Genomic DNA, 57,671 nt, shown 5'->3' on the forward strand with positions numbered 1-57,671 from the left:
TTTTGGCCCCAAAGTCTGGGGTACTCCTTCATAATCGGGGCTCTAGTTTCGTCATCGATGAGTCGCATCCTAATCGGATTGAAGGGCGTAAGCGTCCGATGCACACGATCATCCCTGCTCTAGTGACCCATAATAATGAAGTGGTGCTGAGTTTTGGCGTTACGGGCGCTCACTTCCAGCCTCTGGGCCAAGTCCAAGTCTTCACCAATCTAGTTGACTATGGGATGAGCGTCCAAGAAGCTATCGATCATCCCCGGATGTTCGCTCGCGATGACAGCTTTGAGCTAGAAGGAGCATATTCTGAACAGACCTTGCAAGGATTGAGGTTGTTAGGACATAACGCTCGCCGCGCAACTGCGCCACTAGGTACAGCTCAAGCAGTTTGGATAAATCCGGACACAGGGGTTCGAAGGGGCGGTGCAGATCCTCGCCGCGATGGTGTAGCTCTAGGATATTGACCTACTATCTCGTGCCCCGTGGAGGGGCACAGTTAATGTCACGCTTCGTCAACGTTGACTTTTAGAGTTCTTTTATTGATCTGCATGACCACATAAGTTTTGAACTGCTTTATATTGCCAAAGAAGAATAGATCTCTGGTTATTTGTTCATATTCGGCCATATCTCTTACGTTAATTACCAACAAGAAATCAAAATCGCCTGTCACATAGTAGACTTGCTGAACTTCAGAATGGCTTGTGAAACGTTTCTTAATTTCGTCAAGTAAGTCCAAGCGTTCATTCTCAAGCTTGACTTCAACGACCACCGTGATAGGACGACCGACTGCAACGGGATCTACAATGCTAACATTGAGCTTTATAATCCCAGCGGCTTCGAGGGCAGCTATGCGCCGGTTAACAGCTGATGGGGATAGGTTAACTTTCTCAGCCAACTCTCTCTGGGACAGTTTGTTATTATCTTGGAGAATATTGAGAAGTTTCCGATCATAAGAATCAAGCTGCATTGTAAAACCCTTCTGCTTAATAGGTTATTAAGCTATCATAACTCGCTGCAAGGTACAATTGAAGGTTCATCATGTATTGCCCCCATTAACTAGCTTACCTAGCCATCCCGCGCTGTATAAATTGTCTAAGCTGAAGTCGTCCCGTTCTTCCGATCGTCTCTTTTTGGCGGTAGTTGCAGGGGAATTAATCTCATGTAGGAAAATACCCAGATTCAGAGTTATCGAGACCACCACGCCAACTTAATGAGAGCCAGCAATGAATTATGGTGAGTTGATTCAGCTTAAGGCCAGCAGGTCTTTGGCAACAAAGCGAAAGCAGATATTTGGCTAAATCAACCGAAAACCACCTTCGGTGGGAGAACACCATTCGTGCTTGCTCACACTGAAGCGGGATACGATCGCGTAAAAGCTGAGCTTGAGAAAGTCAGTCACGGGTACGCTTGTTCATACGAGCCCGTCCTTCAAATACTGGGCTCGCCGTCAGAACGTGGCTGTATGCACGTGTCGATGTACCTTGGACAGATCAAAGCTAGGACATCCATGCCATGAGCATTCAAGCAAAGCTTCACCACCTTCAAGCCATCCAAAACTTGCTCGCACCATACCGCTATCTGTATTGCATAGACCTCGAGGCTCGTTGGGCCTGGTTTGGCGAGGTACCTACCACCGGGGAATAGACGATGCCAGGAATGTCGCGTCCATCATTAAGGATTGCTGGGCTAGGTGAGCCGAGCCCATTGGCCCGAAGAAGCGAGCTCTGTAGGTGAAATACTTTTTCAGCCATGAGGTCATTCCCGCGTTCCACGGCTTGCTTCACGATTGACTGCTAAATCGGATAACTGGCCACGATTCCTATACACAGCTAAAAATCCTGCATAGGTTTGTAAGTGCACATTTCTTCTTAATTGGGACTTGAGTGTTTTATGGCGATTTCCTTCGAGATAGGGCTCAGCAGTGCACTCGTAAATTTATAAATATCCGTCTTTTTTCTGAGCCAACGTAAGCGACGAAAACGCCTGTGAGGCATTGCGCGCGACGGCCTCGCAGCGTTAGACGCCTGGATGGAACTGTCGGTGGCAAACGGTCTCCCCCGAGCGGAGATAAGATTCCAGCTGAACGGAAGCCCTACCGCGGCGGGCCATGCCTACAATGAGTAACCTCCATCAAGGAGCATTACCATCATGAACGCAACGAACAATTCAAATGCCAATTGGCCAATGCGCCACGTAATGTTCGTGGCGTTGCGCGACGGCGGGGATAGTCCGGCGAATCTCGCCGAGGGACTCGCTGCAATGCAGGGTATCAGCGTCGAGGAGTTGAAAGTGCAGTGCCGCCGTACTGGTGAGGAATGGATCGCCCGTGACGGTGGCCTGAGTGAAATTAATCAGCACGTGTACAACTGGGCTAAGGGCTAAGTCGAGCGTACCCTCGACGCCATTTATAACAAATGCCCCCAAACTTTGGATGAGTGCGGGGGCCATTTGACCGGCAAAGACACGTAGCCCTTATCATGCCCCCCTGCGGGCCCCCGTTACTCGATGAACTACGCCGATAACGTCGGTACTAGCTCTAGCACCTCCCGATCATCGCGGTCGATTTCTGAGCATGGCTTAGCCATGAGACGGCATTGCCTGGCTCCCCTAACAAAAAGGGCCCTTGAAGGCCCCTTTCGTACTCAAACCAAGATCACTTGGACAGCCCAGACTCGACGGTTGCGGAGCCGTGCTCTGCTTTCCACTCTTTCAGAGTCTTGTGGTTGCCGCCTTTGGTCTCGACGACTTCGCCGGTGTGCGGGTTCTTGTAGATCTTTACCGGTTGTGGTTTACGGGTGCCAGCTTCTGGCGCAGACACTGTAGCGTGACGACAGGCTTGCGGATCAAGCACGTTAAGCAAAATGGGCATTTACCGAATGGTATCGACACCGCCCATATAGGGCTTGAGCACCTCCGGCACACGGATAGATCCGTCCGCCTCTTGGTAGTTTTCCAGTACCGCGACCAAGGTGCGCCCCACCGCCAGCCCAGAACCATTGAGGGTGTGCACCAACTCCGGCTTACCGGTTTCTGGGTTGCGCCAGCGCGCTTGCATGCGGCGGGCCTGGAAGTCACCGCAGTTGGAGCAAGAGCTGATCTCGCGGTATTTGTCCTGGCTCGGCACCCATACTTCCAGATCGAAGGTTTTGACGGCGCTAAAGCCCATGTCGCCGGTGCACAGAACCAAAACACGGTATGGCAATTCGAGCGCCTGCAACACACGCTCGGCACAAGCGGTCATGTCTTCCAAAGCCTCCATGGACTTCGTCGGCTCAACCACCTGAACCATCTCGACCTTGTCGAACTGATGCTGTCGGATCATGCCACGAGTGTCACGACCAGAAGCACCTGCTTCACTGCGAAAGCATGGGCCATGGGCGACAAATTTGAGGGGCAATCGTTTTGCATCGAGAATCTGCCCAGCCGCCAGATTGGTCAAAGGGACTTCAGAGGTAGGGATCAGGTAGAAGTTAGCCTCACCTTCACGAGTGATCTTGAACAGGTCTTCCTCGAACTTCGGCAGTTGGCCGGTGCCCTGAAGAGCAGACGCATGAACCATGTAGGGGATGTAGGTTTCCTCGTAGCCATGCTGAGAGGTGTGCAAGTTGATCATGAATTGCGCCAGTGCGCGGTGCAGGCGCGCAATCGGGCCGTGCAAAACGGAAAAGCGGGCGCCGGACAGCTTGGCTGCGGCCTCAAAGTCCAGACCTCCGCTGATTTCACCCAACGCTACATGGTCTTTGATCTCGAAATCGAACACACGCGGAGTGCCCCAGCGGCGCACTTCTACGTTGTCATCCTCATCGGAGCCGATTGGTACGCTGGCGTCTGGTAGGTTGGGAACGGCCAGAACAATATCGTCCAGTTCTGCCTGAATGCTGTCTAGTTCGTTTTTGCCAGACTCAAGTTCGTTGGCCATGCGCTCGACGTCAGCCATCAAGGGAGCAATGTCTTCGCCCTTAGCCTTTGCCTGTCCAATAGATTTTGAGCGGGCATTACGCTCTGCCTGCAATTGCTCAGTGCGGGTCTGCACCGCTTTTCGGCGCTCTTCCAGTGATTCGATGCGCGCGACATCCAGGCTAAAGCCACGGGAGGCAAGACGATCCGCCACTTCCTGAGTTTGGCTGCGTAACAGTTTGGGATCGAGCATATCGGTTTCTCGCAGTGTGGGGTTAGCTTTGCAATCCAGTCGTGAATAAGCGAATCCAGCTGACAGGCGGCTTGGTCAATACGTAATACCGGCAACGATCAATGCAAAGGACGTCGAACTTAATTAAAGCAAATATAAATCAAATAAAGTTTATGCAACACTTGCTACAACCAGTCGCTTGACGAAAATTCAGTATTGCATATTCAACAGCCTGGCGACTGGTTTCATGATATCCAAGAGCTAGCCTCTCATCCGAGCGGGGGAGTAAAATACATATACTCGTATGAACCTCGTAATCACCATTAGCTTTCGAAAGTTTGCTCACATAATAGTGCGCCATATTTAATCCCCACTGCTTTCATACTCGAACCAAATAAAAAAGGGTTTCCCGATTACTCAGGAAACCAAGCGCAGAACACGTGACCGAAGGTGACCAAACCAGAAGACCTGCCCGACCGGAGAGACGGATCTTTCATCACGAGCCCTAACAAAAACTCTCAAAGTCGAAATCTCGTAAAGCCGTCGACTCAATGAATGATTTGACTCAAGAATGAGCGCGTACGCGGATTCTGCGGATTATCAAAAAAGTCATCGGGTGCGGCCTGCTCGACGATCTCCCCTTTATCCATGAAGATCACCCGGTTCGCCACGGTACGAGCAAACCCCATTTCGTGTGTCACACAGAGCATGGTCATGCCGTCCTCAGCCAAGCTAACCATGGTATCCAACACCTCCTTGACCATCTCAGGGTCGAGCGCCGAGGTCGGCTCGTCAAACAGCATGATTTTCGGCTTCATGCACAACGCCCGGGCAATCGCCACACGCTGCTGCTGACCACCGGACAATTGCCCTGGATACTTGTGGGCTTGCTCTGGAATGCGCACACGCTCCAGGTAGTGCATGGCGACTTCCTCGGCCTGACGCTTGGGCATCTTGCGTACCCACATCGGTGCCAGCGTGCAATTCTGCAAGATGGTCAGATGCGGAAACAGGTTGAAGTGCTGGAACACCATGCCCACTTCCCGGCGGATCGCCTCGATCTGCTTGAGATCGTTGGTCAACTCCACGCCATCCACCACGATGCGCCCCTGTTGGTGTTCTTCCAGGCGGTTGAGGCAACGGATGGTGGTCGACTTGCCCGATCCCGATGGCCCGCACAGGACGATACGCTCACCCTGGCGTACGTTCAGATTGATGTTCTTCAGCACATGGAACTGGCCGTACCATTTGTTCATATCCTGGATCTGAATAATCGGTTCAGAAACGGCAGACTGCTTTATCACTTGGCTCATATCGATTTCTCCTAACGCTTGTGGCCTGTGTCCAGCTTCCGCTCCAGGCTTCTGGAGTAGTGGGACATACCGAAACAGAAGATCCAGAACACCAGGGCGGCGAACACATAGCCCTCGGTGGCCATGCCCAGCCAAGCCGGATCAGCCGCAGCCTGCTTGACGCTGTTGAGCAGGTCGAACAGGCCGATGATGACCACCAGACTGGTGTCCTTGAACAAGGCAATGAAGGTATTGACGATGCCGGGTATCACGAGTTTGAGTGCCTGAGGCAGGATCACCAGGCCCATTGAACGCCAGTAGCCCAAACCCATGGCGGCAGCAGCCTCATACTGCCCTCGTGGAATCGCCTGCAAACCGCCGCGAACCACCTCGGCGATATAGGCTGACTGGAACAAGACCACGCCAATCATCGCCCGCAGCAGTTTGTCGAAGCTCATGCCTTCGGGCAGGAACAGCGGCAGCATCACCGAGGACATGAACAGCACAGTGATCAGTGGCACTCCGCGCCAGAACTCGATGAAGGTCACGCAGACCACCTTCACCGCCGGCATTTTCGAGCGCCGGCCCAGTGCCAACAGGATGCCCAACGGCAAGGCGCCGACGATGCCCACAGTGGCAATCACCAGGGTCAGCATCAAACCGCCCCACTGGCTGGTGGGCACGATTTGCAATCCCAGGATGCCGCCGAACAACAGGACATAGGCAATGATTGGATACGCGACCAAGAAACACAGACCGTACAGCGCTTTGCGTTGGAAGATTTTGATGAACAACGGTGCAGCACCAAACACTGCAGCCGCGACGGTCAGATCAACTCGCCAGCGCTGCTCACTGGGGTAGTAGCCGTACATGAACTGATCAAACCGTTGCTGGATAAACACCCAACACGCGCCGTCCTTGGTGCAATCAGCACGGGTGGTACCGACCCAGTTAGCGTCAATCAACGTCCATTGCACTACCGGCGGTATGATCAGCCACACCAGATAAAGCGCAAATAAAGTAAGCAGGGTATTGAGCCAGTTGGAAAATAGGTTGGCCCGCATCCAGGCAATAGCACCGACAGTCTTCACCGGCGGTGGCATGTCGGGTTTGAAAGTAAAGGCATTCATACTCGACCCCTCACCGCTCAATCAGCGCAATGCGCTTGTTGTAACTGTTCATCAACAGGGAAATGCTGATGCTGATCGCGAGATAGACACTCATAGTGATCGCGATCACTTCAATGGCCTGGCCAGTCTGGTTGAGCACGGTACCGGCAAATAGCGAGACCATCTCTGGGTAGCCGATACCGGCGGCTAGGGACGAGTTTTTCGCAAGGTTCAAATACTGACTGGTCAGCGGTGGAATGATCACCCGCAGTGCCTGGGGAATAATCACCTTGCGCAAGGTCGGCCCTTCGCGCAGTCCAAGGGAACGAGCAGCCTCGGTCTGGCCATGGCTCACCGAACGGATGCCCGAACGCACGATCTCGGCGATAAATGCTGCGGTGTAGATAGTCAACGCTAAGGTCAACGCCAAGAGCTCTGGGATCAGCGCCCAACCACCGACGAAGTTGAAACCCTCGAGCTGCGGCACTTCCCAATGCACCGGATTGCCGAACAGCAGCGTGGAGACGCCAGGTATGCCGATAAATAGCAACAGTCCCACCCAGAACTTGTGGAACGGCTCGCCTGTTCTCTCAAACCGATCATTCGCGTAGCGCACCATCAACACAATGGCCGCAAGGGCCACGACCAAAGCAACTACAAAAGGCCAGAAGCCACCGGCTATGGATGCTCCCGGCATGTTCAGGCCACGGTTGCTGATGAAAAACGTGTCTTCTATGTTGATGCTGCCCCTTGGCCCCGGAAGGGTCAGGAACACCGCGAAGTACCAGAACAGGATCTGCAACAACGGTGGAATGTTGCGGAAGGTTTCCACGTACACGGTTGCCAGCTTGTTAATCATCCAGTTCGGCGACAGTCGAGCAACGCCAATGATGAATCCGAGCAGTGTGGCGAGGACGATACCGATGAAGGTCACCAGTAAGGTATTCAGTAGGCCAATAAGAAACACGCGCGCGTAACTGTTCGACTCCTCATATGGAATGAGATGCTGGGCGATACCAAAGCCGGCACTGCGCTCAAGAAAATCGAACCCTGAGGTGATACCACGATGCTGGAGATTGGTCTGAGTGTTATGGAGCAGATAAAACCCGATTGCTAAAACTACGACTACTGTAACCACTTGGAAAACCAACGCGCGAAGTCGCGGGTCACTCAATGACAACTTGTAAGAAGCATGTGAAATGTTTTGCATGATTCAACTCACCCGAACTAACGAGGAAAAAACTGCCCAGCTGCTAGGCTGGGCAGTTTCGCAATTAGCGGACAGGAGGGCCGTACTGCAACCCGCCTTGATTCCATAGTGCGTTCAGGCCACGTTTGATCTTCATGTCGCTCCCTTCTCCTAGGTTGCGATCAAAAGATTCCCCGTAGTTACCTACCTGCGAGACAATTTTCACTACCCAGTCATTTGGAAGGTTGAGGTCTTTGCCCAAGCTACCCTCGACCCCGAGCAATCTTGCAACATCAGGACTCTTCGAGTTCTTGACGAGATCGCCGACGTTTTTTGAAGTTACACCGAGCTCTTCAGCATTAAGCATTGCGATCTGAGTCCAGCGCACTACTGAGTACCATTCTTCGTCACCCCTGCGTACAGCGGTGGTTAGTGGCTCTTTGGAGATGACTTCAGGAAGAACGGCATAGTCGTTCGGTGCGCTCAACTTCAACCGCTGGCCGTAAAGCTGCGATTGATCAGAAGTCAGCACGTCACAACGGCCCGACTCCAGTGCCTTAAAGGACTCGTCTGAGGTATCGAAGGAAATTGGCGTGAACTTCAAGCCATTGGCGCGGAAATAATCGGCAAGGTTCAATTCAGTGACGGTGCCGGCCTGAATGCAGAAGGTAGCACCGTTGAGCTCTTTAGCGCTTTTCACACCTAGTTTCTTGTTGACCAGAAACCCTTGGCCATCATAGTAGGCCACGCCAGCAAAGAGGATTCCCATCGAACCATCGCGAGAGGATGTCCAGGTGGTACTCCTAGACAGCAGATCGACTTCACCAGATTGGAGAGCAGTGAAACGTTCTTTCGTCGTCAATTGAGTGTATTTGACCTTGTTCGAATCACCAAAGATGGCGGCAGCTACAGCTTTGCACACATCGACATCAAACCCGTTGAAATTGCCCTTAGTATCAGCGTAGGAAAAACCGGGAAGCCCATCACTGATTCCACATTGCACAAAACCTTTTTTCTTAACGTTATCCAGAGTTGTACCGGCCATGGCACTCATTGACACTACCGAAGCCAATGCCAATCCAGCGATAGAAATACCAACTTTAAGGGTCTTGTTTGATTTTTTCATTTTGTTGCTCTCATTGATTGCGGCACAGACTGTCCACCCAGCCAATAAACTGCACGGATAGATACTTAAACCAACGTAAAGAGACAGAAAACAACAGAATGGCCTACGGCCCAAAGACAACTTCATTAGTTCGATTCGAGTGTGGCATCTTCGGCCCTCTTTTTATTTTGAAAAGACCCCGCATAACGGGGAAAAGTGTGAAACGCCGTCAGAGCATTCCGATTCATCGGTCAATAACGGACATACCGGTATCAAGATCGACAATCGCTACCTGCTCAGGCCAAGAGTCGCCTCTTGGCTGAGTTCAACGTAGCGCTAGTAGGGTGAGAGAAAAAGCGACTATTTTTGCAATAATACGTAAGCCCAGCTTACGTATTAAGCCGAGCCACATTGAGGAGGGATGCAACGCATAGAAACATAGAGGTTATCGAAGCCTAGAAGCCGGGATCTTTAGAGTAGAAGCTCAGTCTGGGCTTCACGGAACTGAGCAGCACGCTGCTCAAGGCACTCTATGAACACTTGGATAGCAGGACTTCTCTTTTCGCCTCTTCTGAAAGCAATGGAAATTCTGCGACGAATTTCTGGCTCAAGCCTGCACACCCGCGCCCCCTGCATGTCGTGTCGCGCCCTAAGACCAGGGAATATCGCGATGGCGCAGCCTTCTCGTATCAACGCACTGGTGACCTCGAATCCTTTGCATCGGGCCATGATTTTGGGCGTGTACCCCGCTTGCTGGCAGGCATCAGTAAGCATTCTGGTGTATGTGGAAGAAGCCGTATCCATCACCCACAGCTCGCTCTCCAAGTCTGCCCAGGTGACCTTCTCCATTCCTGCCAGCTTATGATCAGGCGACATCATGACGTTGAACACGTCTTCAATGAGTGGCGTGATCTGGATGCTTGGATCGAGGAGCCCCAGAGGAACGTTCAGATCATCAATCAGTGCAATGTCCGCCTGCCAACTACGGAGGGCGTTCATACTCTCTTCTGGCTCCATCTCTTCAAAGAGCACTTCGAGCTGGGGATGCGTAGCACGCAGCGCCTGGATGGTCTTTGGCATCAACGCTGCAGCTACCGAAGGAAAGGCAGCGACCCGAATATCTCCCGCAACAACTTTTTTCAGCTCTGCCATATCTGCGCGAGCTGATTCGAGCTCCTCAAATATCCGATTTGCGCGTGCGACCAGTTTCTTGCCCGCAATTGTCAGTTCTACTCCCCGACCACGCCGCTCGACCAAGTCGATTCCGACCTCCTGCTCCAATATGGATATCTGCTGGGACACTGCGGACGGCGAAACATGCATGGCCTCAGCCACAGCAGCCATCGTTTTACGCACCGCCAACTCCCTGAGTGCCCTTAATTTGCTGATATCCACTGAGTTTCTCCTGTGGCAGATACTCTCTTCCAATAGTTAACTTCTGCTTACGTATTATTGAAATATTATTCGCTTTTTTTGATTCTGCACAGGAGATAGGCTGCAAAAAAACCCAAGAAAGGTGCCGCCGCAATGTCCAAATCCTACTTCAACGACAACCTTGCTGAGCGCGATCCGCTCATTTTCAAAGCCTTGAATGACGAGAAGAAACGTCAGCAAGGCCAGATCGAATTGATCGCCTCCGAAAACTCGGTAAGCCTGGCTTCGTTGGAAGCATTAGGCTCGGTTATCACCAACAAGACAGTTGAAGGCTACCCAGGGAAACGCTTCCATGGCGGCGCCGATTTTGCTGACGTCGTCGAGCAGGCAGCAATCGACCGTGCAAAAGAGTTGTTTGGCTGCGGCTATGTAAACGTTCAGCCACACTCGGGCACTCAGGCCAACCAAGCGGTTTTCTTCGCTCTACTGCAACCAGGTGACGTAGTCCTGAGTCTGGATCTCGCTGCCGGTGGTCACCTGAGCCATGGTGCCAAACCCAACCAGTCAGGCCGTTGGTTCAGCATCGTTTCCTATGGTGTTGATCGCGAAACTGGCCGTATTGACTACGACAATGTCGAAGCGCTTGCCTTGGAACACAAGCCGAAGCTGATCATCTCGGGTGGCTCGTCCTATCCGCGAGAGATCGATTTCCCCCGCATGCGTGAGATTGCAGACAAAGTCGGAGCTACCTATCTGGTGGACATGGCTCACTTTGCTGGTCTGGTAGCCGCTGGTGTTCACCCGTCTCCAATTCCGCATGCTGACATCGTCACTTGCACTACGACTAAAACCCTACGTGGTGCACGTGGCGGGCTGGTAATGACCAACCGCGAAGATCTGTTCAAGAAGCTGCAACCAGCTGTATTCCCTGGTGTACAGGGCAGCGCACACCTGGCCACCATTGCCGGTAAAGCCGTCTGCCTGGGAGAGGCGCTGACTGATGAATTCAAGGCCTATGGCGCAAATGTCAAAGCAAACGCCCGTCTCCTGGCAGAGGTTCTGCAAAAGCGTGGTGTGCGCATCGTCAGTGGCGGCACTGATACTCATGTTGTTCTGGTAGACGTTTCGTCGAAAGGTTTGACCGGTCAAGAGTCTCAAGACGCTCTCTCGGCGATCAATATCACCTCGAACAAGAACCCGATTCCGTTCGACAGCGCAAAACCATCTGAATGGAAGGGCTTGCGGCTGGGTTCGTCTGCCGGCACTACCCGAGGCTTCGGTGCGAAAGAGTTCGAGGTGATCGGCAACCTGATCGCTGACATTTTCGACGCTCAAGCAAGCGACGGAGCAGCTCTTGCTGCCGTAATCGAGAAGAGCCGCGCAACTGTCGCCGACCTGGTTGCTGACTTCCCAATTTATGCCTAAGGAGCGTTGGCGGGCTTATCTGCACTCGCTCGCCAATCTCTCAATGCAGTAGGAAAACAAAAGATGAGCGTTCAACTTCCTAATGATCCGGCACGCGACGATGTACTGGCCGGACGTCCTACGCTGTGGCTAAACCCAAGCCTGAAGGCAAACGGCATTGCTGACCCCGCTCTGCCGGTTCGATCCTCTCAGGTCAAAGAAGCCGAACAGAACTGGGAACTGCTGGCTCCGCTTCTGCAAGTTTGCTTCCCTGAGCTGGTTGAGTCGAAAGGCCGGATTCAGTCCAAGCTGATCGAAGCTACGAGCCTGCGGCAAGCCGTAGGATATGGGGCTACTGAATATGGCCGTGTATTCGTCAAGGCTGATGGCGACCTGCCTGTTGCCGGCTCTATCAAGGCTCGTGGTGGTGTATATGAGGTGTTCATGTACGCCAAACAAATGGCCGAGAAGCGCGGAATCCTCACCCCAGGTGGCGACATTACTGTGCTTGCCGGTGCGCAAGCCAGTGCCCTATTTGCACAGCACACCATCGCAGTGGGCAGTACCGGCAACCTGGGTCTGAGCGTGGGTATCGCAGCACGCGCGCTGGGCTTCCGTGCCGTGGTTCACATGTCGTCTGATGCCAAACAGTGGAAAGTGGATCGCCTGACGCGTCTGGGCGTCGAGGTGGTGCAACACAAAGCTGACTACACAACAGCGGTTGAGCACGCCCGTATCGACGCTGAAAGCGATCCGACCATTTACTTCGTGGATGACGAACGTTCAGAAATGCTGTTCTTCGGCTACAGCGCAGCGGCTAGCGAACTGGCTGCCCAGTTGGATGCCGCAGGTGTCACAGTAGATGAAGAGCACCCTCTTTTCATCTATCTGCCGTGCGGTATTGGTGGCGCCCCAGGTGGTGCCGCTTATGGTCTGAAGGCAATCTTCGGTGATGCTGCGCACGCATTCTTCGTTGAACCTGTCCAATCGCCATGTGCACTGGTGCACATGATGAGTGGTTCGCAAGAGCTGGTATCTGTCTACGACGTCGGTCTGACCAACCGCACCGAGGCTGACGGTATGGCAGTCGCGCGCATGTCGGCGTTCGTCGCGGATGTGATGAAGCCTATGTTGTCCGGTGTCTTCACCGTCGCGGATGACGACCTTTTTCGTTGGCTCTGGATGGCCGAGACGAAGCAGTCCATTCGCCTCGAACCTTCGGCGACCGCAGGATTCGCAGGGCCTGAGTTCATCGTCAAAAGTGCCCAAGGCCGCGCATATCAAGAATCCAAAGGCCTCGTGGGCAACCTTGCCCAGGCTACTCACGTCATCTGGACTACGGGAGGCGCCTTTGTTCCGGAAGACCAGTTTAAAAAGTTTTTGGAACGCGGCGCATCGTTAGTCAATGTTGACTAATAAAGCCGTTCTAAGGGTATGAGCTTCATACCCTATTTAAAGTTACTTGCGTCAAAAATAATAACCACGCCAGTTTTTGATGTTGAGGTAAAGCTCCATGAATAAACCATTCCTGGCCGACCGTATCGACGGGAAAGGCTTCGCAGCTGATCTCGTTGAAAAACTTACGATTGAAGTCGCAGAGATTAAATCCGAGACTGGCATTACACCCGGCTTGGCAGTTGTGCTTGTGGGTGAAGACCCCGCCAGCGGTGTATATGTTGGGGCCAAGCACCGGCAAACTCTTGCAATCGGCATGGAGTCTTTTGTCCATCGACTTCCCGCCGAAACAACTCAGACAGAATTAATGACGCTACTTGCAAAGTTAAATGCCGCTCCGGAAGTAAATGGCATTCTTGTGCAATTACCTCTGCCTGCGCACTTGGACACAAATGCCGTTATTAACGCCATTGATCCAAACAAAGATGTAGACGGCTTTCATATTTTGAACGCTGGCCGTCTGGCGACCGGTCAGGATGCGCTGATTCCGTGCACTCCGCTTGGCTGCCTGATGATGCTCAAAGAACGACTCGGTAGCCTCGAAGGGCTCAACGCCGTGGTTGTTGGTAAATCCAACATTGTCGGTAAGCCGATGGCGCAGCTTCTGATGACCGAGAACTGCACTGTCACTGTGGCGCATTCGAAAACGCAAAATGTACCCGAGCTCTGCCGAACTGCAGACATCCTCGTTGTCGCCGTAGGTCGCCCAGAGTTGGTGAAGGGTGACTGGATCAAGCCAGGCGCAGTCGTCATCGACGTTGGTATCAACAGAGTTTGGCGCGATGAACGCTCTCGGATTGTTGGTGATGTTGCATTCGAGGAGGCGGGACATGCCTCAGCAATCACACCCGTTCCAGGTGGTGTCGGCCCTATGACAATCGCATGCCTGCTGGCCAATACCGTCACAGCATTCAAGCGTCAGCACCATATCGTTACCCATCAGGCAGCAGTAGCCGTTTAAGGTGATCTCAGATGAACAAAGCTAAAAATAACTACGTACTCCGTGTTACCTGTCCTTCGATCCGGGGCGTAACCGCTGACATCACTGCTTTCTTGTCTGGACGAGGTTGCAATATCCGCGACAGCGCCCAGTTTGATGATGAGAGCACCAATCATTACTTCATGCGGATCACCTTCCGCTCAGAAGAAGGTCGCTCGTTGCTGGATCTGGAAAAAGAATTCTTACCACTTGTTGAAAAATACAAGATGGATTACGAATTCTTCGATGAGCGTAAAAAACGCAAAGTCATTTTGATGGTGTCACGCTTCGGCCATTGCTTGAACGACCTGCTCTACCGCTGGGGCATTGGTGCACTGCCAATCGACATTGTCGGTGTTATCTCGAACCATCTGGACTTCCAAAAAGTAGTCGAAGGCCATGGCATTCCGTACCACCTCATCAAGGTGACCAAGGAAAACAAAGCAGAAGCTGAAGCCGAACAAATGCGCATCGTTCGCGAAACCGGCGCTGAGCTCATCGTCCTGGCTCGCTACATGCAAATCCTGTCTGATGAAATGTGCCAGCAGATGTCGGGCCGCATCATCAACATTCATCACTCGTTCCTGCCATCTTTCAAAGGCGGAAGCCCATACAAGCAGGCTTTTGACCGTGGGGTGAAGCTCATTGGAGCAACCTCCCACTTCGTGACTGCCGACTTGGATGAGGGGCCGATTATCGAGCAAGACATCGTCCGCATCACTCATGCTCAAAGCCCTGAAGACTATGTTTCGTTGGGGCGCGATGTTGAAAGCCAAGTGCTTGCGCGAGCCATTCATGCCTACGTGCATGGCAGGGTTTTCCTGAACGAAAACAAGACTATTGTGTTCCCGCCTTCGCCGGATTCGTATACAGCTGAGAATGTCGGTTGATATGAGTGTTCCGACGCGCATCTAGGTCATAGAACTTTGTTTATGGCTGAATCTCGATGGTGAAGTACCCCCTTGGGATTTTTCCAAGGGGGCTTACTTGCATAAAGAAGTTTTAGTCAGACGCAAATCAAAGCATGGCAATGAAAACAGCTTATAGCTTCGGCGCTTAATTATCATTTCGCTGGTCGTTGCACTAATAAAAATAAGTCGCGAGGCATACCAATGCAAGAATCTACGTGGTTGTTAGGAGTTTTATTCACGTCCATCGCCTTAATTATTATCCTGATTATGAAAGTCAGGCTTCATGCATTCATGGCCTTGGTAATTGCGTGTTTTGTTGTTGGCTTTGGCGCAGGGATGCCAGTTTCAAAAATTATCAGCACGCTTGAGTCTGGTATAGGTGGAACACTGGGCTTCCTTATCGCGATCATAGGACTCGGCGGAATACTCGGAAAAATTCTAGAGGAGTCCGGAGGTGCTGAGCGACTCGCCAAAACTCTGCTCGATAACTTAGGCTCCAAACGAGCCCATTGGGTAATGGCCATTGTAGGAGCCATTGCCGGTATTCCTGTATTTTTTGAGGTCGGCTTCGTACTCCTGATTCCACTTGTCTACGTTGTGGCGCGGGAGACAAAAATAAATACTTTGTTTTTGGGAATTCCCCTCGCGATTTCCTTGATGACCATTCACTGCATCCTTCCTCCACACCCAGCCGCGATGGCTATTACCGTGATGATGGGCGCTGATGTCGGAACTGTGATTATCTACGGCCTTCTGGTCGGAATTCCTACGATCATTATTGCTGGGCCTATTTGGGTAAACCTTTACTGCGGTAGAGAAGCCTCGGCAAATCAGCAGATTTTCCTTAAAGCCCACGGGGAAAGCGCTGGAGCAGCACGAGCGATGCCTGGCTTTGGCATTACTCTGCTGACCATCGGCCTTCCTCTAATTCTTATGGTGTTCAAAACTGCAACCGCGAACCTCCCTGATGGTTTATGGGTGAAAGTGGCTGCACAGTTCGTTGGGAACCCATTGATCGCTCTGATGATTTCTGTGGGGTTCGCCTATTGGTCGCTTGGTCTACGTCAACGTCGCACCATGACCGAGTTGTTGGAACTGACCCAGCGTAGCTTTCCTGCCTTAGCGAACATCATTTTTGTTATCGGCGCGGGCGGAGCATTCAACGCTGTTCTGATAGAAAGTGGGGTGGGTAAAGCAATCTCCGGGCTTCTCGCAGGATCTGATATCAATCTGATCATCCTTGCCTGGTTCGTTGCCTGGCTGATGCACTTCGCAGTGGGCTCCGCCACCGTAGCAATGGTGAGTGCCGCCGGCATGATCCACCCAATGCTGGCTGCCGACCCTCACTTGAAGCCCGAGATCCTTGTTATTGCCATCGGAGCCGGCTCTATCGGCTGGGCACATGTCACCGACTCCGCTTTCTGGGTCGTTAAGGAATACCTGAATGTGTCCCTATCAGAAGCGTTGAAAAAGTTCACAGGGGGAACGGTCGTAGCCTCCATCGTCGCGCTTATGGCAACCCTATTGCTCAATTACGCCCTTGGTTGAATTCGTACTGAAAGTCATGCCATTGAAGGCTTCAATACTATTGCCTATTTGATGTCGTAAGGAATGAAGGCATCAAATGGGTTTAAACCAGCGAGTCAGGCCCAATGAAACATCACCAAATCTATCTCGGCCTGGGCAGCAATGTTGAGCGTGAAACACACATTAAAATCGCGCTAAAAATGCTGGAAGAGCATCTGGAAAATTTCCGTTGCTCACCCGTTTACGAAAGCATCTCCCTAGACGGAGATCACCCACCCTTTTACAACCTGGTAGTGTCTGCGACCACCGATTTAGATTTGCCAAAGCTAGTCGCATGGCTCAAAGGAATTGAGCACCTACATGGTCGTAGAAGTGGGATGCAGCGATTGATCGCTCTCGATATTGATCTGCTTCTCTTTGACGGCCTGACTGGCGATGTTGACGGCATTCAGCTACCCAGAGCTGAAATCCTGACCCGCTCATTCGTGCTCTACCCTCTCCAGCTCCTTGCACCGAAGCTGAACCTTCCAGGATGCGAAGTCTCCTTGGCAGAACTATGGCTGAAGCTCCAGCCGGGCCCAGAACTTATGCCAGTTCGTTACCCATTCGGTACTCCTCCCTTCCAACTCATCGGGTCGAGCCTCTCCGGTGGACAACGTAAAGCAATACAGCGGCCTGCCAATCAACTGACCAGCTAATTTCAACGGAGTACGGCATGGTACGTTGCCACATACACGCTCTACCCTACTTAGCCGACCCTACGATCTATTTCTCTCTTATCAGGCATGCTTCCGGGGCCATCCTTCTCGACTCAGGAAGACCGGCGTCGCTGCGAGGCCGTTATGACCTCATGAGCGCCTGGCCTACAAAGTACCTTCAGCCACTTGATGGCGAATCATATACGTCGTTCGCCGACCGATTGAGATCCGCGCTGGCACAGTTAGGGGCGGCGGAACTGTCCCCAAGCCTCCCGTTCGCAGGTGGCTTGATAGGCTACTTTTCGTATGACCTGGCGCGTAGAAATTTTAGACTTGAGCATCCACCTGCCGATAACCTCAAACTCCCTCATGCAGGGATCGGTTTGTACAACTGGTCGCTCACTTCCGATCACATCGAAAGGACAAGTCAACTCGTTTTCCATCCTGCGGCCAGTCAGGAAGAACGAGACCAAATCATCGATGTATTTGAATCCGCGATACCTCAACGCAGTCAAAGCCAAGCCTTCACACTGTCGGAAAAATTTACCAACGACATCGACTATGACCACTACAAAAAGGCCTTGAGCAAAATACATAACTACATCCATGCAGGTGACTGCTACCAAGTAAATTTCACTCAACGCTTTCAAGCAAAGTATTCAGGAGAAACCTGGAAGGCATACACAACCCTTAGAAACTCCTGCGCTACACCGTTTAGTGGCTTTGTAAGTCTGGATGCTGTGAACGCCATCATGAGCTTTTCTCCAGAGAGGTTCATCAGATGTGAGCAAAGATTGCTAGAAACTCGTCCGATCAAGGGCACGACCCCTCGGGGCCGCACAAAGTCCGAAGACGCGTTAAATGCTCAAGCGCTTCTGAACAGTCCAAAAGACCGTGCAGAAAATCTGATGATTGTCGACTTGCTGAGAAACGACCTGGGCAAGAACTGCAGGTACGGCTCAGTAACAGTGCCTGAGCTATTCACGATTGAAAGCTACCCCAATGTCCACCATTTGGTGAGCGCTATTAAAGGTGAAATTGCAGAAGGAAAAGATGTTATCGACGTGCTGATAGATGCCTTTCCAGGTGGTTCAATCACCGGCGCGCCGAAGCTCCGATCAATGCAGATCATCGATGAGCTGGAAGCATTTCAACGGGGAATTTACTGCGGATCGCTCTTGTATATCGACACTAGGGGGGAGATGGATAGCTCCATCGCGATTCGGACACTGCTCGCCAAAGATGGGCTTCTAACGTGTTGGGGAGGGGGTGGAATCGTTGCAGATTCGGAGGCTGCCAGCGAATATCAGGAGTCGCTTACCAAGGTGAGAAACCTGATGGGCTGCCTTGAACAGCACTTCTTCATGAGAGATTGAATCCGGACAACGGGCTCTGTTCAACGAGCAGGCCTGCGACACAACCTGATGAACAACTATTCGGCGCTGACCGCACGCAACGCGTAAATTCCATTCTATACCTACGGCCCTACGATTCGCTTGTCAGGATGAATTCCGGCCTATTCTCTCCCTCCCAAGAGCAAACAAAAAATTATGGCTCAGAAATAATTATTGCTGAGCCATAATTTCACATAATTGAAATTCGAATACCTCATAGACGCGAGATCTACGACAGACAGGCTCGATTCACTTGCAGTACACCGTCACAGCTGGTCTACCCTCGTAGTAAAGCTCTGGCTCATCATCTCCCGGCGCACCCCCCAATCAGGATTGGTCGGCACGCTCGCCAAGCGCAGTGCTCCCCTACCCCATCGCTCATTGATGGAATCCAAGACGCCCATGACTTTCTCAGTCGCGACCGACTGTGAGATTGAAAAGAGGTCTTCGGTGTACTCGCCTTTCTGGCTAAGGTTGACCAGGAGTACCTCGGCTGTATTTGAATCCTGATCGGAAGACTCGATCCACCGCTTCCACGGCGGCCTTTGTCATCAAGCGCACGTCGTCGGCTGAGGAGTCGCATCTTCGCGTAAGCGCCTAACCGCTCTTTCGAAACGGTGATCAACAAGGAAAGGACTACCAGTAAGCCAGCCAGCAGCAAGCGATTTAGTGTGCGCATGATAGCCTTCGGCACAGACGTAACTGTTGTGAGAGTCAGCTTTGAACACACCTAACGCACATGCCGATTTCAACACCCTCATCAATGCACCGAAATTTTCCAACGACCCCGTTGGGCACCACCAGAAAAAGCGGTGGCAGCTCATCGCTGAAGACATCTACAAAAGCACATCCAAAGAGGCATTGCTCGAAGCAAGGGGCAGGGCTGAAGGTTATATCCATGGCCTTGTGGACGCTGGGCATTTGTCGACTAGAGACACCGATCGCGACTATCTCATTTTGAGCATCGTTCAACGACGGCGCGAATTTTTGCAGAAGCTGCTGAACGAGTACGGTTACTGAGCCAAGGCGAGCTGTGAATCCGTCCGACGGCAAAATGAGCATCACAGGATAGAGGCAGTTTGAAGCGCTCCGCACGGATAACTCGGAGCGCTGCTAATTCAAAACGTATGAGGCCTAGCAAGCGATTTCTCAGGGGTCTGACAGAACGCGGGGTCGGAGCTCGTCCTGGATGGCGTTCCACTCTTCGATCAAGATCAGCACAGCGCTCTTTTGCTCACCATCGATGAAAATCGGTTTACGAGTCGTGATTACCTTTTCGAGCAACTCATCGAAATTGTTCTTAGCTCGAGTAGCCGCCCAGCACTCTTCCATTGCCATGCTGTCATGTCTCCGCATCCATAGAGATCAAGCATTCGACCTTGGATCAGATGCGAGGCGTTCACCCGACCGAAGCAATTCAAGAAAACTACGTCGCCCACCCCCGCGTTTGAAGCTACCAATGAGGTAATTTCCTTCCCGCGTTTCCAAAAGCCAGAAACGACCCTTTTTCCATGCCCTCTGAATTTTTTCCGTGCGAATGATTCCGCCATTGGCGGTTCGGTACGCGTCGTCATGCGGAAAGTGGTCGAAGGACACGCCAAGGCACCTGTCCTCGATGATCACCACATCGCTGATAAAAGCCGTTATGGCTACTGTGTATTTCTGAAGACTCGCTTGTACAAGACGGCTCAGCTGGAAGTCACTGAGATACTTACTATGAAATTCGACTTCGATGATTTCAGGCATCCGGCCATCTCCAAATGACTCAAGTAGTATTTTGCGCCAGTCATTGCTCAATCCGCTTTCATGGAAAAAGCAGCACCTATGCTGGCATTTTTTCTCAGGCCCGATCCCAGCAGGAGGTAGACCGTACTTTTGGTTTCAAACATGCAGCCTTCCGTGAATGATTTTCCGAAGTTGCTGCGCACCCACATAGTCGGCTGGAAGCGACCTTTACTGTCCAGGACGACTTCGTGAGCGAAAAGCGTCGCGGGAAGTAGACCGAGCCCGGTGAGCTTTTCTTTCTCATCCGAGTTAACCGTAAGGTCGATCAAAATCCATTGCCGTACTACGCAAAATGCTTTCCCAGGGAACGCTTTTGCGGACAATGCAATCAGTTCATCCTTGGTGCCCTGCCAGCCATCCATCTCCGCGCCTGCGCCGTAAAGTAGCTGCGAGATTTCTTCTAACGTGACCATGTAATTTTCTCGAATTCGTACGCAGCGAAATTCAGTTCGCTGAGGGTTCATTGCTGAACGGCTACTCATCAAATCTCGATCAAAAAATCTGGGTCGAAACCAGTCTCTTGAGTGGGATATCCATGAGGATTGGAAACAACTCGGCATCCACGCTTTACGAAATCCGCTGCGATGTGGGTATGCCCGTAAACCCAAAGATCAGCCTGCGCAACGAGCTCTGGCCAGTCATTGGCATAGGCAGCGATCAGGTGCGCGGGAAGATCATCACCAACGAAATCCAACACCGGCGCATGGTGCGTAACTACAACGGTTTTGCCATCAAATGGCTTGTCCAGTTCCTGTTTGAGCCAGGCATAAGCTGCTTTAGATTTGGCGATCAGGTCATCAGGACGAAGGCGCCAGTAACTCTCATCTGTTCTGATGACGGTGTAGTCGTTCATCCATTCCCAAGCGATGCGTTTCGCCGCAGCGACGTCGCCGGTCGACGAGTAATCCGTCCACGCTGTAGTGACCAAGAATCTGGTTTGGTTCAGGATCAAAACTTCATTTTCAAGGACGTGGACATGTGGCGCTGCGGCGTCCCTCATTTTTTGAAGCGTGCGCTCAATGTGGCCGCCGTAGTACTCATGGTTTCCGCAGACGTAAATCACCGGGCACTGGAATGTGTCGTTCGCCCACAAGACTCCACGCGATTTGATATCAATGTCACCAGCGAGAATGACTACGTCCGCGTCACTCGGGGTGGGATCGAACCGAGCAAATTCAATGTGCAGATCTGAAAAGATTTGGATCTTCATGGATTAACCATCTGGTGCCGTTGTCGTGGCAGAGCGATTTACTTGCCTCTATCACAGCATGACTGTGGTCGGGGTCTGATAATTGGTGCAATGGAAATGCTTCCCGGCGGCAGTCGTGGCGTCGTAAATCATTCGAATATTGCTGAGCAAGCCTGCGTCGGTCACACCGGGAGAGCTGGTGTAGATTGCTCCGCTATCGACTTTATGAAGCAGTACACACTCACCGTTTTTGTCGTAGCCGACGATCGCACTGATCAACTTTTCCATGCGTTCTAAAGAACTCCCATTCATGCAAGGGGGAGTCACAACCTGAACCGCCTCAATCATGTGCTCTTTGCTTCGCTGAGAGAGCAGGTGGGCCAGCATCGAAGGGTCTGATGGCATCAATTTTTTGAACCGAGCACTTGCTCCTTCACAAATGCGAAAGCGAACGTGATACCAGAAATCCTCACGGTCTCGCTCGATCATCCGCCAAGCCGTGCGGCCAGGCCCAGGGAAGCCAGGGAAGCCGACAAGACAAGAGTCATCTGAAATAAACATGATGGTTATATCCGTACATCAATATTTCGGTTTGAGTGCTCTTAAGGCGTGACTGACGCAATTCGCCATTCATGCTCAGAGGCGCTTCCTATGCAGCTAAACGGTCTGGGAATAGGAGTATTCGACCAACAGGACTGAGGTCAGGCCGGCGTTTTGCGTCTATTCGTCAGGTGTCAATTTATGCCTAATGTTTTTTGTTGCATCCCTGATTGAAATGTGCTTAAGACAAGATGGTGATCACGATAACAGACCCATTAGACCTATGTACAGAGTAGCTGGGTCAATAATTTGCAGGCCTTATCCTCCGTTTTGAGGACAAGTCGTCATGCTGGCTCAGAGTCTTGCGGTGGTGCTTCGCGCGCTACGAAAAACTAGAGAGCTCACTCAAGAACGACTCCCTTCTAGTAGGAGCTACGCCTTTGCCCTGGAGGCAGGCACGCCGAAAAATATATCGCTAGGCAAGCTACGGGAGCTTTCAAGAAGCCTTGAGATCACGCCCCTGGCGCTTATGGTGTTGTGCGAGTCTATCGAGAGTGAACAGGACTCTTTGGATGTCATAGACAAACTGAAGGAAGAGCTTCGTCATCTCAGCTTGTTAGGCCTAGATGAGAAAATACGCAAGGAGCAGCAAAGCTCCAGCCTCGTATCAAAAGCCAAAGCTCGCGAAATCGCAGACAGCAGGAGACTCGCTGTTAAGCGTCTCAAAGAGGAAGGTAAATCAAGAAAGGAAGTCGCCGAAGCCCTGGGTCTTTCTAAGTCATCTGTCCAGAGGTTCTGGGTTTGATTGTTTCCAGCAACTCAGCTGGACTCAAGCCATCGCTGGAAAGATCCGCTTATCGAATGAATCGCGCCAATAGCTGACAGAAGAAATGATCGAAGCCCTTCTACAGACGGGTTTGGATCAGAAGACTATTGCTAAAAATCTTGAGCTCAGCACGGCCACTGTTTCCAGATACTGCAAAAAAATCAGGGAGAAAATAGCATCTAGGCCCACCGCCTCATCACGCTGAGTCGGTGCCCAACCCTCTCCGAAATCTCTCCTTGATGCGCCCATGCTAGGCATGCAGTCGAGCGATCCACCGCCAGCGAAATTCTTCTATTAGCCATAGACGAATTGGATGCTATCGAGCTACTGAATGCCTCACTCCCTACGTAGCCCGAGAAGCTCCCTCATCCGCAGACCGTGGCAGCGGCGAAAAAATGGAATGCAATCCAGGAGCTTAAAAAGGAGAGACGGAGCCAAGCTGAGGTGAGAGAGATTTAGGGACTACCAAAATCAACAGTCGGGCGGCTTTGCACAGGAATAACTCGTAGATATTTTCGTCATTTATTGCTGGATAAGCCTACTGTATTGTAGCTCCCGAAGGTCACAGTGGCTGATCTTTGGAATGTCTGGCAGCAGCGGAAAATCAACTGATGTACCCGCGAACATTTACGTAGCAACCTTTGCACAAACTAACAGCCTGATCATGTTCCTTACAATGGTTAACCAGCACCTCCAAATTAACCTTTAAGATTCAAAAAAATCAATAACAGCTAACAGTACTTGGCGCGGCATATTACGATCAACCTTTTGCTTCATCTTTGGAGTTAGCAATGGTAACCAAGCCTCCATTTCCACTCGAATAATCGTCCTAATGTAGCCTTTTGTGACCTCAATATCAGAATGTCCGAGTTGTGCCTTGAGCTGCTCATGAACATCATGTGCATAAGCTAGATTTGGTTTCAGCCCATGCGCACGAAAATAGTTGTACACGATGTAAGTAGCATAAGTATGTCGCAAATAGTGAGGAACGACTCGACGACCAATTTTTAGTGAAGCTTCTTTGAACACATTCCAAACATCATAATCAAATACAGCTTTTCCATTCTTGTTAATCCACATAGGAGCGATTGTTTCGGCTCCGTGACGAGCACTGAATAGTTTCGCGCGTTCCACCCGTAGACTTTGTATATATTCCGCATGCACTTTCGCCAGCGATTCCGTTACAACTATGCAACTTCGAAACCGTTTCTTTCCTTTTGGCAAATATATCAGTTTTTGTGCCACCCTCCCTGTTGCTGCTAATTCAGGATACCTTAACCAATTCGGGTTCCGCTCATTTGCCCCAACAGGAAACTGCAGAACTCCGCCAATACGCAAGCCTGTTGTAACCATTATATATGCAATCATCTCATACACGGGATCAATGCTCCTCAACGCGTCAGCCAGAGCATCGTACCCCTGATCATTCAACACAAAATCTTTATAATCGAGCGCAATTTCAACAGCGAGTAAGGCTGGATCTGACTCTATAGTATTAATATTAGATTGAAAGAAGCTTCCACTTGAGTGTTTTATTTTTTTTGGCAGTTTAGCAGGGAACTGCATTAAATGAGGCAACCCTTGGCAATCACACCACTCATAAAAGGAACGCCAGGTACGATAATATACGTTGACCGACTGAGGCAAAACTCCTCTCTCAAGCAAATATTCTCGAAACACGACTAGATGAATCTCAAAAGTAGCTTGATCGTACCTCACACCTACATCCGTACAGTAATCCAACCATATCTTCATATGATTGTAATTATTTATAATAGTCTCAGCTTCCCGGCGCCCTCCTTTCTTCATATAAGTAACCCGCAGATAAATCAAAAAATCTGCTAAAGGATGGTGTAGCATGCCATTTACATGCGGTATTGGAGTTCCATCGACATTTGTCACAAATTCGATATACATATACACACCAAAGGCGAGTCAGTTTCGTACAATTAACAATTCATCGAAACACTCGAGCCCATCAAAGATACTGGGAGACTCAAAGACATCATGCATTGCGCGCACTTTCTCTTCGGAAACTTTATCGTTTGAACTTCGAAGACTGTTACGCTCGATTAAGACATCCAATGCAACAACAAAAACAACCCCCACCACTTTTATACCATCCCGGCTAGACACCAACTCCAACAAATCAAATCTATCAACTTTCGTAAGATTACAAGCATCAAAAATCACAGAAAACTCCCCTCTACCGGTAAAGTTATCGCTCCACGTAGATTTACCACTTGCGGGAAGACCCATGGTAACAAACAACTCTATGTTGTTTTTTCTGTCGATTATCGCCCTCAATTCATTAAGCGCTTTAACCCATGCCTTCTTTAGTGATAACGCATCGTTTCCCTCGCGAAAACTGTCGGGACTTATAATTACTTTTAGATTATTTAAAGCCACGACATTGCTCGGTCGCCCAACAGCACTTAATGAGGCAATTTCAGAACCCTTAATTTCTTTTTCCAACCGTTCGACTTGTATTCGACTGGAAAGCAATAATTCGTCTAATCTTTTCTTTATCTCTCCAGATTCGCGCAATCTTTCAAGAAGCTGATAATTCTCAGTAAGAGAGTTTTTTAGCTTGTCCTCAATTGAGACTATATGTGCACTACCGGCAGGCGCAAGTTTATTTTTCTTGGATTCCTTTATTTCAGCACCTAAGGCAATCCATCGCTGGAGTAAAACCTTGTCGGGTGTATTGATCACACCATAAAAATACTTTCTGTCTATTTCAGAACGCTTAGCCACTGACGAAATTGTAATTTTGCGCCCTGTTTTTGCATACTCTTGTTGGAGTTCGTGAAAGCAACTAATCGCATGATCCAACTTTTCGTAACTACTGCTCATCGAATTTTCTCTACAACAGGAGCATATAACCTTACAAACTCACGCGCATCAGAGATTAAATGGAGACTCTGAGCAAAATCCTCTTCAATAGCCCCACGAAGAACATCATTGTAGAACTCCAATGACTGTTCCAAATCATTTAATTTGCAATCTGTGACTATGCACTTGTCACACTTCACGCCTACGCATTGGCTTACTATTGGAAGCGACTTGAGAAATATATCTGTTCCTGTCTTATCGTAATCCTCTTTCCCAATACCAACAACCTGTGAACAAGGTTTGCTATTCTCATCCTCGGGATCGAACGCACAGATTGCAAGCGGTGTTAAAAGGAAGTGCATAGACCCGAAACGAGCTCTCTCACGAAGATACTCACTCATTGAAGCCCCCAGGTCATCACCAGTCAGCCCTTCAAATATAGGATTATGTAGAATAGCGGCTTCGATTCGCTTACCTGCATTTCCCGCTAGTTTACCTTGTTGTGCAGATTTACTGATCCCATCAACCAAGTTTAGAGTCTGCTCAATCAACATTTCTTGTCGCGCACTCTGAATCAGGGGGTTATTTCGGAGATACATTTCTGTCATAGTAATAGACCTATGTGAAAACAAACGCATGACCAGCAGCGGCCCTAAAACAGGGCTATTTAAAACAAACCACCCTGCAATAGTTTTTCTGAATTGATGAGGATGCGGCTCATATGTAACTCCAGCAACTTTGGCAAACCCTTTCACATAATTAATTATGGTCTCCGCACTGACAGCATCTACAGCATGATCCTGTTTTTCATTAGCCATCAAAGGAGCTACAAGAATATTACCCCTCCTATTTACAGTCCCCAGTCGTTCAAGAATGCGCACGGCATCGAAAGTGATTTTAGGAACAGGGATAGTTATAACCTGCCCCTCGACGTACTCTTTACTAGTCTTTTTTATCGTAAGAGTCATTCTATAAAAATCATCGACCCCAATCGAATAGTCTTTAACACAGCAACCCACAAGCAAGCCGCGCAACTCTTGACTTCGAAGACCTGTTGTAAATAATATAATGGTAATAGCGGCTAATTTTATATCCGAGATATAGTCCTCAATTTTTTTTCGATCCAGCCTATAAGAGAACTTTTCAGGATAAGAAGGTGATGCATATTTCAAAAATTCCAGTCTGAACGGTAACCCTTCCTCAAGCTTTTCAATCGTAACTCCTCGCAAAGCGCACTCTTTTTCGAATGCACCTCTACTAATACCACTGCCGCTATTTTTCTTTAGTATTGTTTCATGCACTATATTGTAATAAATCGCTAACGACTCATTAAACTGCTCTACATACTCAGCAGCTGCATCTGCAAGTGGAAAAGCAAACTCCAAAGGAATTGGAAGCCAGCCAGAGTCTTCAGAATCGTCGGACTCTGCATCAGGAGATCCCAAAAGATCAGAAACTTTGTTACCATTTAGCGGATCAGAATAAAGCTTTAAAAAAGAAGGCAAAAACCCTTCAATATTTGAAATTTTCCACCACTCCGAGAGCAATCTGACCTTATCCCATTTCGTATTGGGGTGCCATTTTTCCAAACTTATATCGGAGTAAAAACCAGACAGCTCTGAAAAATCAAGATCACGAGGCAGCTTGAAATAACCTTGTTTTTTTTGCGAAACAAGAAATCCCTTTGCAGCGATCCATTGAACAAGCTGCTTACTAGATTCAATTATATTCTTAACCGTCCTCGGGGATCTATCTTGCACTGCGTACAGCCCGATGAGCGAGTAAACCAATAGCTTTAATAGAACAAGAAAAGGAAAAACACAGAGGCTTCCATTTCCAATAATTGCTTTAAAATGAATTCGCTCCGGCACGCCTTCTTTCCTGAAGTCCCAGACATCATGATCAAACAGGCTTAACTCGCTAACCCTAATTGTTGAAAATTCTTCTGCAATGTTATTGAGTTCTTTCCAACGAGACGAATAGCTCTCTTCCCTTTCCAACACATTGTAACTATCCTGGGCACCGACTTTCGGCTTAATACTCATCACGCCCCCCCTCGGAAAATAATTTTCGGAAGCCTCACTTCTCCTTTCTTAGCAGCTTCCCAAGCAGTTTCAACCATTTTTCTATCCTTCCATCCCGCTAAAACGTCGTGCGCACGCGCAAACTTTCGGCCATACTCTGTGTCCCAAATCTCACAAGACATCTCTAGTCGAAACTCTTCATATTGAAGGATTCGTTTGGCAATTCTTGGAAGATGAACGTCAAAAACTCTGCTTTGACTACAACCCAGACATAGGTCGTACTCAGCACAACTCACAGCATCAGATGCTACCGCGCCTTCAAAATCTGGTTTTTGAGGATCTGCACAAGCAGTAAGTAGCCCTGATACTCCGTCAACTGGTACGTGCTCACGTCTCAGCCCCCTAAATTTTCGCGCCTGCGTTAGATATTTATTCTGTAAAGTATGTATACCAAGCTCAAGTGCAACCTTTGGCATCCCTAGAGCCAAGTAACTTCCTAATGTTGTATCAAATGAACTATGACTCAAAGCTGACTTTAGACTTTCTGCGAGTTCCTGATGGTTGTTTACATCACTTATCGCTTTGAAAAACTCTTTAGCCGCAAAAACCTTTCGGAAACGTCGAGAATCCAACGTTGACAAGCGTTCTTTATTGAAATCGACTTCGTCTGCTCCAGACAACTCCCAAACAGTATGGCGTGTCAGAAAGGACTTGCTGCAATGATGGAAAAACATATCTGATTCATTAAAAGAGCAAGCTCCATTATTCCCAAAATATAACCACATATTACGGCTCAGTTCTGAATCCGTTATTGTCGCAAGCGGTTCGATATACCAGAGCAAGAACTCTAATACTGGATAAACCCCATCATCAGAAATTTGAATGTACGTATCTTCAGCAACTGAAGTCCCCCGTCCTTTACCTCTTCCCTTATACCCTCGCACCCAGATTTTGTCGTTTGAAAGTGGATCTTTACATTTAAGAGGAGAGAGGTAATCTGCACCGACCTTTTGCTTGCTTTTCCAAGAGAGCACTGTTTCTTTATTTTTTCCAGAACAAATCAAAAAGAATAGAAAAAAAGGAAATAATGAATCTCGGGTTGGAATCTCTTTTTCTGCTAGCCTCTTATAAGGTTCAGCAGTTTCAGTTTCCAAACCATATAAAACCGGGGGAACAAGCGATAAGAAATCCTCTCGAGCTATTTCGTTAAACTTAAAAGACCTATATGCTACATAATTGAACTTTCGCCGACCACTCGAATCGTACAAGACATCTCCAACCGCATCACCTCGAAAAGAACAAGAATCAAAAAACTCCAGAAGAATCCATCGCCAGTCGTGCGCCTTTAACCTATCTTTTATATTAGGAAGCCCCTTACGAAAAGCATCCAAATAAAGCGACTCCAATCTTGTGTTTTCGATATCAGTAATGCACGCACTAATAAGTTGATACATAACAGCATCGCTGTATGCAGGAAGGTGCTCACTTGGATCTGATGAATAGATTGGCACTGTAAACACTGCGGGCAACAATTTGCTGCCCATCATTTTTTCCACTATCTTACATAATCTCCTAAACAAAGCCGACTTGTAACGACTTTTCATCTTTACATGTCTTAAACTATTGCGCCATTCGCATAAAATTTTAAAATTAAGATCCTTCGAGCTATCCAGCTTAATGTCGCTATTCCTACAATGGTCTAAAAAAGCGCCAATTGCGTTTCTAGTGTATGAAGCTTCTGATTGGGAAATACGTGTTTCTAAACAGTAAGTTTTTAGGCTTATCCCCAATGCATTGACGAGCCAAGGATATTGATCGCCATACTCGGAATAGAAGAAACGATGTTCGTTGTTACCTTCGGTCAATAATTCTTTGTCGCTAGCCAAATTCCCATCGATCGTCAACGAGACGACCTGACCTTTCTGTACTCCATTCTGGGGTACCCATTGCCAAACACTCGAGAACGGATAAAAACCTTCGCTGTCCTTTGGGTCGAATCGCCGCTCTGTGCCCTTGTTTAGGAGAGCTTGCTCGACATCGATCTTTACACGCTTGCGGCCCATGGCTACCCCTCAGATCAACAGATTTCGAGAGTATAACTTTATGAGCCAGGGCGCCAAACCCGGCCACGGCGGCATCCTGCCCAAGCACAAGGTGACTCAAGAGATTGCCGAAACCCGCGGGATCCTGATGGGCGAAGACTGCATCTCGCCGTCGCGTCACAGCGCGTTCTCCACGCCCATTGAGCTGATGCAATTCATCGCCCAATTGCGCGAACTGTCCGGCGGCAAGCCGGTGGGCTTCAAGTTCTGCCTGGGTCACCCCTGGGAATTCATGGGCATTGCCAAGGCCATGCTCGAAACCGGCATCCTCCCGGACTTTATCGTCGTCGACGGCAAGGAAGGCGGCACCGGCGCCGCGCCCGTGGAGTTCACCGACCATATCGGCGTGCCGCTGCGCGAAGGCCTGCTGTTCGTGCACAACACCCTGGTGGGCCTGAACCTGCGCGACAAGATCAAGCTCGGTGCCAGCGGCAAGATCGTCAGCGCCTTCGACATCGCCAGCGTGCTCGCCATCGGCGCCGACTGGGCCAACTCGGCGCGCGGCTTCATGTTCGCCATCGGTTGCATCCAGTCCCAAAGCTGCCACACCAACAAATGCCCGACCGGCGTCGCCACCCAGGACCCATTGCGCCAACGTGCCCTGGTGGTACCGGACAAGGCCCAGCGCGTATTCAACTTCCACCGCAACACCCTCAAGGCCCTGGCCGAGATGCTCGCGGCGGCAGGCCTGGATCATCCGTCGCAGCTGTCGGCCAAGCATCTGGTACGACGCATGTCGGCCACCGAGATCAAGCTGTTCTCGCAGTTGCATGTATTCCTCAAGCCTGGCGAGTTGCTCACCGGCGAAGTGAATGGCGAGTTCTATTCGCGCATGTGGCAGATGGCGCGGGCGGACAGTTTTGAACCCCATGAGGTGGTGGCTGCATAACCTGTAAACACCCTTTCCTGCTGAACCGGACCACCGACGGCATCGTAGAAACAAGGAGATTCACATGCCGTTACTGGACTTCGCTGCACTCGCCGGGCAACTGCCTGACAGCTGGAAATCGATACGCCTGGGCCAGGTCGGCCCGGCGCGGATCAAGATGCTGCGCATGGATGAGCAGGCTTACGAAGCAGAAGTGCACGACTACAACGAAGGGCTACTGGTGATCAGCGGCCATTTGCGCCTGAGCATCGCTGATGAAGAGATCCACGTAGAGACCGGCCAGATGTACCTCGTGGAAGCGGGCACCGCTCATGCCGTACTTCCAGGTAGCCAGGGCACCCTGGTGATCATTGACGTCTAGAGACATTCAGTAATACCCAACCTTTGCAATTGCTTACAAATACCGCCAACCTGCGCCCGCCCGACGTGCGGCGTACGACAACCTGCGCGCTCGCCGGTCATTACTAAACCTTTTGTTCAAGAGCCCGCTGCCATGCTGAACGGACGCGACCCACGCATCGATTTTTTTCGGGGCCTGGCGTTGATCTTCATTTTCTGGGATCACGTCCCCCACAATCCTCTCGGCCAGATCACCCTGCGCAATTTTGGTTTCAGCGATGCGGCCGAGGTCTTCGTATTCCTCGCCGGTTACGCCGCGGTGCTGGCCTACGGCAAGATCCTGCAACGCGACGGCTACTGGATTGCCTCGCTGAAAATCCTGCGTCGCGCCTGGGTGTTGTACGTGGTGCATATCTTTTTGCTGGCGATGCTGATGGGCATCGTGTTCTTCGCCAACAGCCATGTGGAAACCCGCGACCTGGTCGAAGAGATGGGCCTGACGCACTTCGTCACCCACCCGCAACAGGCCCTCACCGACGAGCTGCTGCTACGCTTCAAACCCAACCTGATGGACCCGCTGCCGCTGTATATCGTGCTGCTGGCGGGGTTGCCGCTGGTGTTGCCGCTGCTGCTGCGCAGCACCTGGCTGGTGGTGGCCGCGTCGGCGGCGGTGTATCTGCTGGCGCCGTGGATGGGCTGGAACCTGCGGGCGATTGCCGACGGCGTGTGGTACTTCAACCCGGTGACCTGGCAGTTCCTGTTTATCCTCGGTGGCGCGGCGGCACTGCAGGCCAGTCAAGGGCGACCGCCGGAACAACGCCCACTCAAGCGCCAGCCGTTGTTCATGGCGGCGGCGGTGTACACCGTGGTGGCGTGTGTGCTGACCCTGTCATGGCGCTGGCCCGAGGTGCATGACGCGTTGATGCCGTCGTGGCTCAGCGACCTGATCTACCCCATCAGCAAGACCGACCTGTCGCCGCTACGCCTGCTGCACTTCCTGGCCCTGGCCTATGTCACCGCCAAGCTGTTGCCGGGTCGTGGCTGGACGCAAACCTGGTGGGCGCAACAAAGCTGTCGCATGGGCCGCTACTCCCTGGAGGTGTTCTGCCTCGGCGTGCTGCTGGCACCGCTGGCGGACATGCTCAACGCCCAGGTCGAGGATGCCTGGCCGATGCAGGTTTTCAGTGCATTGCTGGGGCTGGCGCTGATGGCCGGGCTGGCGGCGTGGCTGGAGTTCAACAAGCGCCTGGACCTGGCCCTGCGCGGCGAGGCGCCGGCCTTTAAATAGATAGCCCCAGCGCCGGTATGCGTGATGCTTCCATCTGCCTTCCACTTATCGTGAAAGGTAGAGCGCATGCCGACTCATCAATTACTCAACGGCCTGTCCGGCAATCTGCAATCGAGCACCACCTGGGCCCAGCAACAGGCGCTGGAGCTGATCCAGCGCAATATCCTGCAAGCCCTGGAAGGGCTGGACGCCGAGGAAAAAACCCGCTTCCTGCGCCTGCAACGCAACGCCCTGGCGGCCATGGCGGCGGTTGAAGCCGAAAAGGAACGGGTGGTCCGCAGCTTCAAGGCAGATGGCCTGGCGCAGTTGCGCGACCGGATCGGAGGGCGCGATCCGGAGCAGTATCGCTTCGAAACCACCTACCTGGAAAAGATCGAGCAACCGCTGCCCTGGGACCGGCAGCCGGGCAGTCACGTGCGGGTACCGCGGCGCTCCGACAAGGATCTGCGCTTTATCGAACACATCAAAAGCCTCTCGCTGTGGGAGGCCGCCTGCCTGAATTTCGGCTTCACCGCCTCGGTCCGCCAGGACTCCGGCTACAGCCTGGTGGACGCCAGCCGTGTGGTCGGGCCCGGTGACGATCGCAGCCTCACGGCGCAGGCGTTCATCGCCATTGCCCGCGAGCTGGACCTGGGCCACCAGTTACAGGTGAAGATCAAGGCCAGCCTCGATGAAAACGGCACGCTGCGCCGCTTGATGGGCGAGGCGGCGCTGGCACTGCTGCAGTTCGATGTGCTTGACGCCTGGCGCAATCGCGCCCGCAACGGCCTGACCCGCGAGATGTATGACAGCCTCACCGCATCGATCGACGGCAGCGGGTCGCAACTGCCGGTCGACCGCCTGAGTCTGACCTCGGGCGTCACCCCTGTCATCGCCGTGCCCTTCGTCACCTGGGAGAGTGCCATTCCCGTACCGCTGCTGCTGATCAGGGTCGCCAGCCTCGGGGTGCTGTCCTATTTTCCGTTCCGCCCCGGCGGCGCGCTGCGTTACCACAGCGATGCGCGCGCGGCAGAGGTGGATTTTCGCCAGCAGCTGCTGGACAGCCACCAACAAGGCGACCTGGGCTGGTTTTCCCGGCAACTGCCCCTGGTGGGGTTGTCGGTGTTCCAGTCGTTGCTGACCCGGCAACCCCGCCCCGAGGGCATGAGCTGGCTGGCCGAGCGGCTTTACGATGGCTTTCACGCGGCCTTCCCGGAGCGCACCCTCAACGACATTCGCTTCTCCACCGACCCGCACGCCGGCCCCGCCGTAACCCTGGTGCAAGCCTTGACTTACCGGCAGATCCAACGCTGCCAGGCCGACCTCGACACCCTGGCCAACAGCCGTTCCGAAGCCGACTGGCAGGCGGTCCAGGACGCCACCGCCGCCGTTGCCGCCGAAGTCTTGCAAGTGCTGCTCACGCCCTTGCCCGGCGGGGTCACGGGGATGAACCGGGTGATGCAGCTGGCCGTGCTGGGCAGCATGACCTACAGCGTCAGCGTGGGCCTGAATGAAGCGGTCAAGGGCGAGGCCAGCAGCTTCGCCTCGACCCTCAGCGATGTCGCCGACCTGGCCATCAGCGGCCGCTTGATCAGCGTCGCCGGCAGCGCCCATCGCCAGCGCATGCTCGGGCACCTGCAACGGCTGGGCAACCCGCGCAAAGTCACGCGTCCCGACGGGGTGGAAGAGCTGTGGAAACCCGACGCACGTCCCTACGCCCATCGCCAGCAGTACCTGCTCGAGGGTCAACGCGCCGACGCCCTGTGCGTGTTCACCGTGCAAGGCCAGCAATACGTCAAGCTGCACCATGACAGCCAGACCCTGGTGGCCGAGGTCGCCCACGACCAGGCCACCCAGCGCTACGTCCTCAAGAACGGCAGCAGCCCCTATAAGCCACCGATTGTCTTCAACCCGGCGCTGCAAGCCTGGACCTTCGACCTGCACAACACCCAGGCCCTGTCGGATGCCCAGTTGCTGCAACAGATGCTGCCCGATGGCTCATCGCTGATCGCGCGAGCCGACCTGGAGCGGATGCTGCGCAGCACAGCCACCTCCCGCGCCACCCTGGAGGACGTGTGGCGCGGCGAACCGGCCCCGTTGAACCTGATCGAAGGCGTGCGCCGCCTGCAAGCCGACCAGGTGATCGAGCACATCATCAACCGCTTTCATGAAGCCGGCTATCTGCCCCCCTATGGCGACAGCGTGGTGTTATGCCTGCTGACCCAACTGCCCGATTGGCCCGCCGCCACCTTGCTGAGCATCAACGACCCGCAACGCAGCGTGATCGAAACCTTCGGCAAGACCGAGCCGACGGTGCCGCGCCCGACAACGATCACCCTCGTGCGCGGCGCCGACCACCGCTACCAGGTCGAAGGCGACGGCGGCCTGCCGCCTTACCGGGCCGACCCCTTGCTGGGCCTGGTCATCAGCCTGCAACCGAGCACCTCGCTGCTGGGGCTCACGGATCAACTCGACGCCACGCTCGAACAGCGGATCCTGGCAGTACGGCGCGACGTCGCCGCCCTGGCACGGCGCGAACGCCTGGCCCTGTTCGCGGCCCTGGTGAACTACGCCGGCTATGAAAAACATGAGCTATTGCCGCCCGCCAATGTGCGGCGTTTCCTGCCGGTCAAGGCGTCGATGCCCTTGGTGGCGGTTACGCCGCTGCTGAAAAAACTGCGCGACCTCAACAGCCCGCTGTCACCGGCCTTGCTGGAGCGCCTGCTGGCGCAGCATCCCCTCACCCCGCGCCAGCAGCAGGCCTATCTGCGTGAAGGCGGGCTGCCCACGGCCTTTGCCGAACTGTTGGACAACCACCGCACCGCCCTGCGCATCGACGCTGCAATCGATGCGCTGTACCACCCGCGCCAGTTCAACAACGATGCCGATCAATGGGCGCGGGAGTTCGCCTCGGCGTTGATACGCCGAAGCCTCAAGCGCGATTTCCTCATCACCGAAGTGGTCGCGGGACGCATCGCCAAACCCTATCGCTCCAGCGGCCCCGAGGACCTCACCGTGGAGCTGCGTCACTACGGCGAGGGCGTCTATGAAGCCTATGACATGCGCAATGCCGGCACGATTGCGGTGACGCCGGCGGTGGACAGTTTCTACCTGGCCATCGGTTCGGTACTGCAACCCCATGAGCGGCAACAATTGGGCATGCGCAGTGCCACCGACGCCAGGGGCCTGCGCATCACCCTGGGCGACTACATGAGCAACCAGCGCGGCCCGGAAGGCTTCGTCAGGCTGGCCGACGGTTCGCTGGCCCAGTACGAGCACACCCTGGCGCTGCCGACCAGCCTGCGGCCGGATGCCGAGGGTATTTTCCCCCTGGCCGGCGACCACTATCTGCCGCTGTTCGGTTCCTGGTACCGGATCGTCTATGACAAACGGCTGTTCAAGTGGCGGCTCAAACACCCGCAGAAGATCGGTGTCGACACCCCGACCCTGGAGCACAACGGCGAGGGCGCTTGGCGCCTGTCCAGCGAGAACCCCATGGGCTGGGACGACCACAGCCTGCTCTATCGCCTCGGGGGCGACCATTACACATTCCCCCAGGACACCGCCCGCAGCATTCTCGCCCTGACCGACACCCCGCCCCACGTGCTGCGCCAGATACACCGCAGCGGTCGGGCGTCGCCACCGTTGTTGGCCGATACCTGCAAGCGCTTGCGCATCGATCAGGAAATCAACCACTTCATCGAAGCGATGTATGAGCTCCCCAATAATTCCGCCACCGCTCCAGACCCGAACCTGCAACTGCTGGTGGTCTCCAGCCTGCCCGGCTGGCCCGACAGCCACGTGCTGGAGATTGTCGACCGGGATGCCCCGCTCAGATACCCCGCCCGTCATCGGACCGATGCCAAGGTGGTGAGCGCCACCGATAAAGACCTCGAGTCGGCCGGGCTGCTGGAAAAATTCATCGCTGACGATGACCTGACCCGGGCGCTGCTCGGCACGCTGCCGCAGACCGAGGAACAGCGCCTGTTCCAGCTGATCACCCGGATCGTTGGATACACCGACCGCGAGCGTTCGCAAATCCTCGACTCCTTGTACATGCGCAGCGAGACTGCGGGCAGCGAGCCGGAGCGCCGCTTCAAGACCAAGCACCCGGACCTGTCCACCAGCACGGTCAAGGCGATTCTCGGCCAGGCCTCCAAGCGCGAGCTCAAACAGCTGCATGAACATGACCGCCTGAGCCTGCGCCTGGCCGAACAGGCGCGCCTGAGCGGCCACGAATTACGCTTGAACCGGGCGTTCGAAGGCCTGTATGTGGATGCCTGCGCCAACGCCGACAGTGACCGGATCACCCTGTACCTGCTGCACAACCTGCCCGCCTGGCCGAAGACCCTGCGCATCGATGTGCGTGAACGGGACAATCAGGGGCGCCTGCTGGAAACCGCCGGCCATCGGCAGGGCTCCTCGCGCCGGACCGTGGCCAGGACCAATCGCGGTTACCAGGCCTACACCCCGCAGGGCGAGCCGCTGGGCCAGCCCTCGAACCGATTGCTGCGGGTGATTCTCAGCAGCTTGTCCGCCGACGAGCAGGCCTTGCTCGAAGTGGACAGCGAAAGCGGTATCGCCCAACTGCGCACCCAACTGGCCGAACTGGCCTTCGCACGCCGCGTGGAAATCAAGGGCCTGCTGGATATCCCCCATCTGCAACCCTGGATGCAACCGGCCATGGGGGTGGATCGTTCGTTCCTGGTGTATCCGTTCTGGCAGCGTATCTGGCCGTTTCGCGGCCCACGGCCGCCGGATCTGGTGGCCAAGGTCCAGGAGCTTTACCCGCACTTCAACAATGACGATGCACGGCGGATGCTCCAGTCCCTGAACATGACCGACCCGGAAAAACTCATCGAGCTGGAGCGCCGCCAGGCCGAGTACCAGGCCATGGATGTGGAACTGTCACGCTGGAGCGAAACCCTGCTGCCGGCCGACAACGAACTCAATGACCCGCTGGGCATGAACCGTGGCCGACGTCGCCATATCGCCTACCAACTGCGGGGCGCATGGCGGCGCGAAAACGCGACGTTCTATATCGCCGGCCTGTTCAACGTACCGTCACTGGAGTTGCAGCTGGACGACGAAGGCCTGCCGCCCGGCTCGTTCCTGACCGGCACCAGCGGCTTCAGCCACATCGAGTACCTGCGGATTTCCGGGAACGCCTTCCCCGCCACGGGGGCAGAGTTCCTGGGCAAATTCACCCAGCTCAAGGCCCTGCGCATCGACTGTCGCCTCACCGACTTGCCCAGCGCGATCACCGACATGACCTGGCTCACCCACCTGGACTTGAACGACAACGACCTGCGCTTGACCGAAGAGTCGGTACAGCGCCTGGCCACTATGGTCAACCTGCAGAAACTCGACCTGAACGACAACCCGGACCTGACCCTCACCCCGGATGTCAGCCGGATGCTGCAGCTCAATACCCTGCGCCTGGCCAACACCGGCATCACCCAGTGGCCCATCGGCGCCAGCGCGCTGCCGGTGCTGACCGAGCTGCACTTGCAGTCCAACGGGATCAGCACCATTCCCGACGAAGTCTTCAGCAACCCCTGGTTGCAAATGGCCAATCGCAATACCCTGCTGCACGAAAACCCGCTGTCCGCCGAGACCCTGGCAAGCATCGACGCCTACCGTATCGCCACGGGTATCCGCCTGGGCGGTCAACTGCGCACACCGGCCCATGCCCCCGTGGCGCCGAATGACTTCGATACCTGGCTGACCGGCGTCGCGGCGCAGGACGTGGCGGCCCGCCGACAACTGTGGGAGCAACTGAAGACGAATGAAACAGCAAGTGCCGATGATGTGTTCCGGGTCCTGCGCGACCTGAAGAGGACCCACGCCTACCGCAACACCACCTCAAGAACGCGGCTGACCGAGCGAGTCTGGAGCCTGCTGATGGCGATGGGCGAATCGACGCAACTGCGCAACACGATCTGCCTCAATACCTACGGTTCAGGCAATTGCGGCGACAGCGTGCTGCTGGCCTTTACCAACATGGAATTGCATCACCGTATCCACCAGGCCAAGCTGCAACCCAGGAGCTACCTGGCCGACCGGGCCTTGCTGGAACTGGCCAAGAGTTGCTTCTACCTCAATCAGCTCGACCACTTTGCCGACCAGTTCGTGCTGGCGCGCGAACGGGCCGACCTGGACGCCGATCCCGCCGAGGTGACCATTTACCTGCGCAGTAAACTGGCGCGGGAATTCAACTTGCCGTTTTATCCACTGGAGCTGCTGTACAGCGTGGATGACTATGTGACACCGGCGGTGATCGACGACGCGCGCCGGACCCTGCGCAGGCTCGGCCAGTCACCGGCCTTGCAGGAAGCGATCCTGGCCACCGAGTTCTGGATCGAGTACCTGGCCAGCAGTGAGCCGGAGGCCTTTTTCACCGTCAAGGACACCATCACCTACAAAGTCAGCGTGCTCGATCGGGCATTGTCGGACAGGCGTTCGGATGAATACCTGGAGCGTCGCCAGCAATTGGCCGACGAGGAAGCCAACGAACACAACCGCCTGGTGCGGCAGTTGACCGAGGGCACGCAACGCACGTTGCAGCGGGTCTGAGACCGTGCGGGCCGACCTGTCGTAACACAGGCCGGCCCGCGCTCAAGGGATCACGCCGACGGCTGTGAACCCTGGACGACCGGGGTCGGCTGCAGCTTGAACACGTAGAACAACACGGTCAGCAGCACCAGGAAGGCCGGCCCCACATACAGTGCCACGCGGGTATCCGGGAAGTACGCCATCAGGCCCACCACCAGTACCAGGAACCCCAGGGCCAGGTACGAACTGACCGGGTACAGCCACATGCGGTACTTGAGGGCTTTCTGTTCGGCCGGGCTCAGGCTCCTGCGGAACTTGAGCTGGGCCAGCAGGATCATGACCCACGTCCAGATCGCGCCGAAGGTGGCGATGGACGTGACCCAGACGAAGACTTTCTCCGGTACCAGGTAGTTGAGCAGCACGCCCAGCAGCAAGGCGAAGATCGACAACAGCAGCGCCTTGCGCGGTACGCCGTTGCTCGAGGTGGTAGCGAACGTGGCCGGCGCCTGGCCGTTCTGCGCCAGGCTGTAGAGCATGCGCCCGGTGCTGAAGATGCCGCCGTTGCACGACGACAGTGCCGCAGTGATCACCACGAAGTTGATGATGCCGGCGGCGGTCTTGATGCCCAGGCGCTCGAAGGTCATCACGAACGGGCTGCCCTGGGTGCCGATTTCATTCCACGGGTAGATCGACAGGATCACGAACAACGCGCCCACGTAGAACAGCAGGATGCGCCAGAACACCGAGCCGATGGCGCGGGGAATGGTCTTCTGCGGGTTCTTCGCTTCACCGGCGGTGAGGCCGATCATCTCCACGCCCAGGTAGGCGAACATCACCATTTGCAGGGACATCAACACGCCCTGGACGCCATTGGGCATGAAGCCGCCGTGGCTCCACAGGTTGGAAATGCCCAGGGCCACGCCGTCGTTGCCGAAGCCGAAGGCAATGATGCCGACGCCGCCGATCACCATGGCAATGATGGTGACGATCTTGATCAGCGCGAACCAGAATTCGAACTCACCGAAGGCCTTCACCGCGATCAGGTTGATGGTGCCCATGCTGATCAGGGCTGCCAGGGCCCAGATCCAGCGCGGCGTATCGGGGAACCACACGCCCATGTACACCGCCACCGCAGTGATCTCCGCCACGCAGGTCACCAGCCACAGGAACCAATAGTTCCAGCCGGTCAGGAAGCCCGCCAACGGGCCGAGGTAGTCCTGGGCATAGCGGCTGAACGAGCCGGCGACCGGGTTGTGCACGGCCATTTCGCCGAGGGCGCGCATGATCACCAGGATGGCCAGGCCACCGATGATGTAGGACAGCATGATGGCCGGGCCGGCCATTTCGATGGCCTTGGCCGAGCCGAGGAACAGGCCGACACCGATACAGGCGCCGAGCGCCATCAGGCGGATATGCCGTTCGCCCAGTTCGCGTTTGAGCGGGCCGCCCGAAGCGGTCTCGCCATGGGGCAGGTGGTTGCCGACTGGCATAGGGATACAACCTCGTCTTGTTATTGGATATGAGCCTCCGAGTCCGGCACGCCACGGCGGGTCAGCCATGGCATGCCGTCTCCGGTGAACCTTATGGGTCAACCGGTCTGGCCGGGCCAGATCAGGGGGGTGCAGTATAAAAAGCTCAACCCAGTGATTTTCACTCTATAAACGGCAATATTCAGCGGGAACTCCCGGAGAACTCCGATTGCGCGGTGGGAGTATCGCACGGCAATGGTGCGCGGCTTAAGCCCATTGCCCTGCGTACTGACCCTGGCGGCGCCCACATCGGCACGTCGAAGAACCACGTGCGGGCCATGGGCAGGCTGATTTCGCCGCGATGAATCGCCAGGGGTTGCACGGGGTCGCCCGCACGCCGACAAATTTCTCGGCGGTGCCCATCAGCGTCTACGCTTGAATCAAGTCCGATCAATCTGCCGGGATGGATCAATCGACTATGGGCGCTTTATGGCAAACCGATTCAACCAAGGCTGCGGCCCCCACCGACAGCATGGACGAACAGCCATTGCCACGACGCTCCCGCAAACGGCTGTACCGGTGGCGAATGGCGTGGCTGTTGCTGGTGATCGGCCTGATCGCCGCAGGGTTCGCCGCCCAGCGCGAAATGCGCACGTCCCATTGGCAGGCCCGGGAACTGAGCCGCCTGGCCGCCACCTTGAACTACCGGCTCGAACCCGGCCCCAGCGATGCCGTGGTCTATCCCGGTGACGGGCCTTTCGACAAACGCCTGGGCTACAGCGACCTGGATGAATTCCTGCCGCGCCTGCTCAAGCGCAACTATCTGGTCCAGAGCCAGGTGCGCTTCTCCCCGCCCCTGATGACCTATGCCGAGCGCGGCCTGTTCGTGCCTTATGGGGAGAAAATCCAGGCCGGCCTGTCGATCAGCGATTGCCGCGCCGAGCCGTTGTACCGGTTCACCTACCCACAGCAGTCCTACCAGCGTTTCGACGCGATCCCGCCGGTGGTGGTCAACAGCCTGCTGTTCATCGAGAACCGCGATTTGCTCGACCCGGCCCAGCCCCAGGCCAACCCGGCGGTGGACTGGCCGCGCTTCGCCAGGGCGGCGTGGTCGCAAGTGGCCAAGCTGTTGCACTTGCCCGGGCAGACCGCCGGCGGCAGTACCCTGGCCACCCAGCTGGAAAAATACCGCCACTCCCCTGACGGGCTGACGCTGTCCGGCGGCGAGAAACTGCGCCAGATGTTTTCCGCCAGCGTGCGCGCCTATCGGGATGGCCCGCAGACCTTGCAGGCGCGCCAGGACATCGTGCGCGACTACCTCAACAGCGTGCCGTTGTCCGCCGTGCCCGGTCACGGCGAAGTGCATGGCATGGCCGGAGGGTTGCGTGTGTGGTACGGCGCCGACTTCGACCGCACCAACGCGTTGCTCGCCGACACCCGCCCGCAGGACCTCGCGCAAAAGGGCCTGGCCCTGCGCGAAGTGTTGTCGTTGATGATTGCCCAGCGCCGGCCTTCCCATTACCTGTCCAAAGGCCACGCGGAACTTTCGAACCTGACCGACAGCCACCTCCGCCTGCTGGAGCGGGACGGGATCATCGACCCTGCCCTGGCAAGGGCCGCCCTGGCCAGCACAGTGAGTTACCGCGACTGGCAGCAACAGCCGACGCTCCAAGCGATTGACACCAACAAAGGCATCAGCATGGCCCGCAGCCGCCTGGCCGCCCTGCTCAACCGCCCGCTGTATGACCTGGATCGCCTCGACCTGTCCGCCACCAGCACCTTGCACAATGAGCTGCAAACCCAGGCCACGGCCTACCTCAAGCACCTGGCCGATCCGGCCTTCGCCGGGCAACTCGGCCTGCTCGGCCCGCGCCTGCTGACGCCCGCCAGCACCGCCCAGGTGCGCTACAGCTTCACGCTGTACGAGATGACCGGCGACGGCGCGCGGGTCCGGGTGCAGACCGACAACACCGACCAGCCGTTCGATATCAACGAGAGCAGCAAGCTGGAACTGGGCTCCACCGCCAAGCTGCGGGTGCTCACCACCTACCTGCAAATCATCAGCGAACTGCACCAGCGCTACGCCGACCAGACACCGGCTGCACTGAAAAAAGTCGATATCGATGAGCAGGATCGCCTGTCGCGCTGGGCCGTGGACTACCTGGCGCAAAACAGCGACAAGAGCCTGTCGAAGATGCTCGAGGCCGCCCTCGACCGGTCGTATTCCGCCAGCCCCGGCGAGAGCTTCTTTACCGGCGGCGGCCTGCATCGCTTCCATAACTTTCGCAATGAAGACAACGGCCGCAACCCGACGTTGCGCGACGCCCTGCGTGAGTCGATCAACCTGCCATTTATTCGCCTGATGCGTGACCTGGTGCGCTACAGCACCTATCACGCAGACAACAACAGTGCCGAGTTGCTCAAGGACGACAGCAACCCACGGCGCCAGGAATACCTGGCCCAGTTCGCCGACCGCGAAGGCACGACCTTCCTGCTGCGCTTCTGGAAAAAGTACCGCAACAAGGACACCCAGGCGCGGCTCGCCACCTTTCTCGACAGCCTGCACCCTACCGCCATCCGCCTGGCCGCCGTGCACCGCTACCTGTTGCCCCAGGCCAGCCAGGCGAGCTTCAACAGCTTCGTGCGCTCCCACCTGACCGGCAGCAAGGCCGCAGAAAAACTGACCGACGAACGCCTGGCCAGGCTCTACAACGACTACGGCCCCGGTGCCTACGACCTGCCGGACCAAGGCTATATCGCCAAGGTCCACCCCCTGGACCTGTGGCTGCTCGGCTACCTGTTGAACCACCCCGACGCCACCTTCACCCAGGCCGTCGCTGCCAGCGAGCATGAGCGCCAGGAAGTCTATGGCTGGCTGTTCAAGAGCCGCCACAAGAGCGCCCGCGACAGTCGTATCCGCACCATGCTGGAGGTCGAGGCGTTCCTGGATATTCACCAGCGCTGGCAGGCGGTGGGCTACCCGTTCGACCACCTGGTGCCGTCCCTGGCCACGGCCATCGGCAGCTCGGGGGACCGCCCGGCGGCGATGGCGGAACTGGTGGGCACGATCCTCAACGACGGCGTACGCGAGCCGACGCTGCGCATCGACAGCCTGCACTTTGCCGTCGACACCCCCTATGAAACCCGCCTGGTGAACAACCCCGACAAAGGCAAGCGGGTGATGCCCAGCGAAGTCGCCACCGCCTTGCGCGGCGCGTTGTCCCAGGTGGTGGATGCGGGCACGGCCAAACGCGTGTCGGGCAGCTTCAAGCTGCCCGACGGCACACCGCTGGCCATGGGCGGCAAGACCGGCACCGGGGACAATCGCATCGAAGCCATCGGCGCCGGTGGGCGCATCCTCAGCTCCAAGGCGATCAACCGTACCGCGACCTTTGTGTTCTATATCGGCGACCGGCATTTCGGCACGCTGACGGCCTTCGTGCCCGGCAGCGGCGCGCAGAATTTCACCTTTACCTCGGCGCTGCCGGTGCAGGTGCTCAAGGGCATGGCGCCGGTGCTGATGCCGTACCTGCAACCGGGCGGCCATACCCTGTGCAACCCGCCTCGTGCCGTGACCTCAACAGACTAACCGTTGATTTCGATGATGCGTTCGGAGGTGCCCTCCACCAGATAGAACCGATACGTCCGCCCGGGCTGTTTTTCAAAGCTGAACACCCGGCCAGGGAAGATATGGTTCTTGGTGGTCGGGGCGCAGGATGTACGGTCCTTTGCCGCGCAATCCTTGAACTCATCCACCACCACCACGGTGTTGCCGGCATTGCGCAAGGTGTAACGCTGCCCGCCGTTTTCGACCCGGGTGTCGAAGCGGCTGTCCTTGGGCCGCACGAAGAACACCGTGCCGTAGCCGGCCATCACCTGCACGCCTCCCACCAAGGTCTCTTCGTAGGCTTTGCGCTCTTCGTCGCTGAGACCAAAGCCGTCTTCGGTCTCGGGCGCGACCGGCAGGTAGCGTACCCGGAAGTAGCGCTCGCGGTCGCGATCGCCGATAAACACAAAACGCGTGCTCTGCATGCCGTCCGCCGGCACGATCAGGCGCGCCGGGCTGGCCACCAGGCCGTTGCGCACGCTGCCATCGGCTTCGAGCTTGAGCGGCACCTCGTCGTAGCTGCCGTCGGGCTTGTAGAGCATCTCGGTGACATTGACCTTGACGAAGGCCGTCTTGGTGCCGCCGTTGAATACCCGCTTGAGGTAGGTGCTTTTATCGCCGCGCAAATAATCGTAGAAGTCACCGACGTTGATGTTCGGCCCGGCCTGGGCATTGAGTGAACACAGCATCAAACCCAGCATTGCATATAAAGCCTTCATAACCACTCCTCTGCCCATCATCACGGCCGTACCGCATCGAACAGCAGCTCGACGCTGCCGTAGTACTCACCAGGGGTAAAACCATCCGCCGGCTCGACCGCCGAGATATCCAGCAGCACGCGCTTGCCCTGGCGCGCCTCGTCGTGCGGCACCACCAGGGTGTCATCGAGGCCCAGCACCTGGCCGTTGAAGGTGACGTTCAAGTCGATATAGGTGCGCCCGCCATTGAACAGCGTGGGCAACGCGCCCAGACGGGCGTTGATGCCGCCGGCGGAACTCTTCACGTCAAAGTGCTCGCGCAGCGGGCGCAGGCGCCCGGGTACCAGGTCCCAGACCATTTTTTGCTCGCGCTCCAGGAACCCGGGGTTGATCGGCAGGACGTAAAAGTCTGCGGTCGGGATGGTCACGGACACATCGAACACCTGTTCTTCACGGATCGCCAAGGCCTGGGTACTCAGCAATGCGCCCACCATCAGCAGCAGCGCCGCCAACACGAGCTTGCAATGTCTGCACGACTGGCGCGCGCCCCCTGGGGCTATTTCACTGACCATCAGCCTTTGACCTCATATGGTTTTTTTTCGCTGCCCTCGATCAGGGTGAAGCGGTAGGTACGCCCGGCCTGCCTGGCAAAGCTGAAGGCACGCCCCGGCAGGATGTGATGCTTGGTGACGGGCAGGCAGTCCTGGCTATCGCCACTGGCGCAGTCCTTGAACTCATCGACCACCACCACGCTGTTGCCGTCGTTATGCAGCCCGTACTCAACGGGTTGCTCATCGATGCGGGTGGCGAAGCGGGTGTCCTTGGGCCGCACGAAAAACACCGTGCCGAACCCCGCCAACACCGTGACCCCGGCTGACAGTTGATTCTTGTAGGCCTCGCGCTCTTCGCTGGAGACCACGAAATCGTCCTCGGGCTCGGGCATCACGGGCACGAAACGCAGGCGGAAATAGCGCTCGTTTTGCCGCTCGCCCAGGTACAACAGGCGTGTGCCCTGCATGCCATCGGGCGGCACGATCAGGCGGGCCGGCGTGGCCATCAGGCCATCGCGCGCGGCATTCCCGGGGGTGTTCTTGAGCTCGACCTCCTCGGCGCTGCCATCGGCGTTGTAGAGGATCTCCATCACCGAGACCTTGATGAACGCCGTACTGTCGCCACCGTTGAATATCCGTTTCAGGTAGGTACTTTTGTCACCTTCGAGGTAGTCATAGAACACCCCGACGTTGATGTTGGGAGCCGCTGGCGCCGACAACGGCAACCAGCACAGCGCACACAGCGCCAACAGATGTTTCATCGCCATAAATCCCCGTTAGAGTTCCGAATCCCAGACCACCGTGACCTGGCCTGAATAGGTGGTGCCGCCACGGCTGAGCATCTGGTCGGCGTAATCTTTCTTGACTTCGAAATGCAAGGTACCGGGCCGGCGATTGACGTAGAAACCAGGCTTGAACAGCTCGGTGCCGGCACCGCTGAGCAGCAGCGGCTGGCGGTTCACGGCGGCGCCGTCCTCGCGGGTCAGGCCGTAGGGCAGGCTGACGCTGACATCCACCGGCACTTGGTGGCCGTCGCTGGTGTTTTTCAACGCGCAGGTGTCACCGATGACCCACTCGCAGGCCATCTGCATCTTGAAACGCGACGATGCGGACATGTTGAAGGTCTGGTCACGGAACAGGCGCGCCGGTTTGCGGCCCTGGTTCAGCCAGGCTTGCCAGCCGCCTTTAGGGACCAGTTCAATACGGTTTGCACCGGGAGGAACTTCGACCTTGAGTTCATGCAGCACAGACAGGGTGAAGTTCAGGGTCAGCGTAGGACTGCTGGGCATCATCATGTTGCCCAGGTCAAAGTCCTGTCCGGGCCCCACGGTATATTGATGACTGCCGGTGTACTCCCCTGAAGACATGCCTAAAGGGTTAGGCGTGCTGAGTTCGTAGGCAAATTCCAGATGGCTGAAACGCATCGTGGGGATATCGAACCTGGCCTGCTTGGCACATAGCGAACCAACGGGGGCTCCCCAGAAAAATGCAAACGACACGCCCCAATAGGCGCTCACCCCGGTACCTCGGCAAGGACTCGGCGCGTACACCCAATTAGAACCGGTCCACAAGCGTTCATGCGCCTGCAAAGGAGTAACGCCGCCCCCCACCAGGTTGACCAGATTCGGTACCGAATACGTCGAACCGATCCCCAGGATCCGGACCCTGACCGTTTCCACTTCCTGGGTCTGTCGATGGATAACCGTCAGGTCCTGCCACTCCGTCGGGAGTTTAAACATTGCTCCTTGCCGGGGATCCGTATGAAACGCAGGAATCGTCCCAATGGATTCAGACGAAATACCAGCCCTGAGGCTGAATAGATTCAGGGCGGCACATTGAGCGGGATAAACCACGCAGTAACCCGTGTTCGGGGTTTTATTCTCGAACTTGTTCAAATGCGGATTTGCAGGGTCCGGCCGAAACTCAGCCTGGATGTTCATGTGTACCGCCATTGCGGGCATTGCCAGCAACGCCAATAGCGTACAGGCCGCAACGCTGGAGCAACGTCCTATCCGTTTCCACACCTTCATGTCTTTACTCCAACACTACGTAACTGACGGCGCTTCATACTTGCGAATCCCAGACCACCGTGACCTGGCCCGAGTAGGTGCTGCCTCCCCGTTCGAGCATCTGTTCGGCGTAGTCTTTCTTGACCTCGAAGTGCAAGGTGCCGGGCCGTCGGTTGACATAGAACCCCGGTTGAAACAACTCGGTACCGGCACCGCTCAGCAGCAACGGCTGGCGATTCACCGGCGCACCGTCCCCGTGGCTCAAGCCATGGGGCAGGCTGACGCTGACATCCACCGGCACTGCGTGGCCGTCGGTGGCGTTTCTCAAGGCGCAGGTATCGCCCATCGTTCGCTCGCAGCCCAACTGCATCTTGAAGCGCGACGAGGCGGAGATATTGAAGGTCTGGTCACGGAACAGCCGCGCGGGTTTGCGGCCCTGGTTCAGCCAGGCCTGCCAGCCGCCCTGGGGCACCAGTTCAACGCGATTGCCCCCCGGCGGTACTTCGACCTTGAGGTCGTGCTCCACGCTCAAGGTGAAGTTGAACGTGAGGGCGTTCTTGGAGGGCATCATGACGTCGCCGAAATCGTAATCGCCGCCAGGGCCCATGGTGTAGGTGATGCTGCCGGTGTATTGCCCGCTGGACATGCCCAAGGGGTTGGGCGTGCGCAGTTCGTAGGCATACTCCATGGTGTTGACGTTCATCCTGAGCAGGTCCTGTGACGGTTTCCGGCTGCAAGGGCCGGCCCCTTCAGGCGTCAGCCAGAAGTACGAAGCGGACGCGGTACCCGCTGCAAGATGGTTGGTGCTTTGGCAAGGGGAAGGAGCGTACCGCCACTGTGTTGACCAGGCGATCCCTGGCTGCCCCCATGCCGAAACGCCTGGAGGCCGGGGGACAGACCAATACCCGCCGATGCCAGCGATCCGGACTTGAACGATCTCTGTTTCCTGGGTGGTGGCATGGGTCACGACCAAGTCACGCCAAGCGGACGGCACCTTGACCATGAAGCCCTGACGCTCCTCCTCATGATTGGCAATGATCGGTGCGACGCTGTTAATCCTGAGGGTAGTGTCCCGCAGGCTGAAAATACCCAACGCCTTGCAGCGCGCCGGAATATGCGCGGCGCAGATCGAGCTGATCGGCGTGGTGTTTTCGAATTTGTTCACCATGGGGTTGGACGGGTCGGGGCGAAACCGCGCGGTGATGTTCTCGTCGGCCGTTGCGCCAGCGGAACACAGCAGGACGGCCATGCCCAGGGCGAAACGGCGAGGCGGGCGGGCCCTGGGGTTTTTCATAACGTTGTTTAGTCTCGTCATCATGCTCAACCGGCAATCTGTTCGGCGGTGGTGGAGTCGGCCAACGTATCCGGCGTGCAACGCAAGTCACCGATCATCAGCACGCTGTTTTCGCTGCGGGCCTTGGAGGGGTCGAGCCGGAACTGGCAGAGCAACTGGTTGTTACGGCGCACTTCGAGGGTGGGTGAACTGGCGTTCATTTCCAGCGAGAAGAAGCCGTCAACCTCGCTCACCCCACGGGTGGCGTGATTGATCACGTGCAAGCCCTTGAGCGGTTTGCCCTGGGGATCCACCAGGCGACCGAGAACGGTCACGGTTTGCATCACACTGATCTTGCGATACTCCACGCCCCCCTTGTTCAAGTGGTAGCGCGTGCGCGGCGGCTGGATCGTGGCCGAGGGTGCATGGTTGCCTTCGAAGTCGAAGCTCACCGAGCTGCCCTTGTAGGCGGTGATCGGGATGAAGTTGCGGCCGGGGCGCAGGGCCGTGCTGCCGCCGCTCAGGTCGTCGGCGCGCAGGGCGATGTCATCGACGTCGGTCTCCACGTCCACGATCAGGCCGGAACCGGTGCCGTGGTATTGGCTGGTGAGCACCATCTTCTGCTGGCCCAGGGCGAAGGTGCTGTCCAGGTTGAGGCCGCCGGACAACTCGTTGTTGAACGACGAGCGCTGGGCATAGCCATCACCACTGACAAACTCGTTTTCGAAACTGGCCATGCCGGACAAACCGACGCCGTAGGTGTCGGTGGTTGCCGTGGCGGACACGCTTTGCAGCATGTGGTCCTGCAGGTCCTTGCGGTAGGTCAGCGAGGCATTGTTGTCGCGGGTCCCGTCGCGGGAAGTCCGCGTGCCGATACTGGCGGACCATTGCTCGCCCGGCGCGCCAAGGGCCAGGCTGACGCTCAGGTCAATCCCGCGGTTGCGCCGGTCGCCCGTGCTGGCGCTGGCGGGCCGGTCGAACACTGACAGCCGCCAATTGGCGTCGTTGCCGAACAGGTGGGTGCGTTCGGTCCAGCCCAGGTCCAGGCCGACGCCTTCGTTATTGCCCTCGCTGTAGAACAGCCGGCCATTGATCGAACGCAGGTTGCTCAGGCGATGGTTGACCGAAATCGACGAACTGCTGGTCTGGCCGACAAAGATGTCGCGCTGGCGAATACGCGTGCCATCGGGCAGGTTTTCGTAGGTGTTGCGGGTGTCGAGCCAGCTGCGGGTGTGGTTGAACACCACGCTGCCCATGCCGTAGTTGTATAAGCCGTTGAGGTCGAGGCCGGTGCCGTACTTTTCCGACCAGTACACGTTGGCGTACAGGCTGGCCTGGTCGGCCAGGGTCCAGTCGATCGAGGAGCCGTACTGCATGTTGTCCTTGACCTGGCGCCCGGATACACCCAGCACCACACGGGGATGCGCCAGGTAATTGAGGGAAACGCCGGCAGTCGGACTGCCGCTGCTTTGTTCGTCGAAATTACTCAGCAGTTTGCTTTCCTGGCCGGCGAACAGGTTGTAGCGCCAACGCTCGTCGTGGTTGCGCCAGTTGTTGGGCTTGTACACCAGCTCCTGGGTGGTGCTGGTGATCTGGCCGTCTTCCACCAGGCGCACTTCCACTTCATAGATGCCACCGGGCAGTGGTCGGGTGTCCAGGCTGTGCAGGCCGCTGCCGACCGGCTGGGTGTTGATCAGCAGGCCGTTGCGGTAAATCTCCACCGATGCCTGGCGGCTGGCGGTGACGTAGATCGGGTAGACCGCCGGTTTGGAGTTGTTGATCACCAGGCTGTCGGAACTGCCGTACATCACGCCGACCGCGGTGTCCGGGCTGGCACCGAAGGTGCGCAACTGGCGGGTCAGGCCTTCGGCGTTGGGGGTGAAGTAACCCAGGCGCAGGAAGTTGCCCTGCAACTCGCGCTGGGTATAGAGCGCATACACCGCGTGGTTGAGGTCGTCGTCATCGGGACCGCCGAGGCGCGAGAACTGCATGTTCAGGGTCTGGCTCCACAGGCCCAGGCTGCTGCTGGCGTCGATGCCGAAGCGCCCGCCCAGGTCCTGGCCTTCGCCGCCGCTGAGGTTCAATTGGTTGCGTACGATCAGGCCGGTGCTGCCACCGGTGGGCAGGAAATAGTAGCGCTGCGCCTGCTCATCACGCTCGGCGTTTTCGGTCAGCAGCGACACCGTGGAGTTTTCCAGGTTGTAGTGCACGGCCATGAGCCCATCCGGGCAGTTGCTGGCGCAGGCACCCAGGGCCACACCCTGTTTCAGGTAATCGGCCCACTGGTCGCGCTCTTCGTCCTTGATCACGCTGCCGTCGTGGTCGGTAAAGTCGAGCAGGGTCATGCGGTCATCACGGGTCAGGACTATCATCGCCTCGGAGACAAACTCCTGATCCAACTCAACCCTGACCGCCAGCGGCACGTCGAAAAAGTGCTCTTCAAAGTCCGCCGGCAGTCCCTTGGCCTGGGACAGCAAACTACGAGGGGTTGTACCGTCGGCGGTACCTGCCGCCAACGCGCCCGCACAAAACAACAGGGCGAGCGCTGCCGCGATGGGAGTCATCGGGAACATGAACGGAATACTCTGAATTCGGACGTCAAAACAGGGAGACCGATCGACCGACAAACGCTGCCTGCCGACCGGTACCGCTACCCAACAATAAGCCGCGGCTTATTGAGTCAACGGGCTTGGCGTTACGGAGTAACGCGTGGCTCGTGGTCGAACACGATGGTGTAGTTGGTGGTGAAGAGGCCGGAAATGCCATCCGCCGGCTTGGCTGCGGCCACGACCAGATCCGCCTGGGTACCTGGGGTGGAACTGGCGTCGTCGACCACTTCCAGCGGCGAACCGGTCAGCACCACACCGTTGAAGGTGTTCGTCAGTGCGATCGACGAAGTGCCGTTGGTCAACGAAGCAGGACCGCCTTCGATGTAGGCCTTGATCGAGCCATCCGTGTTCTTCACATCGTAGGTAGCGCGCAGCGAACTCAGTTCACCGCTGACGGTGTTGTAGGCCATGGTTTCATCACGACCGAAGTTGGGATCACGCGGCTGGACATGAAACTGCTTGGTAGGAATGGTGGCCTTGATGTTGATGACGCTGGTAGCTTCGCCGGCAGCGAACACGCTGGAAGAGCCAATAGCCAGAGCGATCAGTGGCAGCACGAAAGCGGTCTTTTTAAGCATTTTAAGTACCTGTAGTGACATCAGTCTTTAGTTGAGAAACGGTTTCTCGCGCCGCAAGCAATCGCGTAATGCGTGTCTTGCGACGCCGGTAAATACTCCCTCGAAAACCCATTCAACGATGCCAGCACATTCGTTTAACCGCGTAATTAATCACGACTGGGCAATACAGAAAAAAACAATATTATTCAATACGTTGAATATTAACTGTCATCTATGTATTACCTTTTCAAGCACTCGATACTACTTAGTTTATTCATTTATCTGTAGGACATTAACTACACGCACCGCAGACTCTAACTATTCAAGCGTTTCGCCTAAAGACGTACTTAATAAGTTTATTCCCAATTCATGAAATCGCCATTTAACGGTCAAATAAAGGATGGTAGCGCCGGAACGGATTGTGGGTCGTGACGCTCCTTCAGAAGCAGCTCTCGCCTGCCGGCACCGCTCGTCAGAAGATTTTGCATCGCTCATAAGATATATCTTAAGTTGTATCGAAATCAGACAAGAGAACATCACCATGAGAGACCCTCATCACCACCGAGACCACGGTGAGCGCCACGATGGCTTTGAAAAGCGCGCCGGCCGCGAACGCGGTGGGCGTGGCCCGCGTGTCTTCGCACCGGGTGACCTGAAACTGCTGCTGCCGGCGCTGATTGCCGAGCAGCCGTGCCACGGCTATGACTTGATCCGCCGCATCGAAACCCTGTTCGACGGCGCCTACAGCCCCAGCCCCGGGGTGATCTACCCCACGCTGACCTTCCTGGAAGAAAGCGAATTGATCGCCGGCGACGCCGAAGGTGGAAAAAAACGCTACACAATCACCGAGGCCGGTCGTCTCTTCCTAAGCGAACAGGCAGTGGCTCTCGACGGCATTCGCCTGCGCATGGACGTGAGCAAACGCTCGCTGCGCGGCCATGACCGCCCAGCGGAAATCCACGAGGCCGTGCATAACCTGCGCCATGCCTTGCATTCGCACCACGGGCGCTGGAGCCCGGAAGAAATCGTTCGTGTCGCGGCGCTGCTCAACGGCGCCGCCCAAGCCATTGCCGACGGGACAGCTCAATGAATACGCAAGCCATCCACCGCGTGACCCACGAAATCAAACGGCGCCGCCTCGAAGTCGTGCGGGTAGTCGACCTCACCCCGCGCATGCGCCGCATCACCCTGGGCGGCCCGGAACTGGCGGGCTTTATCAGCCTGGGCAGTGACGATCACATCAAGCTGCTGTTCCCGCAGAACGCTGCCGAACAAGCGGCGCTGGAAAGCCCGACCTTCAACATCAAGGGCGACGGCCCGCAACCGGCGATGCGCGACTACACGCCACGGCGCTTCGACCTGGACATCGGCGAGCTGGACATCGACTTCGTGCTGCACGGCGACGGCCCCGCCTCCACCTGGGCAGAACAGGCCACGGTCGGCCAGCACCTGTACATCGGCGGGCCACGGGGCTCGATGATCGTGCCGGATATGTTCGACAGCTATTTGCTGATCGGCGATGAGACGGCGATCCCGGCCATTGCTCGGCGCCTGGAAGAATTGCCGGCCGGGCGCAAGGTGCTGGCGGTGATCGAAATCGCCAATGCGGCGGAACGGCAGGCACTGGCAAGTGCTGCCGATGTGGAGGTGAAATGGGTCGTGCGCGGCCAGGACGACCTGCTCGACACCGTGCAGAAACTGACGCTGCCGAGCGGTTCGTTGTACAGCTTTGTCGCCACCGAAACCAGGCTGTCGCGCCAGGTACGCCGGGTGCTGCTGGACACCCACAAGGTCAATGAGGCGTTCCTCAAGGCGGTGGGTTACTGGCGTGCGGAAGGCAGCGAAGAGGAGTAAGCCTCAACAAGGACACCGCTGCCGCTGACAACCCCAGCGGCAGGCGCGTATCGAACGACGAGGCAGTACCTTTGCAGGTGATGGTGATCCCACCGTCCGGGCATGAATAGGTGAGCCGGCGGTTGCTGCGGTGGATCGTGTCGGCGGATCGGTACCTATTGCTCTTTGGTGCACATTGCCGAATGTTGATATCGATCGGGTTGTTATGTTGATCGTGCAGGTTAAATTCGGGGTGATTTCAAGGTCCTGTCCAGGCCGACCGCCGCCAGGGCAACCAGCACGAACCCCAGCAGGATCCCCCCGGCATTCACAAACACATGTGGATAACCCAGGGTGCCGACATCGATGAACGGGTACTGGTACTGCCCGAGCAAATCCCCACGCAGCAGCACATAGCCGAAGTACACCAACGGGTAGATGACCCACAGGCCAATGTGCTTGAGGCGCAACTGGCCCTTGGGCACGCAGCGCCACCAGTACAGCACGAACAGCAGCGGCATCACGTCGTGCAGCAGCTCATCAGCGATCCATTGAAAACCTTCGGGATGCCACAGATGCCGCAGCAACAGGCTGTAGGCCAGGCCCACCACCACGATGCTGACGGCGATGCCGCTGCTGACACCGGGGGTGAGGAAAAACCGCCTGGCTGCAGAATCGCGCTTCACCCACGCATAGCTCAGCACCACCGCTGCCAGGGTATTGGTCAGCACCGTGAAGAAACTGAAGAAGTTGATCAACCCACCGAGCAGGCTGGCGCCGGACTCCCAGCGCGAATAGAAAATCAGGTATTGCTGAATCGCCAGGCCCACCCAACCGGTCAGCGCCGCTGCCGCCACATACCGCTTCATGAGGTCAATCCAGCGGGCGTTTGGTGCGCATCAGCTTGACGTACAAGCCTTCGACCTTCTCCCGCGCCCATGGGGTCTTGCGCAGGAAGGTCAGGCTCGACTTGATGCTCGGGTCGCTCTTGAAGCAACGGATATCAATGCGTTCGGCCAGGCCTGCCCATTCGTAGTGTTCCACCAGGGTGGTGAGGACGTGTTGCAGGGTCACGCCGTGGAGGGGGTCGTTGTTTGTCGCGGTCATGCCGGGCCTATGAAAAAGTGTTCACGAAGGCGCACACCTTATCACTCCGCCCTGGCAGGTAAAAAAAGTTCCCGCCCTCGGCGAAAAAGAGATGTTATATTATAACTATACGTCTCAAGTCTTTTCGTCGTTTTGCCAAGGAATGTCCGATGTCCCTCTCCTCCCTGTGGCGCTTGTCGCCGCTCGCCGCCGCCCTGTTGATCAGCTCGGAAGCCCACGCCCTGGAACTGCAACCCCAAGTCATCACCGGCAACCCGCTGGGCAGCGAGCAACTCGCCTCGCCGACCACCGTGCTGGAGGGTGATGAGCTGACCCTGCAACAAAAAGGCAGCCTCGGCGAAACCCTGAACAAGCAGCCGGGCGTGTCGTCTTCGTACTTTGGCCCGGGCGCCAGCCGGCCGATCATCCGTGGCCAGGACGGCGACCGCATTCGTATCCTGCGCAATGGCGTGGGGGCGTTGGATGCCTCGTCACTGTCCTACGACCATGCGGTACCGCTGGACCCGGTGAATGTCGAACGCATTGAAATCGTACGCGGCCCGGCAGCGCTGTTGTATGGCGGCAGCGCCATCGGTGGCGTGGTCAACACCTTCGACAACCGCATCCCCACCGAAGCCATCGAGGGCATCCACGGCGCCGGTGAACTGCGTTACGGCGGCGCCGACACCACGCGCAGCAGTGCGGGCAAGCTGGAAGCCGGCAATGGCACCTTCGCCTTGCACCTGGATGCCAACGCGCGGGAATTCAACGACCTGAAAATCCCCGGCCAGGCCCGCAGCCGCCACGCCCCGGACAGCGATGACGCAACCGGCAAGAACGGCCGCCTGGGCAACAGCGACGGACGCCAGGACGGCGGCGCGGTAGGCGGCTCCTACACCTGGGACGACGGTTACGCCGGGCTGTCCTACAGCAACTACGACAGCAACTACGGCTCCCCGGCCGAGCAGGATGTGCGCATCCGCATGCAGCAGGATCACTACGGGTTCGCGTCCGAAATCCGCAACCTGCAAGGCCCGTTTACCTCGGTCAAGGTCGACGCCGGCTACACCGACTACGAGCACCGCGAAATCGAAGGCGGCGAAACCGGTACGGTCTTCAAGAACAAGGGCTACGAAGCCCGCGTCGAAGCCCGTCACCAGCCGCTCGGCCCATTCGACGGCGTGGTCGGTGCGCAGGTGACGCGCAACGAGTTCTCGGCCTTGGGCGAAGAAGCCTTCGTGCCGCAGACCGACACCAACGCCGGCGCGCTGTTTATCCTCGAAGAAATGCAAGCCACCGACCGCCTGAAACTCAGCCTCGGCGGGCGCCTGGAACACACCCGCGTCGACCCCGACGCCAAGGGCAACGAACGCTTCGCCGGCGCCGACAGGAGCAACCACTTCACCGCCGGCAGCCTGTCGTCGGGCGCGGTGTATACCCTCACGCCGATCTGGTCCGTGGCCGCGACCCTGGGCTACACCGAGCGCGCACCGACCTTCTACGAGCTGTACGCCAACGGTGCCCACGTCGCCACCGGCACCTATGAGTTGGGCGACGCCAACCTGAAGAAAGAGAAAGCCGTGTCCAGCGACCTGGCCCTGCGCTTTGACACCGGCACCCACAAGGGCAGCTTCGGCGTGTTCTACAGCCACTTCTCCAATTACATCGGTTTGCTGGGCACCGGTCGTACGCTGAACGACGAAGGCGAAGAAGACGCTGGCGGAATCCCCGAGTACGAATACTCCGGTGTGCGCGCACGTTTCGCCGGCTTCGAGGCCCAGGATCACTGGAAGCTCGGCGAAGGCGCCTACGGCAAGTTCGCGCTGGAGCTGTCAGGCGACTACACCCGCGCCACCAACCTGGACACCGGCGAAGCCTTGCCACGCATCGCGCCGCTGCGCTTGAACAGCGGCCTGCTGTGGGAACTGGACCGCTGGCAGGCGCGCATCGACGTCGAGCACGCGGCCGGGCAAGGGCGTGTGCCGGATAACGAGAGCGGTACCGATGGCTACACCACCCTGGGCGCGAGCGCGGGCTATCGCTTCAACGTCGGCGGCAGCCAATGGCTGGCGTTTGTGAACGGTGAAAACCTGACCAACCAGACCGTGCGCTACGCCAGCTCGATCCTGCGCGATATCGCGCCGGCACCGGGGCGCAGCGTGCAATTGGGCATCCGCACTACCTTCTAAACACACTGAAATGCCCCTGTGGGAGGAGGCTTACCCCCTCCCACCGTTATTGGGCAGCGACGATCTGTCACTGTTACCAAATCTGAAATGATGCATCTTGCGATTCGTGCTTTCTCTTGGTGCGCCAGCGCTTTATCCTTGTCGGCAATAACCTGAAACGTTTCACTCCCCCGGCCGACCCCACTTTGCTGATTATTCCTACCCGCCAAGACAGCGCTGTCTTACGCCGACCTGCGCACGGGAATAAATCGCCCACCTGTGGATAAGTCCGTTATCCACAGAAAAACGTAATTAACGCTGAACCAAGCCCGTGTCGAATCGTCATCTACAGTGAAGAAACACGGGGATACATAATTCCAACGTAACGGAGAAACACAACTATGAGCACTGACGGTGCTTCACGTCCGAGCCGCCTGCTGCCGAGGCTGCTAGGCGTCTTGCTGCTGATCATGGGCCTGGCCTTGCTGGCCGGCGGCGTCAAGCTGAGCCTGCTCGGCGGATCGCTGTACTACCTGCTGGCCGGTATCGGCATCACCCTGACCGGCCTGCTGCTGCTGGCCACCCGCCGCGCCGCGCTGGGCCTGTACGCGCTGGTGCTGTTCGCCAGCACCGTATGGGCCCTGTGGGAAGTCGGCCTGGATTGGTGGCAGCTGGTGCCGCGCCTGGCGCTGCTGTTCGCCCTGGGCATCGTCATGCTGCTCCCGTGGTTTCGCCGTCCGTTGCTGCGCGGCCAACCTGCCCCGCTGGGCACTGGCGCGCTGAGCGTGGCCGTGGTGCTGGCCGGTGCAACCGCCCTGGCCAGCCAATTCACCAACCCCGGTGAAATGGTCAAGACCGGCCAACTGGACCGCGACGCGGTACCGGGCATGGCCAGCGCTG

At 56.0% G+C, this 57,671-nt stretch carries 47 protein-coding genes and 4 pseudogenes (2 of these 51 running past the window's edge); 22 read left to right on the forward strand and 29 right to left on the reverse strand.

The features are described from left to right. Window positions 1-458, forward strand: the 3' end of a protein-coding gene (ggt, locus tag FX984_RS25175) for a gamma-glutamyltransferase (protein ID WP_146475906.1). It extends 1,129 nt beyond the left edge of the window; 458 of the gene's 1,587 nt are visible here — the last part of the coding sequence; its start codon lies beyond the left edge, outside the window; its stop codon occupies window positions 456-458. Window positions 459-496: 38 nt separating this feature from the next. On the opposite strand, the gene FX984_RS25180 is transcribed toward ggt, so the two are convergent. Continuing rightward, entirely contained in the window at window positions 497-961 is a 465-nt protein-coding gene (locus FX984_RS25180) for an Lrp/AsnC family transcriptional regulator (RefSeq protein WP_146475908.1), read from the reverse strand. Between the two features lie 321 nt (window positions 962-1,282). Here FX984_RS25180 and FX984_RS25185 point away from each other — a divergent pair, with 321 nt between their 5' ends. Continuing rightward, complete coding sequence (locus FX984_RS25185) at window positions 1,283-1,510, forward strand: MbcA/ParS/Xre antitoxin family protein (RefSeq protein WP_223840749.1); 228 nt, start codon at window positions 1,283-1,285, stop codon at window positions 1,508-1,510. 632 nt (window positions 1,511-2,142) lie between these two features. Continuing rightward, on the forward strand, window positions 2,143-2,376 hold the full coding sequence (locus FX984_RS25195) for a hypothetical protein (RefSeq protein WP_146475910.1): 234 nt from the start codon (window positions 2,143-2,145) through the stop codon (window positions 2,374-2,376). A gap of 271 nt (window positions 2,377-2,647) precedes the next feature. Here the strand turns inward: FX984_RS25195 and FX984_RS25200 are convergent. The 7 genes and pseudogenes from FX984_RS25200 to FX984_RS25230 form a co-directional block, all read right to left on the reverse strand. Beyond that, window positions 2,648-2,854, reverse strand: a pseudogene (locus FX984_RS25200) (histone-like nucleoid-structuring protein, MvaT/MvaU family); the annotation flags it as partial. Window positions 2,855-2,863: 9 nt separating this feature from the next. Next, complete coding sequence (gene serS, locus FX984_RS25205; protein ID WP_146475913.1) at window positions 2,864-4,144, reverse strand: serine--tRNA ligase; 1,281 nt, start codon at window positions 4,142-4,144, stop codon at window positions 2,864-2,866. Window positions 4,145-4,671: 527 nt separating this feature from the next. After that, window positions 4,672-5,436 (reverse strand): amino acid ABC transporter ATP-binding protein, encoded by a 765-nt coding sequence (locus FX984_RS25210; protein ID WP_146475915.1) that lies wholly within the window; start codon window positions 5,434-5,436, stop codon window positions 4,672-4,674. An 11-nt stretch (window positions 5,437-5,447) separates the two neighbouring features. Then, on the reverse strand, window positions 5,448-6,545 hold the full coding sequence (locus FX984_RS25215) for an amino acid ABC transporter permease (protein WP_146475917.1): 1,098 nt from the start codon (window positions 6,543-6,545) through the stop codon (window positions 5,448-5,450). A gap of 10 nt (window positions 6,546-6,555) precedes the next feature. Continuing rightward, window positions 6,556-7,734: an amino acid ABC transporter permease gene (locus FX984_RS25220; protein ID WP_146475919.1), complete on the reverse strand. Its 1,179-nt coding sequence runs from the start codon at window positions 7,732-7,734 to the stop codon at window positions 6,556-6,558. A gap of 64 nt (window positions 7,735-7,798) precedes the next feature. Beyond that, on the reverse strand, window positions 7,799-8,767 hold the full coding sequence (locus FX984_RS25225) for an amino acid ABC transporter substrate-binding protein (protein ID WP_223840748.1): 969 nt from the start codon (window positions 8,765-8,767) through the stop codon (window positions 7,799-7,801). Between the two features lie 522 nt (window positions 8,768-9,289). Then, complete coding sequence (locus tag FX984_RS25230; protein WP_146475923.1) at window positions 9,290-10,213, reverse strand: LysR family transcriptional regulator; 924 nt, start codon at window positions 10,211-10,213, stop codon at window positions 9,290-9,292. A gap of 132 nt (window positions 10,214-10,345) precedes the next feature. On the opposite strand from FX984_RS25230, the gene glyA reads away from it, so the two are divergent. From glyA to pabB, 7 genes are all read left to right on the forward strand, one after another. Further along, entirely contained in the window at window positions 10,346-11,617 is a 1,272-nt protein-coding gene (gene glyA / locus FX984_RS25235) for a serine hydroxymethyltransferase (protein WP_146475925.1), read from the forward strand. A 63-nt stretch (window positions 11,618-11,680) separates the two neighbouring features. Then, a complete protein-coding gene (dsdA, locus tag FX984_RS25240) occupies window positions 11,681-13,012 on the forward strand; it encodes a D-serine ammonia-lyase (RefSeq protein WP_146475927.1) in 1,332 nt (443 codons plus the stop codon). Window positions 13,013-13,109: 97 nt separating this feature from the next. Next, window positions 13,110-14,012 (forward strand): bifunctional methylenetetrahydrofolate dehydrogenase/methenyltetrahydrofolate cyclohydrolase FolD, encoded by a 903-nt coding sequence (gene folD, locus FX984_RS25245; protein ID WP_146475929.1) that lies wholly within the window; start codon window positions 13,110-13,112, stop codon window positions 14,010-14,012. A gap of 11 nt (window positions 14,013-14,023) precedes the next feature. Continuing rightward, complete coding sequence (purU, locus tag FX984_RS25250) at window positions 14,024-14,920, forward strand: formyltetrahydrofolate deformylase (RefSeq protein ID WP_146475931.1); 897 nt, start codon at window positions 14,024-14,026, stop codon at window positions 14,918-14,920. A 222-nt stretch (window positions 14,921-15,142) separates the two neighbouring features. Next, the gene (locus FX984_RS25255) at window positions 15,143-16,489 is read left to right on the forward strand and encodes a GntT/GntP/DsdX family permease (RefSeq protein WP_146475933.1); all 1,347 of its coding nucleotides are present in this window, start codon (window positions 15,143-15,145) and stop codon (window positions 16,487-16,489) included. A gap of 104 nt (window positions 16,490-16,593) precedes the next feature. Then, a complete protein-coding gene (gene folK / locus FX984_RS25260; protein WP_146475935.1) occupies window positions 16,594-17,166 on the forward strand; it encodes a 2-amino-4-hydroxy-6-hydroxymethyldihydropteridine diphosphokinase in 573 nt (190 codons plus the stop codon). A 17-nt stretch (window positions 17,167-17,183) separates the two neighbouring features. Further along, window positions 17,184-18,542, forward strand: coding sequence for an aminodeoxychorismate synthase component I (pabB, locus tag FX984_RS25265; protein ID WP_146475937.1), 1,359 nt, complete (start codon window positions 17,184-17,186; stop codon window positions 18,540-18,542). A 284-nt stretch (window positions 18,543-18,826) separates the two neighbouring features. On the opposite strand, the pseudogene FX984_RS25270 reads toward pabB, so the two are convergent. After that, a pseudogene (locus FX984_RS25270) lies at window positions 18,827-19,127 on the reverse strand (DUF4113 domain-containing protein); the annotation flags it as partial. Window positions 19,128-19,280: 153 nt separating this feature from the next. Here FX984_RS25270 and FX984_RS25275 point away from each other — a divergent pair. Beyond that, window positions 19,281-19,580, forward strand: coding sequence for a hypothetical protein (locus FX984_RS25275; protein WP_146475939.1), 300 nt, complete (start codon window positions 19,281-19,283; stop codon window positions 19,578-19,580). Between the two features lie 129 nt (window positions 19,581-19,709). Here the strand turns inward: FX984_RS25275 and FX984_RS25280 are convergent, their stop codons facing one another. The 5 genes from FX984_RS25280 to FX984_RS25300 form a co-directional block, all read right to left on the reverse strand. Next, window positions 19,710-19,898, reverse strand: coding sequence for a type II toxin-antitoxin system Phd/YefM family antitoxin (locus FX984_RS25280; protein WP_186511826.1), 189 nt, complete (start codon window positions 19,896-19,898; stop codon window positions 19,710-19,712). 27 nt (window positions 19,899-19,925) lie between these two features. Continuing rightward, a complete protein-coding gene (locus FX984_RS25285; RefSeq protein ID WP_146475942.1) occupies window positions 19,926-20,306 on the reverse strand; it encodes a hypothetical protein in 381 nt (126 codons plus the stop codon). 47 nt (window positions 20,307-20,353) lie between these two features. After that, a complete protein-coding gene (locus tag FX984_RS25290) occupies window positions 20,354-20,758 on the reverse strand; it encodes a DUF6957 family protein (protein ID WP_146475944.1) in 405 nt (134 codons plus the stop codon). A 68-nt stretch (window positions 20,759-20,826) separates the two neighbouring features. Continuing rightward, window positions 20,827-21,555 carry a metallophosphoesterase family protein gene (locus tag FX984_RS25295; protein WP_146475946.1) on the reverse strand — a complete coding sequence of 243 codons (729 nt, stop codon included), beginning with the start codon at window positions 21,553-21,555 and terminating at the stop codon, window positions 20,827-20,829. A gap of 51 nt (window positions 21,556-21,606) precedes the next feature. Next, a complete protein-coding gene (locus FX984_RS25300) occupies window positions 21,607-22,095 on the reverse strand; it encodes a hypothetical protein (RefSeq protein ID WP_146475948.1) in 489 nt (162 codons plus the stop codon). 325 nt (window positions 22,096-22,420) lie between these two features. Between FX984_RS25300 and FX984_RS25305 the strand changes: the two genes are divergently transcribed. Beyond that, a complete protein-coding gene (locus FX984_RS25305) occupies window positions 22,421-22,879 on the forward strand; it encodes a helix-turn-helix domain-containing protein (protein ID WP_146475949.1) in 459 nt (152 codons plus the stop codon). An 85-nt stretch (window positions 22,880-22,964) separates the two neighbouring features. Beyond that, window positions 22,965-23,105 (forward strand): LuxR C-terminal-related transcriptional regulator, encoded by a 141-nt coding sequence (locus FX984_RS33280; protein WP_146475951.1) that lies wholly within the window; start codon window positions 22,965-22,967, stop codon window positions 23,103-23,105. Between the two features lie 500 nt (window positions 23,106-23,605). Here FX984_RS33280 and FX984_RS25315 read toward each other — a convergent pair whose 3' ends face one another. From FX984_RS25315 to FX984_RS25330, 4 genes are read right to left on the reverse strand one after another with little or no spacing between them, the layout of a single operon-like run. Continuing rightward, the gene (locus FX984_RS25315) at window positions 23,606-24,817 is read right to left on the reverse strand and encodes a tyrosine-type recombinase/integrase (RefSeq protein ID WP_146475953.1); all 1,212 of its coding nucleotides are present in this window, start codon (window positions 24,815-24,817) and stop codon (window positions 23,606-23,608) included. A gap of 18 nt (window positions 24,818-24,835) precedes the next feature. Further along, on the reverse strand, window positions 24,836-25,756 hold the full coding sequence (locus FX984_RS25320) for a hypothetical protein (protein ID WP_146475955.1): 921 nt from the start codon (window positions 25,754-25,756) through the stop codon (window positions 24,836-24,838). After that, window positions 25,753-27,780, reverse strand: a complete 2,028-nt coding sequence (locus tag FX984_RS25325; RefSeq protein ID WP_146475957.1) for a tyrosine-type recombinase/integrase — start codon at window positions 27,778-27,780, stop codon at window positions 25,753-25,755. Before FX984_RS25325 ends, FX984_RS25320 begins: the two co-directional genes overlap by 4 nt. Continuing rightward, complete coding sequence (locus FX984_RS25330; protein WP_146475959.1) at window positions 27,780-29,822, reverse strand: hypothetical protein; 2,043 nt, start codon at window positions 29,820-29,822, stop codon at window positions 27,780-27,782. The genes FX984_RS25325 and FX984_RS25330 overlap by 1 nt, the downstream gene beginning before the upstream one ends. 40 nt (window positions 29,823-29,862) lie before the next feature. On the opposite strand from FX984_RS25330, the pseudogene FX984_RS25335 reads away from it, so the two are divergent. The 4 genes and pseudogenes from FX984_RS25335 to FX984_RS25350 all read left to right on the forward strand — a co-directional run. Then, window positions 29,863-30,750 (forward strand): annotated as a pseudogene (locus FX984_RS25335) (glutamate synthase-related protein); the annotation flags it as partial. A 64-nt stretch (window positions 30,751-30,814) separates the two neighbouring features. Continuing rightward, on the forward strand, window positions 30,815-31,111 hold the full coding sequence (locus tag FX984_RS25340) for a cupin domain-containing protein (protein WP_027604626.1): 297 nt from the start codon (window positions 30,815-30,817) through the stop codon (window positions 31,109-31,111). A 132-nt stretch (window positions 31,112-31,243) separates the two neighbouring features. Further along, window positions 31,244-32,377: an OpgC family protein gene (locus FX984_RS25345; protein WP_092356297.1), complete on the forward strand. Its 1,134-nt coding sequence runs from the start codon at window positions 31,244-31,246 to the stop codon at window positions 32,375-32,377. A 66-nt stretch (window positions 32,378-32,443) separates the two neighbouring features. Continuing rightward, window positions 32,444-38,932, forward strand: coding sequence for an NEL-type E3 ubiquitin ligase domain-containing protein (locus FX984_RS25350; protein WP_146475960.1), 6,489 nt, complete (start codon window positions 32,444-32,446; stop codon window positions 38,930-38,932). A 50-nt stretch (window positions 38,933-38,982) separates the two neighbouring features. Here the strand turns inward: FX984_RS25350 and FX984_RS25355 are convergent, their stop codons facing one another. Continuing rightward, window positions 38,983-40,401, reverse strand: coding sequence for an amino acid permease (locus FX984_RS25355; protein ID WP_146475962.1), 1,419 nt, complete (start codon window positions 40,399-40,401; stop codon window positions 38,983-38,985). A gap of 457 nt (window positions 40,402-40,858) precedes the next feature. Between FX984_RS25355 and FX984_RS25360 the strand changes: the two genes are divergently transcribed. Further along, a complete protein-coding gene (locus FX984_RS25360) occupies window positions 40,859-43,969 on the forward strand; it encodes a transglycosylase domain-containing protein (RefSeq protein WP_146475964.1) in 3,111 nt (1,036 codons plus the stop codon). Here FX984_RS25360 and FX984_RS25365 read toward each other — a convergent pair. From FX984_RS25365 to FX984_RS25395, 7 genes are all read right to left on the reverse strand, one after another. After that, entirely contained in the window at window positions 43,966-44,706 is a 741-nt protein-coding gene (locus FX984_RS25365; RefSeq protein WP_092356285.1) for a pilus assembly protein, read from the reverse strand. The genes FX984_RS25360 and FX984_RS25365 overlap by 4 nt on opposite strands. A gap of 20 nt (window positions 44,707-44,726) precedes the next feature. Further along, a complete protein-coding gene (locus tag FX984_RS25370; protein ID WP_223841661.1) occupies window positions 44,727-45,257 on the reverse strand; it encodes a CS1 type fimbrial major subunit in 531 nt (176 codons plus the stop codon). Then, window positions 45,257-45,997, reverse strand: coding sequence for a molecular chaperone (locus FX984_RS25375; protein ID WP_146475966.1), 741 nt, complete (start codon window positions 45,995-45,997; stop codon window positions 45,257-45,259). The genes FX984_RS25370 and FX984_RS25375 overlap by 1 nt, the downstream gene beginning before the upstream one ends. A gap of 15 nt (window positions 45,998-46,012) precedes the next feature. Next, window positions 46,013-46,975: a hypothetical protein gene (locus FX984_RS25380; RefSeq protein ID WP_223841662.1), complete on the reverse strand. Its 963-nt coding sequence runs from the start codon at window positions 46,973-46,975 to the stop codon at window positions 46,013-46,015. Between the two features lie 325 nt (window positions 46,976-47,300). Next, the gene (locus FX984_RS25385; RefSeq protein ID WP_146475968.1) at window positions 47,301-48,539 is read right to left on the reverse strand and encodes a hypothetical protein; all 1,239 of its coding nucleotides are present in this window, start codon (window positions 48,537-48,539) and stop codon (window positions 47,301-47,303) included. A gap of 26 nt (window positions 48,540-48,565) precedes the next feature. Beyond that, a complete protein-coding gene (locus FX984_RS25390) occupies window positions 48,566-51,091 on the reverse strand; it encodes a CS1-pili formation C-terminal domain-containing protein (RefSeq protein WP_146475970.1) in 2,526 nt (841 codons plus the stop codon). A 122-nt stretch (window positions 51,092-51,213) separates the two neighbouring features. Beyond that, window positions 51,214-51,705 (reverse strand): CS1 type fimbrial major subunit, encoded by a 492-nt coding sequence (locus FX984_RS25395; RefSeq protein ID WP_027604636.1) that lies wholly within the window; start codon window positions 51,703-51,705, stop codon window positions 51,214-51,216. Between the two features lie 520 nt (window positions 51,706-52,225). On the opposite strand from FX984_RS25395, the gene FX984_RS25400 reads away from it, so the two are divergent. Then, a complete protein-coding gene (locus tag FX984_RS25400; protein ID WP_027604637.1) occupies window positions 52,226-52,774 on the forward strand; it encodes a PadR family transcriptional regulator in 549 nt (182 codons plus the stop codon). Continuing rightward, on the forward strand, window positions 52,771-53,538 hold the full coding sequence (locus tag FX984_RS25405) for a siderophore-interacting protein (protein WP_092356270.1): 768 nt from the start codon (window positions 52,771-52,773) through the stop codon (window positions 53,536-53,538). Before FX984_RS25400 ends, FX984_RS25405 begins: the two co-directional genes overlap by 4 nt. Window positions 53,539-53,578: 40 nt before the next feature. On the opposite strand, the pseudogene FX984_RS32825 reads toward FX984_RS25405, so the two are convergent. The 3 genes and pseudogenes from FX984_RS32825 to FX984_RS25415 form a co-directional block, all read right to left on the reverse strand. Beyond that, a pseudogene (locus tag FX984_RS32825) lies at window positions 53,579-53,760 on the reverse strand (fimbrial protein); the annotation flags it as partial. Beyond that, complete coding sequence (locus FX984_RS25410; protein ID WP_146475973.1) at window positions 53,760-54,386, reverse strand: Pr6Pr family membrane protein; 627 nt, start codon at window positions 54,384-54,386, stop codon at window positions 53,760-53,762. The pseudogene FX984_RS32825 and the gene FX984_RS25410, both read right to left, overlap by 1 nt. 4 nt (window positions 54,387-54,390) lie before the next feature. Then, window positions 54,391-54,624: a VF530 family protein gene (locus tag FX984_RS25415; protein WP_027604640.1), complete on the reverse strand. Its 234-nt coding sequence runs from the start codon at window positions 54,622-54,624 to the stop codon at window positions 54,391-54,393. A 149-nt stretch (window positions 54,625-54,773) separates the two neighbouring features. On the opposite strand from FX984_RS25415, the gene FX984_RS25420 reads away from it, so the two are divergent. Both FX984_RS25420 and FX984_RS25425 read left to right on the forward strand, forming a co-directional pair. Further along, on the forward strand, window positions 54,774-56,792 hold the full coding sequence (locus FX984_RS25420) for a TonB-dependent receptor (RefSeq protein WP_146475975.1): 2,019 nt from the start codon (window positions 54,774-54,776) through the stop codon (window positions 56,790-56,792). Window positions 56,793-57,172: 380 nt separating this feature from the next. Further along, on the forward strand, window positions 57,173-57,671 hold the 5' end (the start) of the coding sequence (locus FX984_RS25425) for a glucose/quinate/shikimate family membrane-bound PQQ-dependent dehydrogenase (RefSeq protein ID WP_092356264.1). It continues 1,919 nt past the right edge of the window; only the first 499 of its 2,418 coding nucleotides appear in the window; it begins with the start codon at window positions 57,173-57,175; its stop codon lies beyond the right edge, outside the window.

Origin of the sequence: Pseudomonas marginalis (assembly GCF_008692035.1) — a bacterium.
Classification (GTDB): domain Bacteria; phylum Pseudomonadota; class Gammaproteobacteria; order Pseudomonadales; family Pseudomonadaceae; genus Aquipseudomonas; species Aquipseudomonas marginalis.

Excerpts from the sequence above, each read along its gene's own strand:
- FX984_RS25180 (WP_146475908.1), bottom strand. The coding sequence starts at position 961 with ATGCAGCTTGATTCTTATGATCGGAAACTTCTCAATATTCTCCAAGAT.
- FX984_RS25195 (WP_146475910.1), top strand. The coding sequence starts at position 2,143 with ATGAACGCAACGAACAATTCAAATGCCAATTGGCCAATGCGCCACGTA.
- serS (WP_146475913.1), bottom strand. The coding sequence starts at position 4,144 with ATGCTCGATCCCAAACTGTTACGCAGCCAAACTCAGGAAGTGGCGGAT.
- FX984_RS25210 (WP_146475915.1), bottom strand. The coding sequence starts at position 5,436 with ATGAGCCAAGTGATAAAGCAGTCTGCCGTTTCTGAACCGATTATTCAG.
- FX984_RS25215 (WP_146475917.1), bottom strand. The coding sequence starts at position 6,545 with ATGAATGCCTTTACTTTCAAACCCGACATGCCACCGCCGGTGAAGACT.
- FX984_RS25220 (WP_146475919.1), bottom strand. The coding sequence starts at position 7,734 with ATGCAAAACATTTCACATGCTTCTTACAAGTTGTCATTGAGTGACCCG.
- FX984_RS25225 (WP_223840748.1), bottom strand. The coding sequence starts at position 8,767 with ATGAGTGCCATGGCCGGTACAACTCTGGATAACGTTAAGAAAAAAGGT.
- glyA (WP_146475925.1), top strand. The coding sequence starts at position 10,346 with ATGTCCAAATCCTACTTCAACGACAACCTTGCTGAGCGCGATCCGCTC.
- dsdA (WP_146475927.1), top strand. The coding sequence starts at position 11,681 with ATGAGCGTTCAACTTCCTAATGATCCGGCACGCGACGATGTACTGGCC.
- folD (WP_146475929.1), top strand. The coding sequence starts at position 13,110 with ATGAATAAACCATTCCTGGCCGACCGTATCGACGGGAAAGGCTTCGCA.
- purU (WP_146475931.1), top strand. The coding sequence starts at position 14,024 with ATGAACAAAGCTAAAAATAACTACGTACTCCGTGTTACCTGTCCTTCG.
- FX984_RS25255 (WP_146475933.1), top strand. The coding sequence starts at position 15,143 with ATGCAAGAATCTACGTGGTTGTTAGGAGTTTTATTCACGTCCATCGCC.
- folK (WP_146475935.1), top strand. The coding sequence starts at position 16,594 with ATGAAACATCACCAAATCTATCTCGGCCTGGGCAGCAATGTTGAGCGT.
- pabB (WP_146475937.1), top strand. The coding sequence starts at position 17,184 with ATGGTACGTTGCCACATACACGCTCTACCCTACTTAGCCGACCCTACG.
- FX984_RS25280 (WP_186511826.1), bottom strand. The coding sequence starts at position 19,898 with ATGGCAATGGAAGAGTGCTGGGCGGCTACTCGAGCTAAGAACAATTTC.
- FX984_RS25285 (WP_146475942.1), bottom strand. The coding sequence starts at position 20,306 with ATGCCTGAAATCATCGAAGTCGAATTTCATAGTAAGTATCTCAGTGAC.
- FX984_RS25290 (WP_146475944.1), bottom strand. The coding sequence starts at position 20,758 with ATGGTCACGTTAGAAGAAATCTCGCAGCTACTTTACGGCGCAGGCGCG.
- FX984_RS25295 (WP_146475946.1), bottom strand. The coding sequence starts at position 21,555 with ATGAAGATCCAAATCTTTTCAGATCTGCACATTGAATTTGCTCGGTTC.
- FX984_RS25300 (WP_146475948.1), bottom strand. The coding sequence starts at position 22,095 with ATGTTTATTTCAGATGACTCTTGTCTTGTCGGCTTCCCTGGCTTCCCT.
- FX984_RS25305 (WP_146475949.1), top strand. The coding sequence starts at position 22,421 with ATGCTGGCTCAGAGTCTTGCGGTGGTGCTTCGCGCGCTACGAAAAACT.
- FX984_RS33280 (WP_146475951.1), top strand. The coding sequence starts at position 22,965 with ATGATCGAAGCCCTTCTACAGACGGGTTTGGATCAGAAGACTATTGCT.
- FX984_RS25315 (WP_146475953.1), bottom strand. The coding sequence starts at position 24,817 with ATGTATATCGAATTTGTGACAAATGTCGATGGAACTCCAATACCGCAT.
- FX984_RS25320 (WP_146475955.1), bottom strand. The coding sequence starts at position 25,756 with ATGAGCAGTAGTTACGAAAAGTTGGATCATGCGATTAGTTGCTTTCAC.
- FX984_RS25325 (WP_146475957.1), bottom strand. The coding sequence starts at position 27,780 with ATGAGTATTAAGCCGAAAGTCGGTGCCCAGGATAGTTACAATGTGTTG.
- FX984_RS25330 (WP_146475959.1), bottom strand. The coding sequence starts at position 29,822 with ATGGGCCGCAAGCGTGTAAAGATCGATGTCGAGCAAGCTCTCCTAAAC.
- FX984_RS25340 (WP_027604626.1), top strand. The coding sequence starts at position 30,815 with ATGCCGTTACTGGACTTCGCTGCACTCGCCGGGCAACTGCCTGACAGC.
- FX984_RS25345 (WP_092356297.1), top strand. The coding sequence starts at position 31,244 with ATGCTGAACGGACGCGACCCACGCATCGATTTTTTTCGGGGCCTGGCG.
- FX984_RS25350 (WP_146475960.1), top strand. The coding sequence starts at position 32,444 with ATGCCGACTCATCAATTACTCAACGGCCTGTCCGGCAATCTGCAATCG.
- FX984_RS25355 (WP_146475962.1), bottom strand. The coding sequence starts at position 40,401 with ATGCCAGTCGGCAACCACCTGCCCCATGGCGAGACCGCTTCGGGCGGC.
- FX984_RS25360 (WP_146475964.1), top strand. The coding sequence starts at position 40,859 with ATGGGCGCTTTATGGCAAACCGATTCAACCAAGGCTGCGGCCCCCACC.
- FX984_RS25365 (WP_092356285.1), bottom strand. The coding sequence starts at position 44,706 with ATGAAGGCTTTATATGCAATGCTGGGTTTGATGCTGTGTTCACTCAAT.
- FX984_RS25370 (WP_223841661.1), bottom strand. The coding sequence starts at position 45,257 with ATGGTCAGTGAAATAGCCCCAGGGGGCGCGCGCCAGTCGTGCAGACAT.
- FX984_RS25375 (WP_146475966.1), bottom strand. The coding sequence starts at position 45,997 with ATGAAACATCTGTTGGCGCTGTGTGCGCTGTGCTGGTTGCCGTTGTCG.
- FX984_RS25380 (WP_223841662.1), bottom strand. The coding sequence starts at position 46,975 with ATGTTTAAACTCCCGACGGAGTGGCAGGACCTGACGGTTATCCATCGA.
- FX984_RS25385 (WP_146475968.1), bottom strand. The coding sequence starts at position 48,539 with ATGAAAAACCCCAGGGCCCGCCCGCCTCGCCGTTTCGCCCTGGGCATG.
- FX984_RS25390 (WP_146475970.1), bottom strand. The coding sequence starts at position 51,091 with ATGTTCCCGATGACTCCCATCGCGGCAGCGCTCGCCCTGTTGTTTTGT.
- FX984_RS25395 (WP_027604636.1), bottom strand. The coding sequence starts at position 51,705 with ATGCTTAAAAAGACCGCTTTCGTGCTGCCACTGATCGCTCTGGCTATT.
- FX984_RS25400 (WP_027604637.1), top strand. The coding sequence starts at position 52,226 with ATGAGAGACCCTCATCACCACCGAGACCACGGTGAGCGCCACGATGGC.
- FX984_RS25405 (WP_092356270.1), top strand. The coding sequence starts at position 52,771 with ATGAATACGCAAGCCATCCACCGCGTGACCCACGAAATCAAACGGCGC.
- FX984_RS25410 (WP_146475973.1), bottom strand. The coding sequence starts at position 54,386 with ATGAAGCGGTATGTGGCGGCAGCGGCGCTGACCGGTTGGGTGGGCCTG.
- FX984_RS25415 (WP_027604640.1), bottom strand. The coding sequence starts at position 54,624 with ATGACCGCGACAAACAACGACCCCCTCCACGGCGTGACCCTGCAACAC.
- FX984_RS25420 (WP_146475975.1), top strand. The coding sequence starts at position 54,774 with ATGTCCCTCTCCTCCCTGTGGCGCTTGTCGCCGCTCGCCGCCGCCCTG.